Source organism: Rhodanobacter humi (genome assembly GCF_041107455.1).
Taxonomy (GTDB): Bacteria; Pseudomonadota; Gammaproteobacteria; order Xanthomonadales; family Rhodanobacteraceae; genus Rhodanobacter_A.
Genome location: NZ_JBGBPY010000001.1, coordinates 2,275,125 through 2,332,795, shown reverse-complemented (window position 1 = coordinate 2,332,795; position 57,671 = coordinate 2,275,125). Strand labels below are relative to the sequence as shown.

Here is a 57,671-nt window from a genome sequence, read left to right as displayed (position 1 = left end):
AAGGCCGTGTCGCCGCGTGCGGCGATGCCGGCAGCGACGTGCCGGGACAGGCGCCGGGCCAGCCCGCGCCCGCGGAAGTCCGGATGCGTGCATACGCCGCTGACCTCGGTGCTGCCCGGGAAACGGAAGCGCTCGCCGGCCATCGCGGCGAGTCGCCCGTCGATGCGGATGCCGACGAAGCGGCCCATGCGATGGGTCTCGCGCAGGAACGGTCCCGGCTCGGTAAGCGTGGCCAACGCCAGCATCTCCTCCGCGTCCGCGTCGCCCAGCGGAATCAGTTCGTCCGGGCCGGCTTCCGGCGTGATGCGCCCGGTGGCGACCATCTGCACGCCCTTGGCGAGCTTGCTCGCCACCAGTCCGGACGGGATGCGAATCTCCGGCACCTGCAGCACGAACACCGGCTGCGCGGGCAGCACCAGCCGGGCCAGCGCCGCGAGCGCGACGGCGCCGTCGTCGCGCGCGGAGGCGAAGCGGTTGATCTCCGGCCGGTAGCGCTTGGCCAGCGCATCGCCCAGCGCCAACCCGGCATGCAGGCCGGTCAGGCTGGACCAGACGGGGCGATCAAGCGGTTCCACGTGACCTCCTCACGTCCCTCTCCGGCAAACGGGAGAGCAAGGCGCGAACACTCAATGCACCTCGATCACCACCAGCCCCTGCGGCGGGATGTCGAGACCGAGTTTGCCGTCGTGCAGCGCGAGCCGTTCCGGCGCCACCATCCGGCCGGCCGCGCGCAACTGCCGGATCTGCTCGCGCGAGGGAAAGGCCGGGCGCCCCATCTTGTCGAACGCGGCGATCACGTTGCCGTGCGCCTCGTCCAGGCGCCACACCTGCGCCTTGGCGTTCGCCGGCAGCGACGACAGGTCGAGCTCGAAATGCTTCACCTCGCCCTTCGGCCGGCCCACGGTGTAGCTCGCGGTGTCGCCCACCGGCGGCGCGTAGTTCCACAGCGCCAGCACCAGCGTGCCGTCGGCGCGGCGAGTGACCAGCGCGGAGTCGGAAGACACCGGCAGCCGCACGTCGCCCAGCTTGTGCAGCATCGCGAAGGCGTTGAAGGACGGCTTGGGGATGTTGTCCTCGGCGATCAGGCCGAAGCCGCCGTAGAACGGCGTGCGCACCACGCCCTGCTCCTCGAACACGTCCGAGAACGTCCAGTAGCTCATCGCATCCACCTTGCCCGCGCAGGCGCGGATGGTATTCGCGAGCCACGGGCCCATGTACACCGTGTCGGTGACGTTCGGCAGGTTGGCGTAGGAGGCGTTGTACTCGCTCATGATGAAGGGCAGCTTCGGGTACGGTGAGGCCAGCACCTCCTTGTGCACCTTGTCCACCGCGCGGCAGACCATGTCCCTGCGCGGAATCTTTTCATCGGTGTGGAACACGTTGTCCGCGGTGTCGTCGCCATAGACGTGGGTGCTGACGAAGTCCACCGGCACGTTCGCCTCGTGCACGTGCTTGAGGAAATCGGCGACCTCCGCCGCCTGCGCCGTGGCCGGGCCGCCCACGCGCAGGCGCGGGCTGACCGACTTCAGCGCACGCGCGGTGTGGTCGTACAGCGTGTAGTAAGTCGGCATCTTGGGGTTGCCGGCCCAGAAGCCGATGTTCGGCTCGTTCCACACCTCGAAGTACCACTTCGACACCTCGGCTATCCCGTAGCGCGCGATCAGGTGCTGCGCGAAGGCGCGGATCATGCCGTCCCACAGCGCGTAATCCTTCGGCGGCGCGACGTTGGGGTGGTACCAGAAATCCTGCAGCGCCTTGGGATCGGAGCTCAGATCCTTCGGCATGAAGCCCAGCTCCACGAACGGACGCACGCCGCGCTCAAGCAGGCCATCGTAGATCTGGTCCACATAGGAGAAGTTGTAGACCGGCTGGTCGCTCGCCGCGGACTTGTCGGCGGCGTTGTAGAACACCTTGTCGGCCTTGCCCAGCTGGAACAGACCCACGTCGTCGTCGAGGATGCCGTGGAAGCGCACGTAGCCGAAGCCGGTCGCCTGCTTCACCTCCACGAGATCCTTGCGGTAGTCGTCGCGCAGCGCCAGCGATGCGCGGCCGGAACCGAACATCTGCTCCCAGAAGTGCGGAAACGGCGTGCCCGGCGCCTTCGCGTCGACATGGACCCGCACGCTGTCGCCCGCGGCGGGTGCCGCCTGCGCCGCACCCAGCGCGAACAGGCACGCGGCCAGCAGGCCCAGCACGACCCGCCACGGCATCGGTTTCGTCTTCATCGACTCGTCTCCTTCGTGCATGTCGTTCGACGATTCATGCCTCGCCCAGCGCCTCGCCGTGGCTCGCGATCACCCGCGCGTAGAGCTTCGCACTGGCCTTGGGCGTGCGCCGCTGCGTGGCGAAGTCGACGTGGTACAGCCCGAAGCGCTTGGCGTAGCCCAGCGACCATTCCAGGTTGTCCAGCAGCGACCACGCGTAATAGCCCTTGAGGTTCACGCCGGCCTCGATCGCGCGATGCGCGGCCCGAAGGTGCCGACGCAGGTAGTCCGTGCGCAGCGGGTCGTCCAGCACCTCGCCCTCCACCACCGGCGGGTCGTAGAACGCGGCGCCGTTCTCGGTGATGTAGAGCGGGATCTCGCCGTAGCGCTGGCGGAAACCGGTCAGCATGTCCACGAGGCCCTGTTCGTACACTTCCCAGCCGGTCTCGGTATGGGTGCGATGGGGCTGGTACACCGGCGCGGCGCGCAGCGGCAGCGCATCCGCGTCGTGCCGCACCACTGCGCGCGTGTAGTAGTTGAGCCCGACGAAGTCGACCGGCTGCCGCGTGAGCCGGAAATCGTCCGCGGGGAAGTCCGGCCAGGCCGCGCCGTACACCTCGCGCAGTTCGGGCGGATAGCTGCCGAGCAGCGCGGGATCGGCGAACTGCAGGTTCATGTAGGCGTGCGCGCGACGCGTGGCGGCGAGATCGTCCGCGCTGTCGGAAGCCGGGTACTTGGGCTCGATGTTGAACACCACGCCGATCGCGTGCCGGCCGTGTGCGCGGTAGGCCTGGATGCCGGCGCCGCTGGCGCGCATCAGGTTGTGCGCCGCGATCGGCGCCTCGTACAGGTTGCGGTGGCCTGGTGCCAGCGCGCCGCGCAAGTAACCGCCATCCACCACCACCCACGGCTCGTTGAGCGTGGTCCACTGCGGCACGCGGTCGTCCAGTGCCTTGAACAGCGTCTGGGCGTACTCGGCGAACCAGTGCGCGCTGTCGCGGTTGAGCCAGCCGCCGCGATCGTCCAGCGCGGCCGGCAGGTCCCAGTGGAACAGCGTGACGTTCGGCGCGATGCCATGTTCCAGCAGCTCGTCGACCAGCCGCGAGTAGAAGTCCAGACCCTGCACGTTGACCCGCCCGGTGCCCTCGGGCAGCACGCGCGCCCAGTTCACGCTGAAGCGGTAGCTCTGGAGGCCCAGCGCGTGCATCAGCCGCACGTCGTCCTTGTAGCGGCGATAGTGGTCGCAGGCCACGTCGCCGTGGTCGCCGTTCGCCATCATCCCCGGCGTGTGCGCGAAGCGCTGCCAGATGCTGGGGCCGGCGCCGTCCGCCAGCGGCGAACCCTCGATCTGGTAGGCGGAGGTGGCCGCGCCCCAGAGGAAGCCGTCCGGAAAGCGGTAGCGTCGGGTCATGACCTGCGAAACTCTCGAATGCCGCACCGCGGCTTGATGTAATCGATTACATTCCGAGAATAGCCGAACGCCGTCGCGGGATGCACGCCCTTTTCCGCGACAGCGATCACCGTGCCGCGACCATCACCAGAGAGCACGCAACGCCGATGACCACCGTCAGTCTCGACCACGTGCGCAAGATCTATCCCAACGGGCATGTCGCCGTCGCCGGCGCCAGCTTCGATGTCGGCGACGGCGAGCTGCTGGTGCTGGTCGGCCCTTCCGGCTGCGGCAAGACCACGTTGCTGCGCATGATCGCGGGGCTGGAAAGCATCGACGCCGGCACGCTGCGCATAGCCGGGCGCGTGGTGAACGAGGTGGCGCCGAAGGATCGCAACATCGCGATGGTGTTCCAGAACTACGCGCTCTACCCGCACATGACGGTGGCCGAGAACCTCGGTTTCGGCCTGCGCCTGCGCGGCATGCCGCGCGCGGAGATCGCGCAACGCGTGGACGAGGTGGCGCGCCTGCTGGAACTGGAACCGCGGCTGGATGCCCGCCCCGCCGCGCTGTCCGGCGGCCAGCGCCAGCGCGTGGCGCTGGGTCGCGCGATGGTGCGCCAGCCCGCGGTGTTCCTGCTCGACGAGCCGCTGTCCAACCTCGACGCGCGCCTGCGCCTGGCGATGCGGGTGGAGATCGCCCGACTGCACCGCCGCTTCGGCACCACCACGATCTACGTCACCCACGACCAGGTCGAGACGATGACGCTGGGCCAGCGCATCGTGGTGTTCGACCGCGGCGCGATCCAGCAAATCGACACGCCGATGAACCTCTACGAACGGCCGGCCAACCTGTTCGTGGCCGGCTTCCTCGGTAGCCCCGCGATGAACCTGCTGCGCGGCACGCTGCACATGGACGATGGCCTCGCGCTGGCCACCGCGGCCGGCACGATACGGCTCGGCACGCCACCACAGATGGACGCACTCGCCGACTGGCGCGATCGCGAGGTGGTGCTCGGGCTGCGCCCGGAAGACCTGCATCTGCTCGCGGCCGGCGATCCTGCGATCGCGCTGGAGGCGCGGCTGGAAGTGCTGGAGCCGGTGGGCAATGAGGTCATCCTCAACCTGCGGCACGGGGATCTCGCGCTGGTCGCGCGCACGCCGCCGGGCATCGGCTGCGTGCCGGGCGAAATTGTTCGACTGGGCGTCGCCACGCAACGGCTGCATTTCTTCGATCCGAACGACGGCACGCGTATCGGTTGAAGCGCGCATGTCTGCTCGTGCGCGCTGGCCGGAGATGGCTTTTGCCTGGCGATTGCGCAAGCGACAAAGCGGTTTCGTGCCGCTGCCGCGGCCCGAGCTACTTTCTCTTTGCTTGCCCAAAAGAGAAGTAGCCAAAGAGAAACGGCACCCCGATGGCGCGCCCTCCGGGCATTCCCGGATCGAGTCCGGGACAGGCTCTGCCCTGCGGGTGCGCGGGTGGGTTACGGGGTTTTTCGACGGCACGTCCATGTACCGGCGAAAAACTGGCTCGCATCCTGCGAGCCATCCTGCGGACTTTCCTTCACCCACCCGCCACGCCATAGGGGCTCCGGGCAAAGCAGCGCGCTCCCAGCGCGCACTTTCAGAAAAGCCAAAGCGCCGCGAACTCGCGGTGCTCTTGCTTCTGGCGCGCACGATGCGCGCCTGCTTTTCCGGGGCCCCCTCGGCGACGGTGAGACGTGGACGATCAGGCCGCGCAGCGGGCGAGCCCACGGATGGGCTCGCCTTTTCGCGCGGGCAGGAGCCCGCTCGAAAAGCCCGGCCACGGCTCACGGACTTTCCGTCCATGGATGGACGGAACGCGTCGCCGCGGGGTGTCGTTTTCTCTTGGCTACTTCTCTTTTGGACAAGCAAAAGAGAAGTAGCTCGGCCGCCGACAGGCGGACGAAACCGCTCTGATGCTTGCGTACACGCAGAAGCAAAAGCCCCCCTCACCCCAACCCTCTCCCCCAACGATGAAGCTGTTGGGGGAGAGGGAAAGCCGTAGATTCCCGCCAGCGGGCGAGAGAGGATTTGCAACCCGCGCCGCATGCCGAAACTCATCCCTTCACGCTCCCCAGCAGCAACCCATCGAGGTAATGCCGCTGCATGGCCAGGAACAACACCAGCACCGGCAGCACGGTGAGCACCGAGCCGGCCATCATCTGCTCGGTGCCTTCCGTGTGCTCGCGCGCCAGCGAAGCCAGACCCAGCGGCAACGTGTAGTGGCCCTGCCCGGTCAGCTCGATCAGCGGCCACATGAAGTCGTTCCATGCCGTGAGGAAGGTGAGGATCGCCAGCGTCGCCACCACCGGCCGCAGCAGCGGCAGCACGACGCAGACGAAGATGCGCAGCTCGCTCGCGCCGTCGATGCGCGCCGCCTCCAGCAGTTCGTCGGGCAAGCCGCGTGCGTACTGGCGCACCAGGAAGATGCCGAGCACCGTCGCCATGCCGGGCAGCACCACGCCGGCGTAGCTGTCCACCAGGCCCGTGTACTTGAACATCAGGAACAGCGGCAGCATCGCCACCTGCGCCGGTATCACCAGCAGGCCGAGCAGCATTCGGAACAGCCGCTCGCGGCCCGCGAAACGCAGCTTGGCGAAGGCATAACCCGCCAGCAGGTTGCAGGCCAGCGACAGCAGCGTGATCGCACCGGAAATGAGCAAGCTGTTGAGCAGGTAGCGCCACATGCCGGCATGCCCGAACAGCTGCCGGTAGTTGTCCAGCGTAGGGTTCGCCGGCCACAGCGGTGGCGGCAGCGCATTGGACGTGCCGGGTGGCATGAACGATACGGCGAGCATCCACGCCAGCGGAAACAGCGCCACCAGCGCGCCGCCCAGCAGCAGGCCGTTGACGAGCGCCTTCGTCAGCCGCGGGTTCACGCCGCCCCTCCTGCCGGCTCCCTGGACGACAACCGCAGCATCGCCGCGGTCACCGCGAACATCACCAGGAACAGCACGACGGCCTCCGCCGAGGCGATGCCGAGGTTCCACCACTGGAAACCGTCCTCGTACATCAGGTACAGCACGCTGGTGGTGCTTTGCAGCGGGCCGCCCTCGGTCATCACGTAGGGCTCGGCGAACAGCTGGAAATAGCCCGACACGGTGAGGATGGCCACCATCAGCAGGGTCGGCCCCAGCAGCGGCAGGCTGACGTGGCGGAACTGCCGCCAGGCCGAGGCGCCGTCGATGCGCGCTGCCTCGTACAGCTCGACGGGGATCGCCTGCAGCCCGGCGAGCAGGATGATCATGTTGTAGCCGAAGTTCTTCCACACCGCGAACAGGATGATCGTGGGCATCGCCCAGTGCGGATCGCCCAGCCAGTCGACCGGATGGATGCCGAGCACGCCGAGCAGATGGTTGGCCCAGCCGTACTTGGTGTTGAACAGGTAGCGCCACACCACCGCCATCGCCACCGCGGTGGTGACCACGGGCGCGAACAGCGCGGTGCGGAAGAACGCCTTGCAGCGCGCCAGCCGCGAATGCAGCAGCAACGCCGCGCCCAGCGAGGCCGCCAGCGACAGCGGCACGCCCACCGCCACGAAGTAGAACGTGTGCCCCAGCGCCGCCCAGAACGCCGGCCGATGCAGCAGCGCCCAATAGTTGCCCAGCGCCACGAAGCGCAGGTTGTGCAGGTCGGCCAGCGCGTAGAGGTCGTAGTCGGTGAAGCTCAGCACGAGTGCACCGAGCACCGGGATCAGGAAGAACACACCCAGCACCAGCAACGCCGGGGTGAGGAACAGCCAGGCGGCGCGGCGCGCGCTCATGCACATCGCTCCGCGCGGGAGCAACCCCACCCCAGCCCTCCCCTGCGCGCAGGGAAGGGAGAAAGAGCGGGCACGGGCTTCATCGGCAAGTTCATCGCTTCGTCTCGGCGCGGTCGAGCAGCCAGCGCCGCTTGGCCAGGATGCGGTCGGCCTGGCGGTCCATCTCGGCCGCGGCCTGATCCACCGTCAGCTCGCCGGCCACGGCGCGTGCGGCGACCTGCTGCATCATCACCGCGATGCGTTCCCATTCGGGCACGGCCGGCGTGGGCTTCACGCGTTCGAGCTGGTCACGGAAGGCTCGCGCCTGCGCATCGTCGCGCAGCAGCGGGCTGTTCCAACTGCTGCGCCGTGGCGGCATGTCGCCGGTGAGCCGGTAGAAGCGCTGCTGCACCTCGGGCTGCGACAGGTATTCGATCAGCGCCCACGCCGCGCGCTGCCGCTTCGATGCGCGGAACACCACCAGGCTGGCCCCGCCCGCGAGCCCGGCGCCGGGACCATCGGGCCCCGGCAGCGGCGCGGTGGACCAGTCGGCCTGCTCGGCTGCCGGCAGGCGCTTGCGGAACTCGCCGATGTTCCACGGCCCCGACAGGTAGAACGCGTAGGTCCCGCGGCCGAATTCCTCCCACGGATTGCTGACCTCCACGTTGGTGACCACCGGCGCCTGCCGCAGGCGGAACGTATCCACGTAGAACGTCAGGGCACGCTTGAAACCGGCGCTTTCGAAGTTGCCGTAGCGGTCGCCGTCGCGCAGCAGCGGATCGGGCTGCTGCAGTGCCAGCGACAGCAGCTGCTCGTACTCGTTGGTCGGCAGCAGGATGCCGTACACCTTTCGTCCGGGATGACTGAGCGCGGCCAGCATGCGCCGCCACTGCACCCAGTCGCGCGGCGGCGCGTCGAAGCCGGCCTGCTTCAGCAGGTCGCTGCGGTAGAACAGCAGGCGCGTGTCCACGTACCACGGGATGCCATACAGCTGGCCGTCGCTGACATTGGTGGCCCAGATGCTGGCGAAGTAGTCCGGCGGCGCCACCGCCGTCGAGGCGGCGACGCGCTGCTGCAGCGGCGCCAGCGCATGCAGCGCCACCAGTTCCGGCAACCAGGTGTTGCCGAGTTGCGCCATGTCCGGCGTGGTGTTGCCGGCGATCGCGGTGAGCAGCTTCTGGTGCGCCGCACTCAGCGGCAGCTGCTGCACCTCGACATGGATGTCCGGATGCGTGCGCTCGAAGTCCGGCAGCAACTGGGCGACGGCCTCCCCCTCCGGCCCGAAGGTCCAGAACACCAGGGCGTCGGCGTGCCGGGCGGTGCAGCCGGCGAGGCATAGCGTGACGAAGATCATCGCCACGCATGCTTTTTGCCGGAATCCGTCACGCCATGCACTCATGCCGACCACCCTCTCGTTACACCCATTTCAGCGTCAAGCCGCAGCCCCCCCTACAGGCGCCAAGGCAGTCGCATATGGCCTGCTCGAACAACGAGCGCTTGGCTCGTCATCCCGGCGAAGGCCGGAGGCGCTTCACAACAGCGAAGCTGGTCATCCAGTGGCTGCAACGCTCATCCGGGCCATATCGTCGCTGGATGACCAGACATTCGTCTGTTAGAAACCCGGCCTTCGCCGGAATGACGAGCAAAACCCATGCGGGCCTTTGGAACCCTTTGCGATTGGCCTCCTCAGCTCGCAGGAAAGGAGAAACCGCCTCAGTGCCGCTCCAGCCAGCCGCCGGTGAAGCCGGCGCGCTCCAGCCCGCGGCGGATGTACGGGTTCTTCTTCATCACCTTCCACACCAGTCCGCTGCGCCAGTTCTCGATCATCAGCAGGATCGGTCCCTGGTCGATGCCCAACTGCTGGTTGTCGGCCCAGCCGAAACCGGGATAGGTATTGCCGGCCGTCGGCGTGCCGTGGAAGCTGAGGTTGAAGGCATCGACGAAACCGTAGCGGTCGTAGATGTACTTGCCGTAGCGCTGCTTCATTGTCATCAGCGCGGGCAGCACGATGGATGGCGCGAACGCGATGGAGCCACCGGCTGCGGTGGGCGCGATGGTGCCGTCGTCGTTGATCTCGTCCAGCCCGGCGCCGCGCGCCATGTAGGCGCTGAAGCGGCGCACGCCCTGCGGCGAACTCACGGTCACGTCGCCCGGACCGTCGCTGGCGGTGAGCCCCCACACCTCGGCGCCGTAACCCGTCCAGTGGCCGGGATTGGCGATGGCATAGGCGCGCTGCGCCAGGGTCGCCAGCCGGCCGTTCTGCGCGTAATCCAGGTCGTGTGCGCGGCCCCAGGCGTCGCGGATGCCGCGGAAATCCACCCAGGTCTCGGTGTACTGGTGGCCGAACAGCGGCGCGAAATTGAGGAAGCTGTAGCCCTGGAACTGGCCCCAGTCGCGCGGATACGTCGCACACCAGGCCGCCCAGGCGTCCGCGCCCACCGGATGCGTGGGCGAACCCAGCGCGAGCAGGTAGACCAGCTTGCCTTCGTCGTAACCCTGCCAGTCGGCGTCGATGAACTGGCCGCCCGGCGTCCAGCCCATGCTGATCAGCGGCTTGCGCACCTGCATCCACGGCCAGTCGACGGCGCGGTAGAGCTGATCGGCGAGCCGGCGGATCTCCTTCTCCGGCGGCGTGTCGCGGTCGTAATAGCTCTGCGCGAACAGCACGCCGCCCATCAGCAAGGTGGTGTCCACGCTGGACAGTTCCACCGACCGCGCGTGACGCAGCCCGGTGCGCATGTCGAGGAAGTGGTAGAAGAAGCCGTGGTAGCCGGCGGCATCGTCCTCGCCGCCGTTCTGCGGCGCGGCAGCGAGGTAGCGCAGCGTGGTCAGCGTGCGCTGCACCGCCTGCGCGCGGCTGATGTAGCCGCGCTCCACGCCGACACCGTAGGCGGTCAGGCCGAAGCCGATCGCGGCGATCGAGGAGAAGGTGTGGTTCGGCCACGAATCCGGCACCAGGCCGGTGTACGGGTCCGCACTTTGCCAGAACCAGTCGAAGGTGCGGCGTTCGAGATCGTCGACGAAGGCCTGCTGGTCGGGCGCCAGTTTCTGGTAAGTCAGGGTGTCGGGTTGCGGTGGCGCAATGGCCTGCTCGGCGCGCACCGGCGTGCCGGCGACCAGCACCATCAGGGCGACGGCGGCAAGGACGTGCAGGCGGCGCCATCGGAATGAAGACATTCGAACCTCGTGTCGATGAACGGGATCAGCAGGACCTTTCCGAAATCCGTTCGCCCTGAGCGTAGCGCCGAAGGCGCGAAGTCGAAGGGTCAGGTGCCTGGGAAGAACGAGTGTTTCGACTTCGCGGAGCTTCGTTCCGCTACGCTCAACATGAACGGTTTCGGTCAGGCGGTTTCCATCGCCGGACAGACCCGGTCGATGAAGGCCTGGTGCATGGGCATCGCCTCGACGCAGGTGTTCACCACCTGGCCCACGCTGGCCATGAAGCCGGCGAGGTCGTGCTCCGGCATCTGGTCCACCAGCGGGTGGTAGCCGCGCGGCATGATGCGCTGGCCCAGCATCACCTGCACCCAGCTCGGCGTCGAGAACATTTCCTCGCCGTCGCGGTAGAAGCGCCCGCTGTCGCGGAACAGGCGGATGTACTCGTCGAGCTGCGCCGGAATCGACATGGTGCGACAGGTGTTCCAGAACGGCGTGTCGTCGCGCTCGGTGGCGTGGTAGTGCAGGATCAGGAAATCGCGGATGCGCTCGTATTCGAAGCGCGAACGCGCGTTGTAGCGGTCGACCAGCACCGGGCTGAAATCGCGCTGCGGGAACATCTCCAGCAGGCGCGCGATGCCGGACTGGATCATGTAGATGCTGGTGGACTCCAGCGGCTCCAGGAAGCCAGCGGCCAGCCCCAGCGCGACCACGTTGCGATTCCATGCCTGCTTGCGCATGCCGGTGGTGAAGCGCAGCCGGTGCGGCTCGCCCAGCGGGGCGCCGTCCAGGTTCGCCAGCAGCACGGCGGTGGCCTCGTCGTCGCTCATGTGCGCGCTGCAGTACACGTGCCCGTTGCCGGTGCGATGCTGCAACGGGATGCGCCATTGCCAGCCGGCCGGCCGCGCGGTGGCGCGGGTGTACGGCGTGGGCGGCCCTGTCCGCTCGCAGCCCACCGCAATCGCACGGTCGCAGGGCAGCCAGTGCGAGCAATCGTCGAAGCCGGTGTGCAGCGCCTGTTCGATCAGCAGCCCGCGAAAGCCGGAGCAGTCGATGAACAGGTCGCCCGCGATGCGCTCGCCGCTCTCGAGATGCAGCGCCGCCACGAAACCGTCGTCGGGCCGCAGTTCGACGCGGGCGATCTTTCCCTCGCTGCGCCGCACGCCGCGCTGTTCGGCATAACGACGCAGGAATCGCGCATACAGTCCCGCGTCGAAGTGGTAGGCGTAGGCGATGTTCGCCAGCGGCGAGTCCTTCGGCACGTCGGTGGCGGAAGGCATGAACTTGCCGCGCGGCGCCGCCACGGTATTGATCGAATAGGCGCCGATGTCCTCGGCCACGCCGCGCTGCCGGGCCTTGATCCAGAACTGGTGGAACGGCAGCAGGCTGATGTCGTGGCCGATGCTGCCGAAACCGTGGATGTAGCTGTCGCCCAGCCGCGCCCAGTCGTTGAACTGCACGCCGAGCTTGAACGTGCCGCTGGTGTTGCGGATGAACTCGACGTCGTCGATGCCGAGCAGGTCGTTGAACAGCTTGAGGTGCGGCACGGTGCCTTCGCCCACGCGCACCGTGCCGATCTCCTCCGACTCCACCAGCCGGATCGTGCAATCGCCGCCCAGCACCTTGGCGAATGCCGCGGCGGCCATCCAGCCGGCGGTGCCGCCGCCGGCGATGACGATGTGCTTGATGCGCAGGTCGGTCATGGACGTCTCGACGACAGGGAATGATCGAACGGGGCAGCCGGGGCGCGCGAGGCGCCCCGGCCGGCCGTCAGAAGCTTATGCCCATCGAGAGCTTGACCGTGCGTGGATACCCCGTGATGTCGCCGGTGGGGTTGTAGGTCACGACAGGGTTGTAGCTGCCGTTCGATCCCCAGTTTTCCAGGTAGCCGACGTAGTTGTTCCAATTGAACGCGTTGATCAGGTCGAAGCGCACGTAGGCGTTGAGGTTGCCGTAGATCTTGAAGTTCTTCGTGGCCTGGAAGTCCAGGTCGCGGTAGCCGAAGATCTTGCCGCCGATCAGGAAGCGCCCGTTGCCCGGCGGTGCGACCGCCGCCGAACGGCAGCCGCTGCCGGCCACGCCGCCGCTGTCCACGTTGGAGGCCGGCGCCCCGAAGCAGGCGAGGTTGAGGTCGGGGATCGGCGTGGCCAGGGTCAGCTTGGCGCCCAGCGTGAAGCCCCACGGGCCATCCATCGTGCCGGTCATCACCAGGCGGTGCTTGGCCACGCCGGACGAGGTGAACGGATAGTTGCCGATCCATTCGTAGTCGAACGCGTACTGGTCGGTGGGATCGGCGTTGTCGTTGTTCTGCTCCGTGTCCGAATAGGTGTAGGCGATCGTCGCGCCCCAGTGCGATTCCTTCGTGTACGGCTTCTCGGCCGACAGCAACAGCTGCTTGGTGCGCGTCTCCAGCCCGTTGTTGCCGATGATCAGGCTGCCGAAGCCGGGAATGCCGTTGCCCCAGGGCTGGCTGCCGTTCTGCCAGAAGCTGCCGTTCGGATAGCGGTTGCCCAGCGTGTACACCAGGCCGTTGTGGCTGGCGATGTAGGCCAGCGTCGCGCTGGTGTTCCAGTCGCCTATCTGGTTGCGCATGCCGATGCTGAACTGGTCGGAATACGGCGCCTTGAGGTTGTTGGTAACCAGGTCGACTTCCTTGCCAGTGTTGCTGCCGGCCACCAGGCCTTGCAGGGTCGGGATGCTGAGGTAGGCCGGGTTCCACGCGTAGCAGCTGTTCACGCCGACCGTGCACGGCACGTCGGGCGTGTTGAACATGATCGTGGGTTGCGACAGCGACTGCTTGGTCTGCTCCACCTGCAGCGACTCGTACAGGTCGCGGTCGAAGGAGCGGCCGACGCCGCCGAAAACCACGTGCCGCTGGTCGCCGTTGATGTCGTAGGAGAAGCCGAAGCGCGGCTGCCACTCGCCCGTCTTCGCGTGGCGGTTGTGGCCGGTGCTGATGTAGTCGTTGATGTTCACCCCGCCCAGCGCCAACGTCTGCGCGTAGGTCTGACCCGCCGGTGCATTCGGATCCTGCATGCCGAAGGCCGCCACCACGTTCGCTGGGGTCACGTAGTCGAGGTAGGACGGCGTCTTCTCGTAGTCCCAGCGCACACCGAGGTTCAAGGTCAGGTGGTCGTCCACCGCCCAGTCGTCCTGGATGTAGAGGCCGAGCTGCTTGTCCGAGCTGTTGGCCACCGGGCTGATGCCGGGCGTGGGCGCGCCGAACTGCACCTGGTACGGGATCGCCTCCGTGCCGGCGGGTGTCACCGCGTAGTTGAACAGCGCGTTGGAATCGCCCGCATCCTGCGCGGTGAGCTTCACGGCCTTGTACTTGAAGCCCATCTTGATGACGTGGTCGCCGTTCCACTGCAAGTCGTTGAAGGTTAGGTCGTCCTGGATCGCCGGGCCTTTCTGGCCCTTGTTCTGCTGGGCCAGCGGCGAGTTGCCGGTCTGCAGGATGGTGGTGTTCAACTGCGCGCCGGTGAGGGTGTAGCTGCTGCCCGCGCCGCGGACGATCGGCGTGGGCGTGTAGAACGCATCCTCGTAGGTCACCTGCAGTCGGTTGAACCAGCTGTAGGCGCTGTGATCCCAGCGGAGGTCGAAGCGCTTGTCGGTGTTGATGGTGTTGAGCCCCGCCGTTGCGGTAGTCACGCCGCCAAGGCCGCTGATGGAGGTCTCGTGGCGATACTTGCCACTCAGCTCGAAGCGGTCGTGTTCGGTGGGCTCGAAATCGATCTTGCCGAACCAGTCGTTTTCCTTGAACGGCAGGCTCGCCGGTCCGATCTGCGACTGCACGTCGGCCGGCAGGAAGGCGGTGACGCCGGTGACGCCGGGCACCACGGTGGTGGGGCTGTCGAATTCCTTGCCCTCGTAGGCGATGAAGAAGTGCGCCATGTCCTTCACGATCGGGCCGCCCAGATCGAAGCCGTAGTCCTTCTCGTGCGACTGCGTCTTGTTGTGGGCAGCCTGCTCCGAAGGCGTCATCGCGCGCAGGCGGGTGTTGGTGAAGCTGCCGAACACGTCGCCGTGGAATTCGTTGGTGCCGGACTTGGTTTCCGCGGTCACCGCGGCGCTGGAGATCTGGTCGTACTCCGCCTTGTAGTTGGAGGTGATGACCTTGTACTCGCCGACCGCCAGCTGCGGGAACGGATTGCCCTGGCTGGCGTTCTGGCCGGTGACGCCGCCCGACAGCACGTAGTTCTTCTGACCGACGCCATCGATGTAGACATTGATATTGCTGCTGGCCTGGGCGCCGGAGCGCAGGCTGGTGGTGCCGTCCGCATTGCGGGTGAACACCATGCCCGGCACGATATCCGCGAATTCCAGGAAGTTGCGCGAGGCTGCCGGCAACGCCTGGATGTCGCGCAGCGAGACGATGTTGCCGACCTCGGAGGTGGTGACGTCCGGCAGGGTCGATGCCGATACCGTCACGCCGCCCAGCGTCTTGGTGCCGGCCGGCGCCGCGGTCGCCGGCGCGGCGGCGGGTGCCAGGTCGATCGTGCCAGTCGAGGCCACCGACAGCGTGACGGTCTTCTGGGTGCCCGCGCCCGCATCCACCTGGTAGGTGCCCGGCCGCAGACCGACCAGCGCGAAGCTGCCGTCCTTGCTCGAACGGGTGACGCGCACCGCGCCGGTGTCCACGTTCCGGGCGGTGATCGTGGCTTCGGGTGGCGCATGCCCGCGCAAGGTGGAATCCGCCGACTGGGCCAGGACGATGCCCGGCGCCGCGGCCACCATCGCCATGGCGACGGCGGCCGGCAGCAAACGCTTCATGAAAGGCTTCTGACTGCTCATGGTCTCCCCTCCAATGCCGTCATCGACTCGACGAACGGCGTGGCTTCTTGGTTGTGGTTGTGGTGGTTGCGGCCCCGCCCCGATGTGCCCCGCAGGAGTCGCGCACGACGATGTCGCAGCCGAGCGTGTGCACCGATGCCGCGGACGACCCGGGGCGATCCATCAGGTCGGCCAGCAGATCCATGGCGTTCTTGCCCAGTTCCGCGATGCGCACGCGCACCGTGCTGAGCGGCGGCGTGACGTAACGCGCAATCGGGATGTCGTCGAAGCCGGCCAGGGCGATGTCGCCCGGCACGGCTAGGCCGGCCTCCTTGAAGGCTTGCAGGCAGCCCACGGCCATCATGTCGTTGGCGGCGAACACGGCCTGCGGGCGCGTCTTGCCCGCCAGCAGTTCGCGTGCGGCCAGGTAGCCGGACGACTCGCTGAAGTTGCCCGAGACGATCCGCAGCGGCTCGCCCGGGGCCAGCTTGGCCATCGCCGCGCGGAAGCCCGCCTCGCGCTGGCGGGCGTCGTAGTTGTCCTTCGGTCCGCAGACGAAGGCGATGCGCGCATGCCCGAGTGCGACCAGGTGGCGCACCATGGCGTAGGTGCCGGCGAAGTTGTCGATGTTCAGCACCGCGGCAGTACCGCTCTTCACGTCGCTGTTGAGCAGCACGCTGGGCAGGCCTTCTGGCAGGTTCGCCTCGAGGAACTCCGCATCCACGCCCGGCGAGGACAGGATCACGATGCCGTCCACGCGCCCCTGCATCGCGCGCAGCGCCGCGGCCGCATCGTCCGCGCCGTCGTGCGAGCTGGAAACCAGCAGGTGCAGGCCATGCGAGCGTGCCTCCAGGTCGATGCCGCGGATCAGTTCGGAGAAGAATTCGCCGTGCAGATCCGGCAGCAGCGCTCCGATGGTGTGGGTGCGCCGGGTGATCAGGCTGCGCGCCGCGCCGTGCGGCACGTAGCGCAGGCGGGCGGCGACCTCGCGGATGCGCTGCTCGGTCGCCGCGGTCACGCCGCCGTTGCCGTTGAGCGCGCGCGACACCGAGGCCACGGAGACCTTCGCTTCGCGCGCCACGTCCTTGATCGTTATCGTCACTGCGCTCCCCCACGGAGTTGGCCCGATGGCGGGCGAGCGCAACGTAAACGTTTTCATCGCGGCTTGTAAAGTGCCACCGCGGCCAGATCCGCACTGCAGCGCGGCAAAGCCGGACCCCATGCCACGACCCACCCAGGCGGAATGACGGCAACATGCGACCGCCGCCCGGCCGGTCGATTTGCAGCACCGCAGCAAAGCCGGCGCGACGCCGCTGCCATCGCCGTGCCGATGCACGGCATGGCGGCAAGTCCGCGGGCGTCGATCGCCGTCAAATCCGCCCCCGATGGGTCATCGGCACGGACGCGCACGGTGTCCAAGGCCACGCCAGTGATCGCGCGCCCGCGTATCGTTCAGACGTCCAGCCGTCCAGATTGCCAAATCCGAAAGCTGCGAAAAGATTTCACAAGAAACTGTTGACACGTTCCGACAGGCTGCCGTACTGTCGATGACATGCCGCAGCGCAACAGCCACCGCAGCTACACCGAAACGATCCGTCCCGCGACGGTCGCCGGCCTGCTGCAGCTTCGCGGCGCGCTCCTTCTTAGCCTTTCCCTCGTACTCCTTATTACCAACGGAGGTGCGGGCTGAGGGCATGTGTCCAGGTAGCTAGAAAACGAACCTGAAAACACCCGAAGAACCCCGCACCAGAAATGGCGCGGGGTTTTTTGTTGCCCGAAAGCCCGTCCCGCAACGGAGCCAGCGATGAACAACCCGCAACACGACGAGCAGAACGAGGCCGGCGACGTAGCCGCCGAACACGTGCGCATTTTCGACACCACCTTGCGCGACGGCGAGCAGACGCCCGGTTTCTCGATGGACCGGCGCGCCAAGCTGCGCATGGCGCAGATGCTGGAAGCGCTGGGCGTGGACGTGCTCGAAGCGGGCTTCCCGCAGGCCTCGCCTGACGATTTTGCTGCGGTTGCACAGATCGCCTCCACGCTGCGCGATACCACCGCCTGCGCATTGGCGCGCTGCGTGCCGGGCGACATCGACAGCGCCGGCCGCGCGCTGGAGCAGGCGCAGCGCTCGCGCATCCACGTGTTCCTCTCCACCAGCCCGCTGCACCGCGAGCACAAGCTGGGCATGAGCAAGCAGCAGGTGCTGGACGCCGCGGTCGCCGGCGTCGAGCGCGCGATGCAACTGGCGCACGAGGTGGAATTCTCGGCCGAGGACGCCATGCGCACCGAGCCGGAATTCCTGGCCGAGGTGTTCTCCGCCGCCGCCGCCGCGGGCGCCAGCACGCTGAACGCGCCGGACACGGTGGGCTACATGACGCCGGTCGAGATCGCCGAACGCTTCGCCTGGCTGATCGCCAACGTGCAGCGCGGCCGGCACGTGGTGTTCTCCAGCCACTGCCACAACGACCTGGGGCTGGCGGTGGCCAACAGCCTCGCCGCGGTGAGCGCCGGCGCGCGCCAGGTGGAATGCACAGTCAACGGCATCGGCGAGCGCGCCGGCAACGCCGCGCTGGAAGAGATCGTGATGGCGATGAAGGTGCGCGGCGCCTGGTTCGGCACCGACACCCGCATCGACACGAAGAAGCTCCATCCCGCCTCGCGCCTGCTCAGCGAGCTGACCGGCCAGAACGTGCAGCGCAACAAGGCGATCGTGGGCGAGAACGCGTTCGCGCACGAGTCGGGCATCCACCAGCACGGCATGCTGAAGCACCGCGGCACCTACGAAATCATGCGTCCCGAGGACGTCGGGCTGGCCGAGACGAAGCTGGTGCTGGGCAAGCACTCCGGTCGCGCCGCGCTGCGCCAGCGGCTGGAAACGCTGGGCCACGCGCCGGGCGACGCGGCGATGGACGAGATCTTCGTCCGCTTCAAGGCGCTGGCCGACAAGAAGCGCGAGATCCACGACGACGACCTGGACGCGCTGGCGCGCGGCCGCGATCCCGATGCCGCCGGCCCGTGGCGGCTGACCCGGCTGGACACCAGCGCGCACCTGGGCGCGGGCGCCTCCGCCTCGGTGAAGCTGCGCCACGACGACGGCCGCGAAGTGGCCGAAGCCGCGCTGGGCGACGGCCCGGTGGACGCGGTGCTGCGCGCGATGGAGCGCGCCACCGACACCACGCTGCAGCTGACCCGCTTCCAGGTGCAGGCGGTGGGCGAAGGCGGCGACGCGCAGGGCGAAGCGCGCCTCGCCGCGCAGCACGACGGCCGCGCCTGGAACGGCCACGCCGTCAGCACCGACATCGTCGAGGCCGCGGCGCAGGCCGCGCTGGCCATCGTCAACCGCATTGCGCAAAGCACGCCGGCCGCCACCCCATCCCCGCAGACCACCAAGACCAAGACCCTGGGAGCCCACGCATGAGCACGCCCTTCCTCTGGCACAACGGCCGCATCAAGCCGTGGAGCGAAGCCAACGTCCACGTCAGCACGCACGCCCTGCACTACGGCTCCTCGGTGTTCGAGGGCGAGCGCGTCTATGCCACACCGAACGGCCCGGCTTATTTCCGCCTCGCCGACCACACGCGCCGGCTGTTCGAGTCGGCCAGGGTGTACGAAATCGACGTCGGCTACAGCGAGGCCGAGATCGACGCGGCCTGCCACGAGGTGATCCGCGCGAACGGGCTGCAGTCCGCCTACGTGCGGCCTATCGTGTTCCGCGGCGCCGGCGGCCTGGGCGTGCTGGCGAAGCCCGGCGCACCGGTGGACGTGGCGATCATGGCGATGGAATGGGGCGCCTACCTGGGCGACGCCGCCGAACGCGGCGCCGACGTCTGCGTGTCCTCGTGGCACCGTCCCGCGCCGAACACCATCCCCAGCTGGGCCAAGGCCGGCGGCAATTACCTCAGCAGCCAGCTGATCGGGCTGGAAGCGCGCCGCGGCGGCTACGACGAAGGCATCGCGCTGGGCGTGAACGGCATGCTCTCCGAGGGCGCGGGCGAAAACCTGTTCCTGGTGAAGCGCGGCAAGCTGCTCACCCCGCCGTCCAGCGCCGGCATCCTCGCCGGCATCACCCGCGACAGCGTGCTGGCCCTGGCCGCCGACATGGGCATCGCGGTGGAGGAGCGCGACCTGCCGCGGGAAGCCCTCTACACGGCGGACGAAGTGTTCATGACCGGCACCGCTGCCGAGATCACCCCGGTGCGCTCGGTGGATCGCAAGCCGGTCGGCAACGGCAAGCCCGGCGAGATCACCCGCGCGCTGCGCGAGGCCTTCTTCGGGCTGTTCGATGGTCGCACGGCCGACAAGTGGGGTTGGCTGGATGTGGTGGAAAGGGGTGCCCATGCGGTCGTCCCTGACCGCGAAGATCAAGAAGCGGCCATCCATGGCCGCACTCCTCACGAAAAGCCCGCCCTGATGGAGGCTTCCGCATGACGGCTGCACGCACGCTGCTCGAGAAAATCTGGGACGCCCATGTGGTCGCACCCGAAACCACCGACACCCCGGCGATCCTGTACGTCGACCTGCACCTGGTGCACGAAGTCACCTCGCCGCAGGCCTTCGATGAATTGCGTTCGCGCGGCCTGAAGCTGCGTCGCCCGGACCGCACGCTGGCCACGCTGGACCATTCCACGCCCACCCTGCCGGCGAACGCCGACGGCACCCGCCCCTACGCGAACCCCGAAGCGCAGGCACAGGTGGCACAGCTGGAAACCAACTGCCGCGAGTTCGGCGTCGAACTGCATGGCTGGGACAGCCGCGAGCGCGGCATCGTGCACGTGATCGGCCCCGAGCTGGGCGCCACCCAGCCGGGCAACACCATCGTCTGCGGCGACAGCCACACCTCCACGCATGGCGCGTTCGGCGCGCTGGCTTTCGGCATCGGCACCACCGAGGTGGGCCACGTGATGGCCACGCAATGCCTGCTGCAACGCAAGCCGAAGACGCTGGCGATCCACGTCGACGGCGAGCTGCCGCCCGGCGTGGGTGCGAAGGACCTGATCCTGCACATCATCGGCACGATCGGCGTCGACGGCGGCACCGGCCACGTCATCGAGTACCGCGGCGAGGCCATCGGGAAACTGTCGATGGAAGAGCGCATGACGGTGTGCAACATGTCGATCGAGGCCGGTGCGCGCGCCGGCCTGATCGCACCAGACGAAACCACGTTCGCATGGCTGCAGGGCCGCCCGCGCGTGCCGCAGGGTGAAGCATGGGATCGCGCGGTGGCGCACTGGCGCACGCTGAAGACCGACGATGGTGCGCAGTACGACCGCGAAGTGCGCATCGACGCCAGCCAGGTCAGGCCCACCGTCACCTACGGCACCCACCCCGGCATGGCCATCGCGATGGATGCACCGGTGCCCGCCGCGCGCAACGCGATGGAACAGCGCGCGCTGGACTACATGCAGAGCCGTGCCGGCCAGCCGATGCAGGGTTCCAGGGTAGACGTGGTGTTCGTGGGCAGCTGCACCAACTCGCGCCTGTCCGATCTGCGCGAAGCCGCTGGCGTCCTGCGTGGACGTCACATCGCCGCCGGCGTGCGCATGCTGGTGGTACCCGGCTCCGAAGCCGTGCGCCGCGACGCCGAGGCCGAAGGCCTGCACGAGGTGTTCCGCGCCGCCGGCGCCGAGTGGCGCGTGCCCGGCTGCTCGATGTGCATCGCGATGAACGGCGACCTGGCACAGCCGGGGCAACTGGTCGTCTCCACCTCCAACCGCAACTTCGAAGGCCGCCAGGGCAAGGGCGCCCGCACCGTGCTGGCCAGCCCCGCCACCGCCGCGGCCTCCGCCGTCGCGGGCGCCATCGCCGATCCGCGCGAGTACCTGACGGAGGTGGCCGCATGAACGCCCGCGATTTTCTCCCTCTCCCCTCCGGGGCACGCGGGGAGGCGCCACTGATGGCGCCGGCTTTGAGGAGCGAGGAAAGGGCTGGGGTGAGGGGCCACGCTTGCAAGAGACGCGCATCGAAGCGCGCTTCGATCAGCGCCCGCGCGAGCACCCGTCCCTCACCTCAATCCTCTCCCCGAAGGGGAGAGGAGGCGAACGCAAAAGGCTTGCTCATGGCGAGCACCCGCCCCTCATCCGGCCCTTCGGGCCACCTGTATTCGTGCCATCCCTGGCACTCACCCTTCGGGCGGCTTGCGCCGCACACATCGGCAGTCCTGCCGATGTGTCTCCCCAGCGGGGAGAAGGGAATCCGTCCTTTGGAGATTTTCTGATGCGTATCCACTCCCGCACTGCCGTGCTGGCGGACGAGAACATCGATACCGACCGCATCATCCCGGCGCGCTTCCTCACCACCACCACGCGCGCAGGCCTGGGCAAGCACTGCTTCCAGGACTGGCGCTACCTGCCCGACGGCAGCGACAACCCGGCCTTCCCGCTCAACCGGCCGGAAGCGCAGGGCTGCAGCATCGTGGTAGCCGGGCGCAACTTCGGCTGCGGCTCCTCGCGCGAGCACGCGCCGTGGGCGCTGCTGGACTACGGCATCCAGGCGGTGCTGTGCAGCGAGATCGCGGACATCTTCCGCAACAACGCGCTGAAGAACGGCCTGCTCGCGATCGTGATCTCCGCCGCCGAACACCAGTGGCTGCTGGCGCATCCGGGCATCGAGCTGAGCATCGACGTGCAAGGCCAGTACATCGCCCTGCCCGACGGCGGCGGCATCGGCTTCCAGCTGGAGCCGTTCGCGCGCCACTGCCTGCTCAACGGCGTCGACCAGCTGGGCTACCTGCTGCAAAACGAGAAAGCCATCGCCCATTACGAACAACTGGAGCAAGCGGCATGAAGGCACGCATCGTCACCCTGCCCGGCGACGGCGTCGGCCCCGAGGTCACCGCCGCCGCGGTCGCCGTGCTGCAGGCGGTCGCCGCGCACTTCGACCACGAGTTCGCGTTCGACGAACAGCTGATCGGCGGCGCCGCGATCGACGCCACCGGCGAGCCGCTGCCCGCCGCCACGCTGGCCGCCTGCCAGGCCGCCGATGCGGTGCTGCTGGGCGCGGTGGGCGGGCCGAAGTGGTCCGATCCGAACGCGAAGGTGCGTCCCGAGCAGGGCCTGCTCGGCCTGCGCGCCGCGCTGGGCGTCTACGCGAACCTGCGTCCGCTCACCGTGCATCCCGCGCTGGCCGCGCTGTCGCCACTGAAGAACGAGAAGCTGCAGGGCGTCGACGTACTGTTCGTGCGCGAGCTGACCGGCGGCGCCTACTTCGGCGCGAAAACCAGGGGCGCCGACTACGCCACGGACGAATGCAGGTACACCGAGGCCGAGGTCGAACGCGTCACCCGCCGCGCCTTCGAGCTGGCGCGCGGCCGTCGCCGCCACGTCACCTCGGTGGACAAGGCGAACGTGCTGGAGACCTCGCGGCTGTGGCGGCGCACCGTCAACCGCGTGGCCGCCGACTACCCCGACGTGACGCTGGAGCACCAGTTGGTCGATTCGATGGCGATGCTGCTGCTGACCCGCCCGGCCAGCTACGACGTGGTGGTCACCGAGAACCTGTTCGGCGACATCCTCACCGACGAGGCCGCCGCGATCGCCGGTTCGCTGGGTCTGCTGCCGTCGGCTTCGCTGGGCGAAGGCAGCCCCTCATCCGACCCTTCGGGTCACCCCCGATCAGAAGCGCTTCGAGGGCAGGCTCTTCCCCCGCCAGCGGGTGAAGGAAATTCGGTGCGGCCTGCGGCCGCCACTACCTGTATGGGCCTGTACGAACCGATCCACGGCTCGGCGCCCGACATAGCGGGCAAGGGCATCGCCAATCCGGTCGGCGCCATCCTCTCCACCGCCCTGCTGCTGCGCCACTCGCTGCAGCTGGAAGCCGAAGCGCAAGCGGTGGAAGCCGCCGTCGACCACGTGCTGCAGCGCGGCCCACGCACTCGCGACATCGGCGGCCACGCCGGCACGGTCGAGATACGCGACGCCGTGCTGGCGGCGCTGGAAGAGCACGCCAGCAACGAGCACGCCTTCTTCAGCGGAGCACGCTCATGCGGTTGAGCACGCACCCGCACCGTTACGGCGAAGGCGGACACGCCCTCGCCACCCTTGCCCTCCCCTGCGCGCCGTCCGCGGCGCCATTGGCGACGAACGCTCACTCCCCAGCGTGCTTCCGTCGCTGCCCCCTGCCCGACGCCACGGCGCGCGCAGGGGAGGCAATCCACTTCCGTTCCGCCAAGCCACGCAGCACCCCACCCGCACGCACTCGCGTCACCGTCAATCGAGGAATCACCGCATGAGCCCGACCTCAAACAGCACGCACACCACCAACGACACGCTGGCCAAGGCCCGCATCGCCGTCCTGGGCTATGGCAGCCAGGGTCGCGCCCACGCCCTCAACCTGCGCGACTCCGGCCTCGACGTCGTCGTGGGACTGCGTCCAGGCGGCCCCACCTGGGCCAAGGCCGAAGCCGATGGCTTCAAGGTGGTCGAACCGGCGCACGCAGTGATCAACGCCGACCTGGTCGCCGTGCTGACGCCAGACATGGTGCAGCCGAAGCTGTACACCGAGGCGATCGCGCCGAACATCAAGCCCGGCGCCGCGCTGCTGTTCGCGCACGGCTTCAACGTGCACTTCAAGCAGATCGATCCGCGCAAGGACATCGACGTGATCCTGGTGGCGCCGAAGGGCCCCGGCGCGCTGGTGCGCAGCGAATACGAGCGCGGTCGCGGCGTACCCTGCATCTGGGCCGTGCAGCAAGACGTCAGCGGCCACGCCGAGGCGAAAGCCAAGGCCTATGCCGACGGCATCGGTGGCACCCGCGCCATGCTCATCAAGACCGATTTCAAGGAAGAGACCGAGACGGATCTGTTCGGCGAACAGGCCGTGCTGTGCGGCGGCGCTTCGTCGCTGGTGCAGGCCGGCTTCGAGACCCTGGTGGAAGCCGGCTACCAGCCGGAGATCGCCTACTACGAGGTGCTGCACGAACTGAAGCTGATCGTCGACCTGTTCTACGAGGGCGGCATCACCAAGATGCTGGAGTTCGTCTCCGAGACCGCGCAGTACGGCGACTACGTCAGCGGCCCGCGCGTGATCGACGCCGGCGTGAAGGCGCGCATGAAGGGCGTGTTGACGGACATCCAGGACGGCACCTTCGCGAAGAACTGGATCGCCGAGTACAACGCCGGCCTGCCGAACTACAAGAAGTACAAGCAGGCCGACCTCGACCACCCGGTCGAGCAGGTGGGCAAGCAGCTGCGCGCACGCATGGCGTGGCTGCAGGCCGGCGCCGCGAAGGCGGCCGGCGAGCCGCTGAAGAAGGTCGGCTGAGGCCGACGCCGGGCCGCGCTCGCAGCGCGCCGCGCGGCCCATTCCACTGACGCAACGAGAGCAGAACGAGGTTCGCCATGAAACGCTTCCATATCGCCCTGGCCGTCGCCGACCTGGACGCCTCCATCGCCGACTACAGCAAGCGCCTGGGCCAGCCGCCGCAGGCGCTGGTCTACGGCATCTACGCGATGTGGCGCACCGACAGCCTCAACTTCTCGATCCGCCAGCAGCCCGAACAGGCCGGCCGGATCTGCCAGCTCGGTTTCGAGGACGACGACGCGCAAGGCTTCACCAGCGCCACCGACGTCAACGGCATCGCATGGGAGCGCTTCTCCACGCTGGAGCAGGACTTGCAGATCATCGCCACCTTCGGCGTGCCGGTGCACCCGGCCGTCGAGCGCGACCTGATCCGCAACTGACGGGCGCCGGCCCACCATCCCGGCGCAGGCCGGAATGACGACAAGAGAAAACCGGATGCCATCGCACACCCCATCCACCAGGAACGCCACGTGACGATTTCAGCGCAGACGGCACAGCCTGCCACCGCCATCGACCCGCACCCGCTCGCCGGCCTCGCCATGAGCGGCGCGGAGGCAATCGTGCAGGTACTGGCCGACGAGGGCACGGGCGTGCTGTTCGGCTATTCCGGCGGCGCGATCCTGCCGGTGTACGACGCGGTGTTCCGCCATAACGCCGACCACGCCACGGCCGATGGCCGCGAACCCATGCCGCTGATCGTGCCCGCGAACGAGCAGGGCGCGGGCTTCATGGCCGCGGGCTACGCGCGCGCTTCCGGCAAGGTGGGCGTGGCCATCGTCACCTCCGGCCCCGGCGCGACGAACATGGTCACGCCGGTGCGCGACGCGATGGCCGATTCGATCCCGCTGGTGGTGATCTGCGGCCAGGTGCCCACCACCGCGCTGGGCAGCGACGCGTTCCAGGAAGCGCCGGTGAGCAACATCATGGGCGCCTGCGCGAAGCACGTGTTCCTGGTCACCGACGCGGAGCAGCTGGAAGCCACCGTGCGCACCGCGTTCGAGATCGCGCGCAGCGGCCGCCCCGGCCCGGTGGTGGTGGACGTGCCGAAGAACGTGCAGAACGCCGCGCTGCGTTTCGACGGCGCCAGCCGCCTCGCCATCCCCGGCTATCGCGCGCGCCTGCGCGCGGTGGAGAACGCGCGACTGGACGACGAGACCTGCGCCGCGTTCTTCGCTGCGCTGATGCAGGCGCGGCGCCCGCTGATCTACGCCGGCGGCGGCGTGGTCGCGGCGGAGGCGGCGGTGGCACTGCGGGTGTTCGCCGACGCGTTCGGCCTGCCGGTCACCACCACCTTGATGGGCCTGGGCGCGTTCGACAGCACCGAGCCGCTGGCGCTGCACATGCTGGGCATGCACGGCACCGCCTACGCGAACTACGCGGTGGAGGACTGCGACTTCGTGTTCGCGCTGGGCGCGCGTTTCGACGACCGCGTGGCCGGCGTGCCCGACCGCTTCGCGCCGCAGGCGAAGTTCATCGCGCAGGTCGACATCGACCCCGCGGAGATCGGCAAGGTGAAGGCGGTGGACTGGCAGCACGTGGGCCCGCTCGCCGCCGCACTGGAACGCCTGACGGCTTACGGCCGCGCGCGCGGCCTGCAGCCGCCGCTGGCCGACTGGCATGCCCACGTCGCCGCGCTGAAGCGCACGCACGCGATGGACTGGGACCGCGCCAGCCCGCTGATCCAGCCGCAGGCGGTGCTCGCCGCGATCAACCGCCACACCAAGGGTCGCGCCGTGGTCAGCACCGGCGTCGGCCAGCACCAGATGTGGGCGGCGCAGTACTTCGACTTCCGCGCGCCGCGGCAATGGCTCACCTCCGGCTCGATGGGCACGATGGGCTTCGGCCTGCCGGCGGCGATCGGCGCGCAGTTCGCGCGGCCCGACGCACTGGTGCTCGACATCGACGGCGACGCCAGCATCCGCATGAACGTGGGCGAGCTGGAGACCGTCACCACCTACGGCCTGCCGTTGAAGGTTGTCGTGCTGAACAACAGCGGCGATGGCATGGTGCGGCAATGGCAGAAGCTGTACTTCGGCCGCCGCTTCGCCGCCTCCGACAAGAGCCTGCACAAGAAGGACTTCGTGCTCGCCGCGCAGGCCGACGGCTTCGGCTGGGCGCGCCGGCTGGACGACCCGGCGCAACTGGAAGCCACCATCGCCGACTTCCTCGCCTGCGACGGACCCGCCTTCCTCGAAGTGGTGATCGACCCCGACGCCGGCGTGTACCCGATGGTGGGGCCGGGCGCGAGCTACGCGCAGATGATCACGGGGGATTTCATCGCTTCGCGCAGTGCGGCACCAGCCGAGGCAAGTGAGGTCCCATCCACGTCAATGTTCTGAAAACACCGTTCGCGCTGAGCGTAGCTTGCGCCAGCAAGCGCAGTCGAAGCGCCCCCGCGACAGCCCTTCGACTTCGGCCCTGCGGGCCTACGCTCAGGACGAACGGTTGGTTGCACCCATGAAAGGTTTGCGGAGCACTGCCATGAAACACACCTTGTCCATCCTGCTGCAGAACGAATCCGGTGCGCTGGTGCGCGTGGCGGGGCTGTTTGCCGCGCGTCACGTCAACATCGATGCGCTCACCGTGGCGGCCACGCACGATCCCGCGGTGTCGCAGCTCACCCTGGTGCTGCACGGCGACGATGGCACGCTGCAGCAGATCCTGCGCCAGCTGCGCAAACTGGTGGATGTGCTGGACGCGAACAGCCTGTCGCTGGTGGGCAGCCGCGACGGCAGCCGGCTGGCCGCCACCCCGGCATGAACGCGCGGCTCGCCCCGCGCGCGCAGACCGACGCCGCGCCGTCCGACCTGGACCTGCTGCGCCGCACGCTGGCCGCGCGGGTCTACGAGGTCGCGCGCGAGACACCGCTGGAGCCGGCCGAGCAGTTGTCCGCGCGCCTCGGCAACCGCGTGCTGCTGAAGCGCGAGGACCTGCAGCCGGTGTTCTCGTTCAAGCTGCGCGGCGCCTACAACAAGATGGCCGCGCTCGATGCGGCCGAGCGCGCGCGCGGCGTGATCGCCGCCTCCGCCGGCAACCACGCGCAAGGCGTGGCGCTGGCCGCGGCAAAGCTGGGCGCGCGCGCGGTGATCGTGATGCCGGTGACCGCGCCGCAGGTGAAGGTGGATGCGGTGCGCCGCTTCGGCGGCGACTTCGTCGAGGTGGTGCTGGCCGGCGATTCCTACAGCGACGCGCAGGCCGCGGCCGCGCGCATCGAAGCCGAGCGCGGCCTGGTCTTCGTGCACCCGTTCGACGATCTCGCCGTGATCGCGGGCCAGGCCACCGTGGGCATGGAGCTGCTGCGCCAATCGTCCACGCCGCTGGACGCGGTGTTCGTGCCGGTGGGTGGCGGCGGCCTGCTCGCCGGCGTGGCCAGCTGCATCAAGACGCTGTCGCCGCAGACCAAGGTGATCGGCGTGCAGGCGGACGATTCCGACGCGATGGCGCGCTCGCTGGAAACCGGTGTGCGCGTGAGCCTGCCCGAGGTGGGGCTGTTCGCCGACGGCACCGCGGTAAAGCAGGTGGGTGCGCTCACCTTCGAACTCTGCCGCCGTCATGTCGACGCGATGCTGCGCGTGGATGGCGACGCGCTGTGCGCCGCGATCCGCGACGTCTACCAGGAAACCCGCAGCGTGCCCGAACCCTCCGGCGCGCTGGCGCTGGCGGGGCTGAAGCAGTACGCCGCCGCGCACCAGTTGCAGGGCGCCACGCTCGCCGCGATCGTCTCCGGCGCGAACATGAACTTCGAGCGGCTGCGCTTCGTGGCCGAGCGCGCCGAGGCCGGCGAGCAGCGCGAGGCGCTGTTCGCGGTGACGATACCCGAGGAACGCGGCAGCTTCCGCCGCTTCTGCACCGCGCTGGGCCGGCACAGCATCACCGAGTTCAACTACCGCATCGGCGACGCGCGCCAGGCGCACATCTTCGTGGGCGTGCAGACCGCCAGCCGCGACGAGCGCGCGGCGCTGGCCGCCGCGTTCCGCGCGCAGGGCTTCGCCGTACTCGACCTCGCCGACGACGAGCTGGCCAAGCTGCACCTGCGCCACATGGTGGGCGGCCGTTCGCCGCTGGCGCAGGACGAGCGGCTGTACCGCTTCGACTTCCCCGAGCGCCCCGGCGCCCTGCCCGACTTCCTCGCCCGCCTGCACCCGGACTGGAACATCAGCCTGTTCCACTACCGCAACCACGGCGCCGACCACGGCCGCATCCTGGTCGGCATCCAGGTGCCGGCCGACGAGCAGGCCGCGCTGCAACGCTTCCTCGCCACGCTGGGCTACCCGCATTGCGACGAGAGCGACAACGCCGCCTACCGCCTGCTGCTGCGCAGCTGACGCACACATCACATATCGATTCCCGGAGCACGAACGTCCATGCCTGCCTACCGATCCCGCACCAGCACCCACGGCCGCAACATGGCCGGCGCCCGCAGCCTGTGGCGCGCCACGGGCATGAAGGACGGCGACTTCGGCAAGCCCATCATCGCGGTGGCGAACAGCTTCACCCAGTTCGTGCCCGGCCACGTGCACCTGAAGGATCTCGGCCAGCTGGTGGCGCGTGAGATCGAGGCCGCCGGCGGCGTGGCCAAGGAATTCAACACCATCGCGGTGGACGATGGCATCGCGATGGGCCACGGCGGCATGCTGTATTCGCTGCCCTCGCGCGAGCTGATCGCCGACAGCGTGGAATACATGGCGAACGCGCACTGCGCCGACGCGCTGGTGTGCATCTCCAACTGCGACAAGATCACCCCCGGCATGCTCATGGCCGCGATGCGGCTGAACATCCCCGCGGTGTTCGTCTCCGGCGGCCCGATGGAATCGGGCAAGGCGCTGGTGAAGGGCCAGAAGAAGGCGCTGGACCTGATCGACGCGATGGTGGCTGCCGCCGACGACAGCTACAGCGACGCCGAGGTGGCGACGCTGGAGCGCTCGGCCTGCCCCACCTGCGGCTCCTGTTCCGGCATGTTCACCGCGAACTCGATGAACTGCCTCACCGAGGCGCTGGGCCTGGCCCTGCCCGGCAACGGTTCGGTATTGGCCACGCATGCCGACCGCGAGCAGCTGTTCCGCCGCGCCGGCCACGTCGTCGTCGAACTCGCCCGCCGCTGGTACGAACGCGACGACGCCAGCGCGCTGCCGCGCAGCATCGCCAACCGCGCCGCGTTCGAGAACGCGATGAGCCTGGACATCGCGATGGGCGGCTCGACCAACACCGTGCTGCACCTGCTGGCCGCGGCGCGCGAAGGCGGCGTGGACTTCACCATGGCCGACATCGACCGCCTCTCCCGCCGCGTGCCCTGCCTGTGCAAGGTGGCGCCCGCGAAGAGCGACGTGCACATGGAAGACGTGCACCGCGCCGGCGGCATCATGGCAATACTCGGCGAACTGGACCGCGCCGGCCTGCTCGACACCAGCCGCCCCACCGTGCACGCGCCCACGCTGGGCGATGCGCTGGCGCAGTGGGACATAGTGCGCACGAACGAAGAAGCAACGCACCACTTCTACCGCGCCGCCCCCGGCAACGTGCCCACGCAAACCGCCTTCAGCCAATCCGCGCGCTGGGAAACGCTGGACACCGACCGCGAGCGCGGCGTGATCCGCTCCGCCAAGACACCCTTCAGCAAGGACGGCGGCCTTGCCGTGCTGTTCGGCAACCTCGCGCCGGAAGGCTGCATCGTGAAGACCGCGGGCGTGGACGAATCCATCCTCGTCTTCCACGGCACCGCCAAGGTCTACGAAAGCCAGGAAGCGGCGGTGAGCGGCATCCTCGGCAACAAGGTGAAGGCCGGCGACGTGGTGGTGATCCGCTACGAAGGTCCGCGCGGCGGCCCCGGCATGCAGGAGATGCTCTACCCCACCAGCTATCTGAAGTCGAAAGGCCTGGGCAAGGCCTGCGCGCTGATCACCGACGGCCGCTTCTCCGGCGGCACCTCGGGCCTGTCCATCGGCCACGTCTCGCCCGAAGCGGCCGAAGGCGGACTGATCGCGCTGGTCGAGGACGGCGACCCCATCGCCATCGACATCCCGAACCGCAGCATGCGTCTCGATGTCCCCGAGGAAACCCTCGCCGCCCGCCGCACCGCGATGCAGGCGCGTGGTCGCGAGGCGTGGAAGCCGCTCAATCGCGTGCGCCCGGTCTCGGTCGCGCTGCAGGCGTATGCGGCGCTGGCCTCGAACGCCGCGAATGGAGCGGTGCGCGATCTCGGGCGGCTACATGCCGCACATCCCGCCGACACGGCGGCCTGAGAACCGACGCAGCTGACGCGCAATCGATGGTGTCAGCCGCCTTCCACCACGTCCAGTTCGAACACGTGGTTGTCGTAGTCCTCGAAGTACAGCGCGCTGTCGCCTCGCGCCATCAGGCATTCGATGCCCGCCGCGCGCAGGCGTTCGGCGCAGGCGAGCTGCTCGGCCTTGCCCATCGCGAACGCGATGTGGTCGCCGTTGCGCGTGGCCGGCGGCGTGCCGCGTACCAGCACCAGGCAGACGCCGCCCAGCTGGACCTGGGTGTCGTGGTCGCCGTCACCATCGTCCGCGCCATGCTCGATGCGCGCGTCGTCGAACACCTTGGAAAACAGCTGCGCGGTGCGGACCGGATCGCGCACCACCAGGGCGATGTGGTCAAGGGATCGAGGCATGACGGTTCCACGTGAAGAGGATGCTTGCAATCATCAGATGCGCACGTCAAGGCGTTCCAGGACCTGCACCAGCGCGAAATACACCCCAACCGTGACGACGCAGGCAAGGCCCAGCGCCGGCCAGAACGCCACTCCATGCCGGAGCAGGGCCGGCAGGATCAGGAACAGCGGCAGCGAGGCCAGCACCAGCCAGAAGATGCCCGTCGAAAGCGCGGCGATGGCCGCCACGTTGCCGGTGTCGCGGTAGAGCCAGATAAACGCCAGCAGGGACGTCAACGGCAGCGACGCGAGCAGCGCGCCCCACAGCGAGCTGCGCTTGCCCAGCTCGGAGACGGCCACCACAACGATGGCCGAGAGCAGCACCTTGAACACGTATTGCAGCATCGCGGCAGCACCTGCCGTCATCACGGAATGCTCTTGCGCACAGGGCCGAAATACCAGCAAGCCACCCATGCCACGGCACACGCCAAGAGCACCAATCCCCATACCGGAATATAGAGCACCCACGCCAACCCGCTCTCACGCGCGGGCACGAACCACAGCACCCAGAACTGGAAGACGACGAGTACGGCGTTGAGCAAGCTCAACGCCCAGATCAAAGCCGCGCTGCGGGCTCGCGGCCAGATGGCCAGCAGGCTGACCAGCAACAACGGTGCCGCCATGTATAGACAGTTGGGAAGAAAGTATTTGATGCCCGCGATGCTCCCGTTCCATGCGTCGACCAGCAGGTACACCACAGCCGGAACGCAGAGCTGCAAGGCAAGCAAGGCGGCGAAGCCGCGCGATGAATTCATCATGTCCGCCAATCTCCCGCTCAAGCCTGCAGCTCCTGCCCGAACATGATCCGGTGGCCGTCGATCGTGCGGACGCCGAACTCGCGCATGCCCCAGGGTTTGTCCGCCAACGGCTGGGTGAACTCCGCGCCTGCCGCCCGGTACTCGGCGTACAGCGCCGCGGCATCCGACACCGTCACGTAGCCGTACCATGAATGATCGCCCAGCTCGCCGGGCGGGATGGCATCCGTGCACTCGCCCAGCATCACGCGAAAGCTGCCCCGCGCCAGGAACGTCCAGCCCGGCGCCGTGAATTCGATACCCAGCCCGAGCACGGACGTGTAGTAGTCCGTGGACCGGGCCAGGTCCGGCACGGCGAGCACGAATCGCACCTTGGTGAAATCGGACATGCGCATGCTCCTGTCGGCTGGTGCCTGACGACCGCCCCGGAGGAGGCCGGCCCGGATGGCCGGGAAACCGCGGCCCCGTGCCGCTCCCCAAGCTTTCCAAACGATTTCCTCGCGACTTCCCAAGACCATCCTCAAGCTTTCGGGCGGCGCCGGGGGCAGGCTGGACGGGCGGCAAGACCTGCCGCCAAGCATTCCATCGTCGTCGAGCTGATCGGAGGGGATCATGTCACGTCACGCACTCTTTATCGCCATGTCCATGCTGGCGCTGGCACCCGCATACGCCCTGGGGGCGCCAGCAGACAATCCGTCGTCCATGGACATGCAAGGCGTCAGCAGCCATTCGCCGCTGGTGCAGGAAATCCGCATCGCGACCGCGAAGTACAAGGACATCAACGTGGCCTTGCACAAGGAGACCGGCTGGGTGGTCGCCACGCCGTGCGTGAGCGGGCCGGATACCGGTGCCATGGGCGTTCATCTGGTGAACCCGTCGCGCATCGCGGACGGCGTGCTCGACCCGAGCGCGCCGGAGGCGCTGATCTACGAACCGATGGCGGACGGCTCGATGCGCCTGGTGGGCGTGGAGTTCATCGAGGTCGCCGCCGACTGGGCCGCGCGCCACCCGGCCGGCCCGCCACCCGAGGTAGCCGGCAACCTGATGAACCTGCTGCAGGTGCCGAACCGCTTCGGCCTGCCGGAGGCCTACTACCTGCATGTATGGGCCTGGCAGGACAACCCCAAAGGCACCTTCGCCGACTGGAACACGAAGGTGACCTGCGCGAAGCAGCCCTTGTCCTAGGAGGCTGGCGGACTGCGGGAGTTTGTGACCTTCAGACTCTCGACCCGGCCACGGATGGCCGGCCATGGACGGCGGCCGCGAATCGGTCACCCGAACAGCTGATCCGCAAGCTCTGGCAGCTTCCTGGGCGCAACGCATCCGTTCCGGCCTCTCTGCCTGCAGCGGAGGCCGGGACGAAACGCATCGCGATCACTCGCAGCGCGCGCCGGCGCCGTCGGGCTTGCACTGCGGCGGCCAGCCGTTCGCGTTCCAGTAGGCCAGCATCTTCGTGCGGCGCAGGAAGTCGGAGAACGCCGGGCCTTGCCGGATCGCCGCGTACTCGCGCACCCACAGCAGCCTGCCGTAGAAAAACCAGTTGTTTCCGAAAAAGCGCAGCGCCATCGCCTGGTCGGGTTGCGGCACCTGCAGTTGCAGCAGCAGCAGCGTATCGCTGGTCTGTTGCGCCGCGTGCAATTTCGCCAGCGCCTGCGGCCACAACGAGGAATCGGCCAGCGCCGCACTGAAGGCGACATACAACGGCTTCTGTGCAAAGTCGTCGGGCATGTGCGCGGCGATGTCGCGCGCGCCGGCCAGATCCTTGCGCCAGACGGCGTTGCGCCAGCGCAGCTCGTCGGTCAATGCGTTGGGCTTGCCGGCCAGCCCGGGCAAGGCGTCGAGATACGGCCGCGCCTCCGCGTGGCGGCCCAGGGTGTCGAGCTGGGCGCCGAGGTTGGCGACCGCCCAGTAACTCAGCGGATCCATCGCATAGCCGACCTGGGCCAGTCGCAGTGCCTCCTCGCCATAGCCCAGCCCCGCCAGGCGCATGCCCACCAGCGAGTTCATGACCGGATCGGTCGGGTTGCGCGCCAGCGTCGTGCGCAGCTCCTTCATGCAGTCGTTCCATTCGTCGCGCTGGCAGGCCAGTTCGCCCAGCACGGCATGCGCGTACATGTTGTCGGGATCGATCCGCAGCGCGCGCGTGGCTTCCGGCAGCGCCTCCTGTTCGCGCCCCGGCTCGAAGTGGGTGGCGAGGTTGAGCGCGAGCAGCCCGTGCACCGGCGCGAAATCGGGCGCACGCGCGGCCAGCGCATTGAGCGCAACCTCGGCCTTGGCGTAGTCCGCGTCGCCGGGCCGCGTGAGGAAGATGTGGCGCAGCCGCAGGTATTCGCGGAACACCGCCGGGTCGGGCGGCTTCACCGCGACGCGATCCAGCGGCAGGTGCAGCGCCATGGCCGACGCCACGGCTTGCGCGATGTCCTGCTGCACGCCGAAGACGTCCTTCGTCTGCCGATCGTAGCTCTGCGCCCACACCAGGCGCCCCGACGGCGTATCGATCAGGCGCAGGTCGATGCGCAGCGCGTCGCCGGATTCGCGCAGGCTGCCCTCGATCGCGTAGTTGACGTGCAGGCGCTCGGCCAGTTGCGTCGCGTCGAAACCCAGCTCGCGTGCCCGCGCGGCCGAGACGCTGGCGATCAGGCGCAGGCCGTCGACGCGCGCGAGTTCCGTGGTCAGCTCCTCGCTGAGGCCGTCGGCGAAGATGGCCTCGTTCTTGTCGTTGCCGATCGCCCGCAGCGGCAGCACCACCAGGGTCGGCGGCGGCGCGACCGCCGGTTTCGCGGGGCTCGTCCACCGCCAAAGCAAGGTTCCAATGGCGACGACCACCAGGGTTGCCGCAAGCAGCCAAAGCGCCGGCGACGCCGACCAGCGACGCGGCTTCGCCGGCACGGAAGGCGCGGCGGCGGTCGGTGCATCCCCCACCCGTTCCCCGGCGCCGGCTGCAGCTGGCGATACCACTGACGGATCGCCCGGCTCCGATGCCGCCGCCGACGGCGGTGCCGATGCGACGACGGGTGCCGCGGCGAGGCCTTCCGGCATCGCGTCGCGTTGCGCATAACGCCGCACGACGCCATCGAAGCGGTAACCGACGCCATGCAAGGTGTGGATGTAGTGCGTGCTGCCTGCGTTCTCGCCCAGCGCGTGGCGGACCAGGGTGACGACGCGATTGAGCACGCCGGGCGTGACGTGGCGATGGCCCCAGACCGCGTCGAGGATATCGTCGCGCGAGAACGCCTTGCCCGGCGCCTGCACCAGCAGCGCGAGCACGTCGAATGCCTTGGGCTCCAGCGCGACGTCGCGGCCGCCCACGCTCAGGCGTCGGCCGTCGAGATCGATCTCGACCGCGTCGAACGCGATGTATCGAAGTCTCCCCTCGCCCTCCACGTCGGCTCCTTCCGGAACGATGAAGCAGATGACGCCGCGACGAACCGCATCATGGTACGGCAAGCGTCCGGGCGGTGGCCAACGGCGCGACGACTACCTGGCGCGCTTGCCCGCAGCCGCAGGTTTCCGGGGTTTCGGCACCGGCATGAGCGCCGCCGTTTCGACGAACAGGCGGCGGAGCGCATCCGAATCGTCCAGCAGCTCGTCGGCCACCGGGTAGTCCTTCGCGCCGGGATACGGCGGGCGCTGCGGCAGCCCCGGCGCCAGCATTGCCGCCGCCGCGGAAGGCTTCATGAACAGGCTGTTGTCGCAGGCGAACGCGACCACCTTGCCATCGACGTACAGCGCGTACTCGCCGAACATTTTCTTGTGGGTGAGCCGGTCGCCCAGCGCGACTTGTTCGGTCACGTAGGCGATGAAATCGCGGTCGGTTGCCATGTTTGCAGTGGCCTCAGCCTGGATCGGAGCACGCCACGAGACGGCGCCGGTTCGAGCGGATTGCCGGAAAAATGCCACCGGCCCTCCTGTTTCACGGCATCGTTTCACGGGGTGGGACCTGGAACAAGTGACGCCACCCGACGGCAACCGGATCCGGCGGTCCGGATGCACGGACAGGCGTACCGCTGCGATGCGCCGGGCGGCACTTGATCGCGCCATTCCCTGCACTGCGTCACGCCGCCCCGCACACCCCCGCACGCTAAACTTCCCCGATGGCTTCCCCACCGCGCAAGCGCCAGCGGCGCAAACCTGCTCCCTCGACGCCGCCGCGCCTCGCGAAGACGCCACCGGTGACCGCCGTGCGCCCGGCGGACAGCTCGGTGCGCGCCAGCGGCGTGCTGGACTGGCTGCTGGGTCGGCTGCCACCGCGATACCGCGAGAAGGCGCGCGACTACCTCGTGCTTACTCGCATGGACCGGCCGATCGGCGCGCTGCTGCTGCTGTGGCCGACGTGGTGGGCGTTGTGGCTGGCTGCGGGCGACTGGCCGCCGTTCAAGCCGCTGGCGATCTTCACGCTGGGCGTGTTCGCGATGCGCGCGGCGGGCTGCGCGATCAACGATTACGCCGACCGCAAGCTGGACCCGCAGGTGGAACGCACCGCCGGGCGGCCGATCGCCAGTGGGCGGGTGACACCGCGCGAGGCGCTGATCGTGTTCGGCACGCTGCTGGCGTTCGCCTTCGTGCTGGTGCTGTTCACCAACGCGCTGACGATCAAGCTGTCCTTCGCCGGCGCCGCGCTGGCGGCGATCTACCCGTTCACCAAGCGCTGGACCTACCTGCCGCAGGTGGTGCTGGGCGCGGCGTTCGGCTGGGCGATCCCGATGGCGTTCGCGGCGGTGGCGGGCACGGTGCCGCCGCTGGGCTGGCTGCTGTTCATCGCCAACATCCTGTGGTCGGTGGTGTACGACACCGAGTACGCGATGGTGGACCGCGAGGACGACCTCAAGGCCGGCGCGAAATCCACCGCGATCCTGTTCGGCGACGCCGACCTGCCCATCCTCGGCGTGCTGATGGCCACCCTGCTGCTGGCGATGGTCTTCGTGGGCCAGCGCGCGCAGCTGGGCTGGCCGTACTGGCTGGCGCTGCTGGTCGCCGCCGGTCTGTTTGTCTACCAGCTGTGGCTGATCCGCACGCGCGAACGCGGCCCCTGCCTCGCCGCGTTCCGCCACAACAACTGGTGGGGGCTCACGATGTGGATCGGCATCGTGCTGGCGCTGGCGGTGAAATAACCGCACCCAGGCTTTCGTAGGAGCGGCCTCAGCCGCGATTGCCACGAACAAAAAGCCATCGCGGCTGAAGCCGCTCCTACGGGCGACCCGACGGTGTCGGCGCCCGCGCCAGCGCCCACACGTCGACCCGCGCCACGCCCGCGCGCTTCAGCACGCGGGCGCATTCGGCGAGGGTAGCGCCGGTGGTCATCACGTCGTCGAGGATCGCCACGTGCGCAGGCAGCGCGATGCCCGCGCGCACGGCGAAGGCGCCGCGCACGTTGCGGCGGCGGGCGACGGCGTCGAGCTCGGTCTGCGCCGCGGTGCCGCGGCTGCGCTGCAGCAGGTCATGGCGCAGCGGCACGCCGAACTGGCGTGCCAGCGGCCTCGCCAGTTCCAGCGCCTGGTTGTAGCCGCGCTGGCGCAGGCGCGTGCGATGCAGTGGCACCGGCAGCAGCAGTTCCGGTTTCGGCAATGGCATCGGCTCGCGTTGCCACAGCATGGCCAGCGCGCGGCCCGCGGCGAGGTCGCGGCCGAACTTGAAGCGCGACTCCAGCCGGTCCAGCGGCCAGCCGTAGCGGAACGGCGCCCAGGCCGCGTCCCACGGCGGCGCATGGCGCTGGCACTCGCCGCACAGCGCGGCCGGCACGGGCAGCGGCAGGGCGCAGCGCGCGCAGCTGCTGCGGTTGCGCGGCAGCTCGGCGGCACAGGCCGCGCACACATCCACGCCGTGTTCGCCGGGGGCGCCGCACAGCAGGCAGCGCAGCGGCAGCAGCCAGCGCGCAAGCACGTGCCAGGGTCGCCGCAGGCTTGCCTTGTCCATGCACCCTCCCGTTCCTGCGTCGATGGTAGCGGCAACGCGTCGCAGCCTGTCACGCCAAACCCACACCGCGGCCGTACACTCGGACGCTGTCGTCAACCGGGGTATCGACGCCACACTCGCCCGAAGCGCCTTTCCGTTCCAGGAGGTTTCGCATGTCCGTGTCCGACGGCGGCAAGTCCGCCACTTCGACCTGGCCGGCCATCGCCGGCACCGCGCTGCGCGTGGCCTTCGGCGTCATCTGGGCCGTGAGCGCCGCGCTGACGTGGACCGCCGATTTCGCCAACCACTACGTGGGCTACCTGCACAACGCCGCCACCGGGCAACCCGCCTGGTCGGCCTGGTGGTTCCAGCTGTGGATAGCCCTGGTCACGCCGCACGCGGGCTTCTTCGTGTGGGCCACGCGCATCGCCGAGACGGCGCTGGCGCTGGCCCTGCTGCTGGGCTTCGCGCGCAAGACCACCTACATCGTGGGCATCCTGTTCAGCCTGCTGGTGTGGAGCACCGCCGAAGGTTTCGGCGGCCCCTATTCGGTGGGCGCGAACAACATCGGCGCGGCGATCAGCTATGTGCTGGTGTTCGCGGCGCTGATCGTCATCAACCAGCGCTCCGGCCCCAGCCCCTACAGCCTCGACTACCTGATCGAGGCGCGCTGGCCGGGCTGGCGCAAGTTCGCCGACTGGAACGAGACGGCGCCGCTCGACCAGGTGAAACGCCTGCCCTCGCGCGTGCAGGCGCCGGCACTGGCCGGCGTGCTGGTGCTGGTGGCGCTGTTGCTGGCCGGCCTGCACAGCGCGCTGCACGTGCAGTCGTCCTCGCCGACGGCCGCCGCGGCAGCGGTGACGCCGCTGTCGCTGGCGTCCAGCCAGCCGATCGCGCAAGCGCACGACGCCCGCCTGCCGCCAGTGGCGACGGGCGACACGGCCGACGTTGACATCGCCGTCAGCGACCAGACCGTGGAAATCGCCAGCGGCGTGCAATACCAGGCCTGGACCTTCGGCAAGAGCGTGCCGGGCCCGGTGATCCACGTGCGCCAGGGGCAGGCGGTGAACGTGACGCTCACCAACCACGGCACCATGCAGCACTCGATCGACTTCCATGCCGCGATCACGCCGCCCAGCCTGCATTACGTGGACATCATGCCGGGCGAGTCGATCAAGTTCTCGTTCGTGGCGAAGGTGCCCGGTGCGTTCCTCTACCACTGCGGCACGCCGCCGGTGCTGCTGCATATCGCCAACGGCATGTACGGCGCGATCATCGTCGACCCGGCCACGCCGCTGCCGCCGGCCGCCGAGAGCTACGTGCTGGTGCAGGGCGAGTGGTACACCCAGCAGGTGGCCGGCAAGCTGATGGCCGGCGACTACGGAAAAATGCAGGAGATGCGCCCCGACGAGGTGGTGTTCAACGGCGCCGCGTTCCAGTACCGCGATCATCCGCTCACCGCGAAACCGGGCGACCTGGTGCGCATCTACATGGTGAACGCGGGGCCGAGCCTGTGGAGCGCGTTCCACGTGATCGGCGCGATCTTCGACAAGGTCTATCCGGGCGGCAACCCGGCGCAGGCGATCGACGGCGTTTCCACCTGGAGCGTGGGGCCGGGCGAAGGCGCGGTGTTCGACCTGAAGGTGGACGAGCCGGGCAAGTACCCGTTCGTGGACCATGCGATGGCGCACATGGTGCTGGGCGCACAAGGCGTGCTGCTGGTGGGCGCGCCGGGCGCGGAGCCCGCGGCCGCACCGCCGATCAGCAAGGCGCCGGTGACCGCGGCCCCCGCGCCCGCACCGGCCGCCGCCAGCGGTCCCTACAAGTTCGACGCGGCACGTGGCGCCACGCTGTACGCCGCCAACTGCACGGCCTGCCACCAGGCCACCGGCATGGGTCTGCCCGGCGCGTTCCCGCCGCTCAAGGACAACCCCGCGGTGCTGGATGACGACCCCGCCAAGCAGATCGCCACGATCCTCAACGGCCTGCACGGCGAAGCCATCAACGGCACGAACTACCCCAGCGCGATGCCGCCGTTCGCCGCCGCGTTGAACGATGCGGACATCGCCGATATCGCGAACCACGAGCGCACTTCGTGGGGCAACCAGGCCAGGCTGGTCACCGCCGACCAGGTGAAGGCGGCGCGGGGCAAGTAGCGGGGAGTGGGTGAAGAGTAGTGAGGCGTGAGAGGGCGGCCCGTGGGCCGCCTTTCTTTTTTCGACTTTCCGTCAACCAGCGCCACTACACGCCAAGTTGACGCAGCATGCCGCACCGCCCACACTTCGCGGCCTCTGCCCCGGAGCCTCCCCCATGCCCGAAGCCCTGATCCACCACGACTGGACCCGCGACGAGGTCGCCGCGCTGTTCGCTTTGCCGTTCAACGAACTGCTGCACCGCGCGCACTGCGTGCACCGCGAACACCACGACGCGAACGCGGTGCAGGTATCCACCTTGCTCTCGATCAAGACCGGCGGCTGTCCCGAGGACTGCGCCTACTGCCCGCAGGCCGCGCGCTACGACACCGGCGTGGCGGCGCAGAAGCTGATGGAAGTGGACGCCGTGCTGGCGCGCGCGAAGGTCGCCAAGGCCGCAGGCGCCAGCCGCTTCTGCATGGGCGCGGCGTGGCGCGGACCGAAGGATCGCGACATCCCGAAGGTCGCCGAAATCGTGCGCGCGGTGAAGGATCTCGGCCTGGAAACCTGCGCCACGCTGGGCCTCTTGGGTGACGGCCACGCGCAGCAGCTCAAGGACGCGGGCCTCGACTACTACAACCACAACATCGACACCGCGCCGGAGTTCTACGGCGAAATCATCCACACCCGCGAATACCAGGACCGCCTGCAGACGCTGGAGCAGGTGCGCGATGCGGGCCTCAAGACCTGTTGCGGCGGCATCGTGGGCATGGGCGAGACGCGCGCGCAGCGCGCCGGCCTCTTGCAGGCACTGGCCAACCTGCCCGAACACCCGCAGTCGGTGCCGATCAACCAGCTGGTGCCAGTGCCGGGCACGCCGCTGGCCGATGCCGAGCCGCTCGATCCGTTCGAGTTCGTGCGCGCGATCGCGGTGGCGCGCATCCTGATGCCGCTGTCCATCGTGCGCCTCTCCGCCGGCCGCCAGCAGATGGACGACGCCGTGCAGGCGCTGTGCTTCCACGCCGGCGCCGGCTCGATCTTCTACGGCGAAAAACTGCTCACCACCGGCAACCCCGATACCGAGCACGATCGCGCGCTGTTCCGCCGGCTCGACCTGCATGCGATGGAGGTGGTGGAGGAAGCGGGCACGGTGCATGCGGACATCATGGAAGCCGCCGACGCAGGCTGCGGCAACGGTTGCGGCTGCAGCGCAGCGGCGTGAGCTTCTGACTCCCTCTCCCCCAAGCCCCGCTTGGGGGAGAGGGTTGGGGTGAGGGGGCGCATTTGCTCCCTCCCCAACGATGACTGACATGCCAAAGCCCCCCTCACCCCAACCCTCTCCCCCAACGACTTCGTCGTTGGGGGAGAGGGAGTAAAAGCCATGCCGATCACCCCTTCTCTCCACCAAGCCTCGAAGCTTGAATCCCCTCTCCCCCAAGCAACGATTGGGGGAGAGGGCCGGGGTGAGGGGGCCACTCTTGCCTCACGCCCCGACCTGCTCGAACGCCTGGCCATCCAGACGTTCGAACGCGATCAAGCCAACCTGCGCCGCCGCCTGCGCACCATCGAGCACGCGGAAGGCCCGTGGCTGGAGAGCGACGGCCGCCGCCTGCTCGGCTTCTGCAGCAACGATTACCTCGGGCTTTCGCAACACCCGCAGCTGATCGCCGCGCTGAAACGCGCCGCCGATGACGAAGGCGTGGGGAGCGGCTCGGCGCACCTGATCTGCGGCCATCGCCGCGAGCACGCGCAATTGGAAGAGGCCCTGGCCGAATGGACCGGGCGCGAGTGTGCGCTGCTGTTCTCCACCGGCTACATGGCGAACCTCGGCACGATGCAGGCGCTGCTGGCGCGCGGCGATCTCTGCGTGCAGGACAAGCTCAACCACGCCTGCCTGCTCGACGGCGCGCAGCTCGCCGGTGCCGAGTTGAAGCGCTACCCACATGCCGACATCGAAGCCGCCGCGCGCCAGTTGCGCAGCCGCCCGGATGCCGCCGCCCTGCTCGCCACCGACGGCGTGTTCAGCATGGACGGCGACGTGGCGCCCCTGGCCGCGCTCGCCGCACTGTGCGCGCGCGAACACGCCACGCTGATGGTGGACGATGCACACGGGCTCGGCGTGCTGGGGGACGATGGCGCCGGTAGCGTGCGCGCCGCTGGCTTGTCGCAGCGCGAAGCACCGGTGCTGATGGCCACGCTGGGCAAGGCACTGGGCTGCAGCGGCGCCTTCGTGGCTGGTTCCGCCGCGCTGATCGACGGCCTGCTGCAATTCGCGCGGCCGTACATCTACACCACCGCGATGCCGCCCGCGCTGGCCGCGGCAGCCTGCGCAGCGGTGGAGATCGCGCGCCACGAAAGCTGGCGCCGCGAGAAGCTGCAGGCCACGATCGCCCGCTTCCGCACCGGCGCGGCGCAACTCGGGCTACCGCTGATGGACTCGCCCAGCGCGATCCAGCCGCTGCTGCTGGGCGACGCACAGGTCGCGCTGGAAGCCGCGCAGGCGCTGGAACGACGCGGGCTGCTGGTCACCGCGATCCGTCCGCCCACGGTGCCGCAAGGCCGGGCGCGGCTGCGCATCACGCTCAGCGCGGCGCATACGGACGAGCACATCGACCGCCTGCTCGACGCGCTGGCTGCCTTGCCGAAACCGGCCGGCGCGGGCGGCCCCGTATAATGTCGAGTCGCTTCATCGCCTTGTCCCCATGAGTATCGTCAACCTCGCCGCCTACCGCTTCGTCGCGCTGGACGACCTGCCCGAGCTGCGCGAGCGCGTGCTCGAACGCGCCAGCGCGCTGGCGCTGAAGGGCACCGTGCTGCTGGCACCGGAAGGCATCAACCTGTTCCTCGCCGGTCCGCGCGAGGCAGTGGACGCGTTCATGGCGTGGCTGCGCGCGGACGCGCGTTTCGCGGGAATGGAGGCGAAAGAATCCCTCTCCGACGACGTGCCGTTCGGCCGACTGCGCGTGCGGCTGAAGAAGGAAATCATCACCATGCACCGGCCGACGATCCGCCCCGAAGGCGGCCGCGCGCCGGCGGTGGACGCGCCCACGCTGCAACGCTGGCTGGACCAGGGCCACGACGACGACGGCCGCGAAGTGCTGCTGCTGGACACCCGCAACGACTACGAGATCGAAGTCGGCAAGTTCACGCAGGCAGTGGACTACCGCCTCGCCAGCTTCACCGGGTTTCCCGCCGCCGTGGCCGCCGACCGTGCGCGCTACGCGGGCAAGACCGTGGTGTCGTACTGCACCGGCGGCATTCGTTGCGAGAAGGCCGCGCTGCACATGCAGGCGCTCGGCATCGAGCGCGTGCACCAGCTCGAAGGCGGGATACTCAAGTACCTCGAACTCACCGATGGCGCGCATTGGCAGGGGGACTGCTTCGTGTTCGACGGGCGTGGGGCGGTGGATGCAAACCTGCTCCCCACAACCATCTCCCCTCTCCCGCTTGCGGGAGAGGGGTTGGGGGAGAAGGCAGGCTCTTGCGAGAAACCAACACCAGAGCCCGCTCTGGGCAACGCCTCTGCAAGCCCCGCCCCCTCTCCCACCCCTTCGGGGCACCCTCTCCCCGCAGGGGAGAGGGGATCATGAGCCTATACATCGAAAAGGCGGGCCGCGGCCCGATCCCGCTGGTGCTGCTGCACGGCTGGGCGATGCATGGCGGCGTGCTGGCGCCCTTGGTCGACGCACTGGCGGATCGCTGCACGATGCACGTGGTGGACCTGCCCGGCCACGGCTGGTCGCGCGACTGCGGCCTGCCGCTGGAGCCTTCCGCCTGCGCCGCGGCGATCGCGCAAGCCACGCCGCCGGCGCTGTGGCTGGGCTGGTCGCTGGGCGGGCTGATCGCGCTCACTGCCGCGCTGGAACAACCGCAGCAGGTGCGCGGCCTCGCCATGCTGTGCGCGACGCCGCGCTTCGTGCGCGACGACAGCTGGCCCTGGGGCAGCGACGCGACGCTGGTGCACCAGCTCGCACTGGATCTGGAAACCGATTACCACACCACCATCGATCGCTTCCTTGCGCTCGAGGCGATGGGCAGTGCCGATCCGCGCGCCGAACTGCGTCGCCTGCGCGAGCTCGCCTTCGCCCGCGGCGAGCCCGAGTTGCGCGTGCTGCAGGAAGGCATCCGCATCCTGGAAACCCGCGACCTGCGCGCGCAGTTGCCGTCGCTGCGGCAACCGAGTGCCTGGATCGCCGGCCGTCGCGACCGCCTGGTGCATCCGCAGGCGATGGAGTGGTCGGCACAGCAGGCACACGGCCGCTACGCGCAGATCGAGCACGCCGGCCACGCGCCGTTCTTCGCCCACGCCGACGAGGTCGCGCAGGCGCTGCAACCCTTGCTGGACAGTTTCGATGAATGAGTTCCACCTCGACCGCGCCCAGGTGCGTCGCAACTTCGGCCGCGCCGCGCGCAGCTACGAACAGCACGATGCCTTGCAGCGCGAAGTGCAAGGCCAGTTGCTCGACCGGCTCACCTTCTACGACGAATCCCCGGACCGCAAAGGGCTGCTCCCCGAGCGCGTGCTCGACGTGGGCGCCGGCACCGGCCGCGGCACCGCGCAGCTGAAACAGCGCTATCCGAAGGCCGAGGTGGTCGCGGTCGACCTCGCGCTGCCGATGCTGCGCGCGGCGAAGGCGCACAGCGGCTGGCTGAAGCCGTTCCGCCGCGTCTGCGCCGAGGCCACGGCGCTGCCCTTCCCCGACCACAGCGTGGACCTGCTGCACTCCAACCTGTGCTTCCAGTGGATCGACGACCTCGCCGCGCTGTTCGGCGAATGCGCGCGCGTGCTGAAGCCCGGCGGTCTGCTCGCGTTCTCCACCTTCGGCCCCGACACGCTGAAGGAGCTGCGCGCGGCCTGGGCCGCGGTGGACGGCCATTCCCATGTCAGCCGCTTTCTCGACATGCACGACATCGGCGACGCGATGCTCAACGCCGGCCTGCGCGACCCGGTGCTGGACGTGGAACGCTACACGCTCACCTACAGTGAGCCGCGCAAGCTGCTGGAAGAGCTGCGCGGGCTGGGCGCCACCCACGCCGACGCTGCGCGCGAACGCCACCTCACCGGCAAGTCGCACTACCGCGCCATGCTCACAGCGTACGAGTCGATGCGCACGGACGGCCGCATCCCCGCCACCTGGGAAGTGGTGACCGCGCACGCCTGGGGCCCGCCGCCGGGCCAGTCGCGACGCCTGCCCGGCGGCGGCGAAATGGCGAGCTTCTCGCTCAGCAGCCTGAAGGGGTCGCGGCGGCGCTGAGGCGCTTTTCTCCCTCTCCTCTTCGGGACGCGGGAAAGGGCCATGGATGGCCCTGCCTTGAGGAGCGACGAAGAGGGTCGGGGTGAGGGCGGGTGCTCGCCGCGGAGTGGCTAATTTCTTTTGACGAGGTGAACTCGTCGCAAGCGACAAAGCGGTTTCGTCCACCTGCCGGTGGCCGAGTTCCTTTCTCTTTGCGTGCCCAAAGAGAAAGGAACCAAAGAGAAACGGCACCCCGATGGCGCGCCCTCCGGGCATCCTGCCCTGCGGGTGCGCGGGCGGGTTACGGGGTTTTCCGACGGCACATCCCTGTACCGGCGGAAAACTGGCCCGCATCCTTGCGGGCCATCCTGCGGACTTTCCTGCACCCGCCCGCCGCGCCATAGGGGCCCCGGGTAGAGCAGCGCGCTCCTGCGCGCACTTCTTGAAAAGCCAAGGCAAAAGCGCCGCGCGCCGCACGGCGCTCCGCTGTTGCTGTTGACGTTGACGTTGACGTTGCTATTGACGTTGCTTCTGGCGCGCACGATGCGCGCCAGCTTTTCCGGGCCCCCTCGGCGGCGGTGAGCTGTGGACGATCAGGCCGCGCAGCGGGCGAGCCCACGGATGGGCTCGCCTTTTCGCGCGGGCAGGAGCCCGCTCGAAAAGCCCGGCCACGGCTCACGGACTTTCCGCCCAGGGATGGGCGGAAAGCGCCGCCGCGGGGTGGCCTTCTCTTTTGGTTACTTTTCTCTTGACCACGCAAGAGAAAAGTAACTCGGGCCGCGACAGCGGCACGAAACCGCTTTGAAACTTGCATCAGCGCGCAAAAGACCAAGCCAAAAAAATCCAAGACGAGCGCAGCCGCGCTCCAACCCGTGCGCTCAATTCACCAGCGGCTCCGCCACCGGCTTGCGCACGCTGAGCGCGGTTCCCGCCGCGGCCACGATGATCGCCGCAATCGCCAACCACTGCAGCAGGCTCAAGTGCTCGCCGAGCAGGGCCACGCCGGCCAGCGCGGCGATAGCCGGTTCCAGGCTCAGCAAGGTGCCGAAGCTGCGCGTCGGCAGGCGGGTCAGCGCCACCATCTCCAGCGAGTACGGCAGGGCGGAACTGAGCACGGCTACGCCCAGCGCGAACGGCAGCAGCGCGGGGTTGAACAGCGCGCTGCCGGCATGCACCACGCCAACCGGGATCGCCACCAGCGCCGCGATGGAAGTGCCCCAGGTCACCGCGTCGCCACCGTGCGCGCTGCCGGCGCGCTGGCCCAGCACGATGTAGCACGCCCAGCCCACGCCCGCGGCCAGCGCGTACAGCACGCCGACCGGATCGAGCGCATGCGCCTGCGTGCGCAGCGGCAGCAGCAGGAGCAGGCCCGCCACCACCAGCGCGATCCAGATGAAGTCCTGCAGCCGGCGCGAGCCGAACAGGGCCAGCGCCAGCGGTCCGGTGAACTCCAGCGCCACCGCGATGCCCAGCGGGATCGTGCGCAGCGACATGTAGAACACCAGGTTCATCACGCCGATCGACAGGCCGTAGCCCCACAGCGCGCGCAGGTCGCGGCCGCGCTGCCAGGTGCGCCAGGGTCGCCGCACCAGCAGCAGGATCAGCGCGCCCAGGCCCAGCCGGCAGGCGGTGGCGCCCTGCGCGCCGATCGCGGGAAACAGCTGCTTGGCCAGCGCGGCGCCGAACTGGTACGAGCTCATGCTGATCAGCAGCATGCCGACCGCGAGCAGCACGGAAGCGCGGGAGGTGTGCGCGGACACGGGCGATGACCGGAGGGGAGGGGCCGCCATGATGCCTGCGCCCGCGCGCAATGCCCATCCCGGCACCTGACTCGATGACGTTCAGCAGAAAATTCCGTTCGCGCTGAGCGTCGCTTGCGATAGCAAGCGGAGTCGAAGCGCTCGCCGGTGATCACCCTTCGACTTCGGCCCTTCGGGCCTACGCTCAGGGCGAACGGTGAGGGTACGCGCTGAGCTTTGTCGCTAATCAAGTTCAGGCGTGTGGCTTCAAGACGGAAGCACCCCACCCCGACCCTCCCCTGCACGCAGGAGAGGGAGTCGAATCGGCAACCTAGATCACCCGCGCGAACAGGCTGCCGTTGGCAGGCAGGCGCAGGCGCTCGTCGGCCAGCGTGCCGGCCAGCAGGCCGTGGCCTTCGAGCGGTCGCAGCTCCCCGGGCAGCGGCAGCGCGAATTCCACCGGCGCGGCGGAGAGGTTGAACACGACCAGCACGCGCTCCCCGCCGAGTTCGCGCACGAAGGCCAGCACCGGCTCGGGGGTGTCGAGGAAGCGGATCGCGCCGTGGCGCAGCGCGGGCTGGGTGCGGCGCCAGTGCATGAAGCGGCGGTAGCCGTTGAGTGCGGAGGCGGGATCGGCCTGCTGGCGCGCCACGTTCAGCGCGCGATGCTCGGGCGGCACCGGCAGCCACGGCACGGCGCCGCTGAAGCCGGCATGCTCGCCGTCGCCCCACGGCATCGGCGTGCGGCAGCCGTCGCGCCCCTTGAACTCGGGCCAGAAGGCGATGCCGTAGGGATCGCGCAGCGCCTCGTAGGGCAGCTCGGCCTCGGTCAAACCCAGCTCCTCGCCCTGGTACACGCAGACCGAACCGCGCAGCGAGCAGACCAGCGCGGTGAGCTGGTTCGCCATCGCGGCGGACGCATGGCCATTGCCCCGCAACTGACTACCCCAGCGGCTGAGCACGCGCTCCACGTCGTGGTTGGAGATCGCCCAGCACGGCCAGCCCTCGGTCATCTTCGCCTCCTGCGCGCGCACGGTGTCGCGGATGTAGGCGGCACTGAAGTCGTCGGTGAGCAGTTCGAAGCTGTAGCCCATGTGCAGGCGATGGCCGCTGGTGTACTCGGCCATGGTGGCCAGCGAATCCTCCGAGGAGATCTCGCCCAGCGTGGCGCTGCCGGGGTAGCGGTCCATCAATGCGCGCAGCTCTTCCAGAAACGCGAGGTTCTCCGGCTGCGTGTTGTTGTACCAGTGGTACTGGAACGCGTAGGGGTTGTCGGCGCTGAAGCCGCGACCGGTGCGCTCGGCCTTCGGCTTGGCCGGATTGTCGCGCAGCAACGCGTCGTGGAAACAGAAGTTGATCGAGTCCAGCCGGAAGCCGTCCACGCCGCGGTCCAGCCAGAAGCGCAGGTTGTCCAGCACCGCCGCGCGCACGGCCGGGTGGTGGAAGTTGAGGTCGGGCTGGCCGGCAAGGAAGTTGTGCAGGTAATACTGGCCGCGCCGCGGCTCCCACCGCCACGCGCTGCCGCCGAAGATCGACAGCCAGTTGTTCGGCGGCGTGCCGTCCTCGTTGGCGTTGGCCCACACGTACCAGTCCGCCCTCGGGTTGTCGCGGCTCTGCCGGCTTTCGCGGAACCAGGCGTGCTCGTCCGAGGTGTGGCTGAGCACCTGGTCGATCATCACCTTGAGGCCGCGCGCATGCGCCTCGGCCAGCAGGCGATCGAAATCGGCGAGCGTGCCGAACAGCGGATCGACGTCGCAGGGATCGGCGATGTCGTAGCCGAAGTCCGCCATCGGCGAGCGGAAGAACGGCGCGATCCAGATCGCGTCCACGCCCAGTCCGGCCACGTAGTCGAGCCGCTCGATGATGCCGGGCAGGTCGCCCACGCCGTCGCCGTCGGTGTCGAGGAAGCTGCGCGGGTAGATCTGGTAGATGACGGCTCCGCGCCACCATGGTGTGTCGGTCATTGCTTGCCCCATGACGTGAAACAGACGGCGCTACGGGCTGCCTGTCGTCGAACGGCAGCCAGCTTAGTGGCAGGGCATGGCGATACCGCACAGTGCTGCATACGTATTCATGGATGCTGCAGTCGCGTCATGCGTTTGCAACAAATGGACGTCCAAACGATTTGACGCCAGCGTTGCCGCCACGCGCCGATGCAGGCGCACCGCGACTTCGCGCGTCACGCGGCGCGGTGTGCCGAGTCGCGCCGCCACGCATTGTTGCGCCGCAGCGAAGGCGCGGGCACCGCGCCATGAATACGTATGCACGAATCGTTCGCGCCGAAAACGCCGGCCTAACATGCAATCACGCGACGGGGCGCGCAGATGCAAGCCGGCTGCCTACGACCACCGTCGATGGAATCGCCGGAAGGTTCACGCCGCGACAACGACAGACACCGACCATTTCGTGGGGAGACGAGACATGTTGATGAAACACAAGCTGCTGGCCATGGCGATCGCGTCGGCTTGCTTCGGCACCTGTGCCGTGGCCAATGCCGCCACCGCGCCGGCGCCCGCCGCGCAGCAGCAGGACAGCCAGCAGAGCACAGGCAACGACCAGTCCGCCGACGCGAACGCCAAGTCCGCGCGCGACAAGAAGGACAAGGCGAAGCAGATGCAGGCCGTGCAGGTGAACGGCTTCATCAGCTCGATCGAGAACGCCACCGCGCTGAAAAAGAACGCCAGCACCATCGTCGAGGCGATTTCGGCCGAACAGGTCGGCAAGCTGCCGGGCGTCTCCATCGCCGACGCGCTGGGCCGCCTGCCCGGCCTCGCCGTGCAGACCGTGGACGGTCGCCCGCAGGTGCTGACCATCCACGGCCTCGGCCCCGACTTCTCCACCGCGCTGGTCAATGGCGGCCAGCAGGTCAGCACGAACAACAACCGCGACGTGGCATTCGACCAGTACCCGTCGAGCTGGTTCGACAACGTGGTGGTGCACATGAGCCCGCAGGCCGACCTGATCGGCCAGGGCCTGGCCGGCACCGTCGACATGCACACGATCCGCCCGCTGGAAAAGAACGGCATGGAAGCGGCGGTCAACGCCAAGTACATCTGGAACAGCATGTCCGAGCTGGCGCCGGGCAAGGGCGTCAGCAACAAGGGCCGCAACCTCAATGGCGTGTGGGTGGACCAGTTCCTCAACCACACCCTGGGCGTGACCCTGGGCGTGGACCTGGAAGACAACCCCTCGCAGATCCAGCATCAGGCGCCGTGGGGCTACCCCACCGACAACAACGGCAACCTCGTGGTCGGCGGCTCGAAGAACTACGGCATCACCGATTCGCTGAAGCGCAACGGCGTTCTGGCCACCGTGCAGTGGCAGCCGAACGAGTTCTACACCGGCACCGTCGACCTCACCTACGACAACTACAAGGAAACCCAGCAGGCCAAGGGCATGGAACTGCCGCTGTGGTGGGGCGGCGCGCCGCTCGCCTCGGCCACGCCGGTCAACGGGTTTGACGCCAGCGGCGTCTACACCGGGGTGTCGCCGGTGATCCGCAACGACTACAACAGCACCAGCGCCCGGGTCTACAACTTCAACTGGGACAACAAGTTCACGATCAACGAGAACTGGTCGGTGGACGTCGACGCGAACTACTCGCGCGCCACCCGCAAGGACGTGGACCTGGAAAGCTACTCGGGCTTCGGCTTCAACAAGAGCGGCCCTACCGACACCATCGGCTTCAACGAACTCGGCAACGGTCTGCTGTACGTCAACCCGTCGCTGGACAACACCCAGGGCGTGATGCTGACCGACCCGCAGGGCTGGGGCGGCGGCAGCGACGTGGTGCAGGCCGGCTTCATCAACGCGCCGCGCACCGTCGACTACCTCGCCAACGTGCGCCTCTCGGTGGAGCGCAGCTTCGCCAGCGGCCCGTTCTCCAGCCTGGAGTTCGGCGTGAGCAACAGCCGCCGCAACAAGACCTACAACATCGACCAGGCCTTCCTGACCCTGGGTGGCGGCACCATCAGCGGCGGCAACGCCATCACCAGCGCGCCGATCCAGGGCGGCAGCAGCTGCGATCCGCTGTCGTTCATGGGCATTGGCCCGCAGATTTGCTACAACCCGTTCGCCCTGATCGACAACGGCAGCCTGGTGAACGTGCCCACGTTCGGTTCCAACACCGGCACGCCGCCGAACTGGCGAACGCATGAGAACGTGTTCACGCCGTACTTCCAGTTCAACATCGACACCAACCTCGGCGGTGTCAGCCTGCGCGGCAACTTCGGCATGCAGGTGCAGCACACCGCGCAGAGTGCGACCGGCGAGCGCGTGGCGCCCGGCAGCGCCATCACCGGTACCGGGTTCGACCTGATCCCGGTGCGCGGCAGCACCAGCTACACCCGCTACCTGCCCAGCGCGAACCTGATCTTCGGTTTCACCGACAACGACGACCTGCGCGTCAGCGCGGCCCGCACCTTGTCGCGTCCGCGCATGGACCAGATGAATCCCAGCCTCGGGATTAGCGGCAACATCAATCACCTGCCGAACACCGACCCGAACCAGGCCTATTTCAGCGCCAGTGGCGGCAACGCCAAACTGCAGCCGACCATGGCCGACAACTTCAACGTCAGCTACGAGCACTACTTCTCCGGTCCGCTCACCGGCGGCTACCAGTGCAACTCGGCTGACCAGAAGAACTCCGACCTGTGCCGCAGCGGTGGCGGTGGCGGCTACTTCTCGGTGTCGGGCTACTTCATCGGCCTGCACGACTACATCAACCCGAGCTCGTCGTACCTGTACAACTTCGCGCCGTTCATGCCGTTCCTGCTGAAGCCGGCACAGGTGGCCCAACTGGGCACCACTTACGGCATCATGACTAGTCCGACCAACGATGGCCGCGGTTACGTGAAGGGCCTGCAGGGCACCTTGAACCTGCCGTTCAACCTGCTCACCCCAGTGCTCGACGGCTTCGGCACCATCCTCAGCGTTAACCGCACCAAGAGCTCGCTGGTGTACCCGGGCAACGCCACGCCGATCACCGTGCCGGGCCTGTCGAAGTGGGTCGCCAATGGCACGATCTACTACCAGCACAACGGCTTCGAGGCGCGCATCAGCGACAGCTACCGCTCCAGCTTCCTGGGCGAGGTGTCCGGCATCAGCGCCACGCGCATCGAGCAGACGCTGAAGGGCGGCAGCACCTACGACGCCCAGGTGAGCTACACGTTCGAGAGCGGCCGCTTCAAGGGCCTGACCTTGATCGCGACGGGCGCCAACCTGTCGAACAAGATCTTCACCACGTTCCAGAACAACGACCCGCGCCAGGTGCAGACCTGGGAACGCTACGGCCGCACCTACTCGATCGGCGCCTCGTACAAGTTCCAGTAAGCGGTCGCACCTAAAGTTCCAGGTAACTCCCCGTGCCCCGCTGCGTGCAAACCAGCGGGGACTTTTTTTCATGACGCCGGTGCGATGATGGAACGCGCATGGGCAAGCGAGGAGCCTGTCGGGCTTTGATGGTCGAGGCGAGAGTCCGACTGTGTGAGGACAGATTTTCGACAATTCGCCGCCCCATAGTGGTTCTATGGGGCAAGAAATGGCGGAAATATGGGCCACACAGCCGGATTCGCAGACCGGCCAATCAAAGTCCGACAGGCTTCCAGGAGCCGGCATGGGTGACGACATCGACGACGCACGCATCCGCCGCCTGGTGATCGTGGGCGGCGGCACCGCAGGTTGGCTCACGGCCGCCCTGCTCGCCCGCGCGCTGGGTTCGCAGCTCAAGATCACGCTGGTGGAATCGGCCGAGATCGGCACCGTCGGCGTGGGCGAGGCGACGATCCCGCAGATCCTGCACGTCAACCGCTTCCTCGGCATCGACGAGGACGACATGCTGCGTGCCGTGCACGGCACGTTCAAGCTCGGCGTGCAGCTCAACGATTTCACCCGCGTGGGCGAGTCCTACCTCCACGCGTTCGGCGACCTCGGCCTGCCGCTGGGGCTGACGCCGTTCCACCACTACTGGCTGCGCAGCCGCGGCCGCCCCGGCGCACACGGCCTGTGGGCGCATTCGCTGAACGCCGCCGCGGCCGCCCAGAACCGCTTCGCGCGGCTGGACAAGGTGCCGAACAGCCCGCTGGGCGGCATCCGCTACGCCTACCATTTCGATGCCTCGCTGTACGGCCAGTACCTGCGCAAGCACATCGCGCCCGGCATCGTCGAACGCATCGAGGGCAAGATCGTCGACGTGCGCCTGCACGCCGAGGACGGCCACATCGAGTCGCTGCTGCTGGACAACGGCAGCACGGTCGAGGGCGACTTCTTCATCGACTGCTCCGGCTTCCGCGGCCTGCTGATCGAGGGCGCGCTGAAGACCGGCTACGAGAACTGGCAGCATTGGCTGCCCTGCGACCGCGCGCTAGCGGTGGGCAGCGCGCCGGGCGGCCCGATGCGGCCGTACACCCAGGCCTTGGCGCGCACCGCGGGTTGGCAGTGGCGCATCCCGTTGCAGACCCGCACCGGCAACGGCCACGTGTACTGCAGCCGCTTCATCAGCGACGACGAGGCCGCGGCGCAATTGCTGGGCACGCTCGAAACCGAGCCGCTGGGCGATCCGCGCCCGCTGCGCTTCGTCACCGGCATGCGCAAGCTGGCGTGGAACCGCAACTGCCTCGCGCTGGGCCTGGCTGCAGGCTTCATGGAGCCGCTGGAATCGACCAGCATCCACCTGGTGCAGTCGGGCGTGAACCGCCTGCTGGCGATGTTCCCCGACCGCCACTGCGACCCGAAACTGATCGACGAGTACAACCGCCAGACCCGCTTCGAGTACGAGCGCGTGCGCGACTTCCTGATCCTGCACTACAAGGCCACCGAGCGCACCGATACGCCGTTCTGGCGCCAGTGCGGCGCGATGGAGATACCGCCGGAGCTGGCACGGCGCATCGAGCTGTTCCGGCGCACCGGCATGATCTTCCGCGAGGGCGAGGAGCTGTTCGCCGAAACCGGCTGGCTGCAGGTGCTGCTGGGCCAGCGCATCGAGCCGGCGCGCCATCACCCGCTGGCCGACGAACTGAGCGACCAGCAACTCGACCACTTCCTCGCCGACGTGCGCACCCTGGTCGGCCGCGCCGTGGCCACGCTGCCACCGCACCACGAGTTCGTGGCGCGCCATTGCGGCATGCCCGCGCCCGCCGAGGTCTGACGCAGGCCGACGACTGCCATGACGGAGACTCCATGAAAACCCCGCTCCACCTTGCGCTCATGCTCTCCGCCGCCATGCTGCTGCCGGCCGCGCCCGCACCGGCCGCCACGCCCGCCTCCGCCGGGACGACGCAGGCGCCCTCCGACGTGTACTACGAGATCTTCGTGCGCAGCTGGTACGACAGCGACGGCGACGGCACCGGCGATCTCAACGGCGTCACCGCCAAGCTCGACTACCTGAAGTCGCTGGGCGTGGACGGCATCTGGCTGATGCCGATCAACCCCTCGCCCAGCTACCACGGCTACGACATCACCGACTACGAGGCGATCAACCCGCAGTACGGCACGATGGCCGACTTCGAGCGCCTGCTGCGCGAAGCGCACCAGCGCGGCATCAAGGTGGTGCTGGATCTCGTCATCAACCACACCAGCGACGAGTCGCCGTGGTTCAAGGCCGCGCAGGATCCGCACAGCCCGTATCGCCATTGGTACGAATGGGCCACGCCCACCACCGACCTCAAGGCGATCAGCGCCACCGGTGGCCCGCTGTGGCATGCCACGCCCGATGGTGACCACTACCTCGGCGTATTCGTGGCGCAGATGCCCGATCTCGACTACGACACCCCAGCGGTGCGCGCCGAGATGATCAAGGTGGGCCGATTCTGGCTGGACAAGGGCGTGGACGGCTTCCGCCTCGATGCCGCCCAGCACATCTACGACGACCGCGAAACCGACGCGGACAACCCGGTCGCGCTGAAGAAGAACCTCGCGTGGTGGCGCGAATTCCACCAGGGCATCGACGTCTCCAACCCGCATGCCTGGCTGGTCGGTGAAGTGGCAAGGCAGAACCCGGACGACCTTACGCCGTGGATGGGCGCGCTGGATGCGGTATTCGATTTCCCGCTCGCCATCCGGCTGGTCGACAGCGCGAAGGAGGAACGCGACCGCGACATCGGCGCCACGCTGGAACGCATGAGCGCCGCCTACCGCGCCGCTGCGCACGGCCGCTACGACAACGCACCGTTCCTGTCCAACCACGACCAGGAACGCGTGATGAGCCAGCTGGCCAACAATCCCGAACACATGCGCACCGCCGCCGCGATGCTGCTCACCCTGCCCGGCCACCCCTTCATCTACTACGGCGAGGAACTGGGCATGCGCGGCGAGAAGCCCGACCCGCAGCTGCGCGAACCGATGCGCTGGTACCGCGCCGGCAAGGGTCCGGGCGAGACCACGTGGGAAGGCTGGAGCGCGGGCGACGGCCCCGCCGTGACGGTCGAGGCCCAGCAGGCCGATCCCGCCTCGCTGCTGAACTGGTACCGCATGCTGATCCAGTGGCGCAAGGACATTCCCGCGCTGCGCGACGGCGTGCTGCACAACTGGCGCGACGCCGACCTGCAGGTGGCCGCGTGGGAACTGGACGACCCGCACGGCGACGTGCTGGTGCTGCACAACCTGTCGGGCAAACCGCAGACGGTGAAGCTGCCCGCGCAACGCTTCCGCAGCCTGCTGAAGCACAGCCGACCCGGCACCGCGGTCGCCGACGGCCGGCTGCAGCTGCCGGCCTACGGCAGCGCGATCCTGCACTGAGGATGGCTGGCGCCATTCGCAGGAGCGGCTGTAGGAGCGGCTTCAGCCGCGATTCCCTGCCACCCCAGTCGCGGCTGAAGCCGCTCCTACAGTCGCAAGAATGGATTTTCACCCCCTACTCCGGAGCCGCACGATGACGACACCGAAACTGCACGCGCTCGCACTCACCGTGTTGCTTGGCCTGGGCTTGGTCCCCGTGGCGCTGGCCGCGCCGGATGCCGCCACTGCGCAAGCGCAAAGCGTGGGCAATGAAGGCCTGCAATTCCCGCTGGCCGACGGCACGCTCACGCTGCAGATGCCCGTGCCCGGCGTACTGCACGTGCATTACCTGCCCAAGAGCGGCGCCACGCCCGCCAGCCTGGTGATGGCACCACCGGCCGCCGGTGCGACGCCGTTCCGGCCGCAAGTGCGGCAGAGCGGCGACACGGTGACGCTGCGCTCGGATCGCCTCGTCGCCACCTGGAACAAGCGCAGCGGCAAGCTCGACGTCAGCGACGCGCAGGGCCGGCCGCTGCTGCAACAGGCCGACCTCGCCGCGCTGGCGCAGGGCCGCATCGTGCTAGCACACGCTGCCGGCGACGCGCTGTACGGCATCGGCGGCTACGACGCCTTCGAGAAGAACACCCGCGCCGGCATCCTGCGCTCCGGCAAACAGGTGGCCAAGGCCGGCGAACAAGGCCATGCCGGCGCGCCGTTCGTGTGGAGTACCGCCGGCTACGGCGTGCTGGTGGATTGCGACGGTGCGGACTTCGCGCTCGCCGGCGGCCGCATCACGATCGACCAGTACGACCGCCCGGACGCCGACTACTACCTCCTCGCGGGCACGCCCACCGAATTGTTTGGAGAGCTGGCCAATCTCAGCGGCCACGCCGAGCTGTTTCCGAAATGGGCCAACGGCTTCATCAACAGCCAGTGGGGCATCGACGAGCAGGAGTTCCGCGACATCGTCGCCACCTACCGCGCCAAGCACATCCCGCTCGATGCCTTCACCTTCGACTTCGACTGGAAGGACTGGGGCAAGGACTGGGGCGAGTTCAGCTGGAACCCGGTGAAGTTCCCCGACGGCGCCAGCGGCAAGCTGAAGGCCGACATGGATGCGCTCGGCGTGCACATGACCGGCATCATGAAGCCGCGCGTGCACGTGGACACCGTGGAAGGCCGCTACGCCACCGCGCACGATCTGTGGCTGCCCGGCGAAAAGGCCAGCCCGGACTATTTCTCGCACTTGCCGGTGAAGGATATCGACTTCGACAAGCCCGCCGCGCGCGCGTGGTGGTTCAACCCGCAGCTGGCGCACAGCTTCGACATCGGCATCGTGGGCTGGTGGAACGACGAGGCCGACACCACCAAGAGCAACACCCAGTTCCTCAACATGCAGCGCGCCACGTATGACGGCCAGCGCGCGCATTCGCCGTTGCGCGTATGGTCGATCAACCGCGACTTCTGGCTGGGCGCGCAACGCTACGCCTACGGCCTGTGGTCCGGCGACATCGCCACCGGCTGGGCCAGCATGGCCGGCCAGCGCGAGCGCATGCTGAGCGCGATCGATGTGGGCGAGATGCAGTGGGGCATGGACGGCGGCGGCTTCCACGGCCATCCGTCCGACGAGAACTACGCGCGCTGGATCGAGTTCGGCGCGTTCACGCCGATCTTCCGCGTGCACGGCGAGCTCAACGAGAAACGCCAGCCGTGGAAGTACGGCCCGGTGGCCGAGGCCGCCGCGACCAAGGCGATCCGCCTGCGCTACGAACTCCTGCCCTACATCTACAGCTACCAGCATCGCGCCAGCACGCAGGGCGTGGGCCTGGTGCAGCCGCTGGCTTTCGCCTGGCCGCAGGATGCGAACCTGCGCAACGACGTGCAGAGCTGGCTGTTCGGCGACTGGCTGCTGGTGTCGCCGGTGGTCGAGCAGGGCCAGACCGAGAAGCGCGT

The 57,671-nt window shown here is 68.5% G+C and carries 42 protein-coding genes and 1 pseudogene (2 of these 43 cut by a window edge); 24 read left to right on the top strand and 19 right to left on the bottom strand.

Annotation, left to right across the window (positions count from 1 at the left end; all coding sequences use genetic code 11):
- The 3 genes in view from AB7878_RS10200 to AB7878_RS10190 are tightly spaced (at most 51 nt apart) and all read right to left on the bottom strand, a layout consistent with a single transcriptional unit that may run on beyond the window.
- Positions 1 to 575: the 5' portion of a GNAT family N-acetyltransferase gene (locus AB7878_RS10200; RefSeq protein WP_369494259.1), read on the bottom strand. Its footprint begins 109 nt before the window's first position; only the first 575 of its 684 coding nucleotides appear in the window; its start codon is at positions 573 to 575; its stop codon lies beyond the left edge, outside the window.
- 51 nt (positions 576 to 626) lie between these two features.
- Positions 627 to 2,225 (bottom strand): GH39 family glycosyl hydrolase, encoded by a 1,599-nt coding sequence (locus tag AB7878_RS10195; RefSeq protein WP_369494258.1) that lies wholly within the window; start codon positions 2,223 to 2,225, stop codon positions 627 to 629.
- A gap of 34 nt (positions 2,226 to 2,259) precedes the next feature.
- Positions 2,260 to 3,615, bottom strand: coding sequence for a GH1 family beta-glucosidase (locus AB7878_RS10190; protein ID WP_369494257.1), 1,356 nt, complete (start codon positions 3,613 to 3,615; stop codon positions 2,260 to 2,262).
- 146 nt (positions 3,616 to 3,761) lie between these two features.
- Here AB7878_RS10190 and AB7878_RS10185 point away from each other — a divergent pair, with 146 nt between their 5' ends.
- A complete protein-coding gene (locus AB7878_RS10185) occupies positions 3,762 to 4,856 on the top strand; it encodes an ABC transporter ATP-binding protein (protein ID WP_369494256.1) in 1,095 nt (364 codons plus the stop codon).
- Positions 4,857 to 5,674: 818 nt separating this feature from the next.
- Here the strand turns inward: AB7878_RS10185 and AB7878_RS10180 are convergent.
- From AB7878_RS10180 to AB7878_RS10150, 7 genes are all read right to left on the bottom strand, one after another.
- Entirely contained in the window at positions 5,675 to 6,496 is an 822-nt protein-coding gene (locus AB7878_RS10180) for a carbohydrate ABC transporter permease (protein ID WP_369494255.1), read from the bottom strand.
- The gene (locus AB7878_RS10175; RefSeq protein ID WP_369494254.1) at positions 6,493 to 7,380 is read right to left on the bottom strand and encodes a carbohydrate ABC transporter permease; all 888 of its coding nucleotides are present in this window, start codon (positions 7,378 to 7,380) and stop codon (positions 6,493 to 6,495) included. Before AB7878_RS10175 ends, AB7878_RS10180 begins: the two co-directional genes overlap by 4 nt.
- 91 nt (positions 7,381 to 7,471) lie before the next feature.
- A complete protein-coding gene (locus AB7878_RS10170; protein ID WP_369504143.1) occupies positions 7,472 to 8,713 on the bottom strand; it encodes an extracellular solute-binding protein in 1,242 nt (413 codons plus the stop codon).
- Between the two features lie 359 nt (positions 8,714 to 9,072).
- Positions 9,073 to 10,536, bottom strand: coding sequence for a glucoamylase family protein (locus AB7878_RS10165; RefSeq protein ID WP_369494252.1), 1,464 nt, complete (start codon positions 10,534 to 10,536; stop codon positions 9,073 to 9,075).
- Positions 10,537 to 10,700: 164 nt separating this feature from the next.
- Positions 10,701 to 12,218 carry a tryptophan halogenase family protein gene (locus AB7878_RS10160; protein ID WP_369494251.1) on the bottom strand — a complete coding sequence of 506 codons (1,518 nt, stop codon included), beginning with the start codon at positions 12,216 to 12,218 and terminating at the stop codon, positions 10,701 to 10,703.
- A gap of 67 nt (positions 12,219 to 12,285) precedes the next feature.
- Positions 12,286 to 15,309 carry a TonB-dependent receptor gene (locus tag AB7878_RS10155; RefSeq protein WP_492614669.1) on the bottom strand — a complete coding sequence of 1,008 codons (3,024 nt, stop codon included), beginning with the start codon at positions 15,307 to 15,309 and terminating at the stop codon, positions 12,286 to 12,288.
- Between the two features lie 19 nt (positions 15,310 to 15,328).
- Positions 15,329 to 16,390 carry a LacI family DNA-binding transcriptional regulator gene (locus tag AB7878_RS10150; protein WP_369494249.1) on the bottom strand — a complete coding sequence of 354 codons (1,062 nt, stop codon included), beginning with the start codon at positions 16,388 to 16,390 and terminating at the stop codon, positions 15,329 to 15,331.
- A gap of 702 nt (positions 16,391 to 17,092) precedes the next feature.
- On the opposite strand from AB7878_RS10150, the gene AB7878_RS10145 reads away from it, so the two are divergent.
- The 11 genes from AB7878_RS10145 (at position 17,093) to ilvD (ending at position 30,824) form a co-directional block, all read left to right on the top strand.
- Positions 17,093 to 18,706, top strand: coding sequence for a 2-isopropylmalate synthase (locus AB7878_RS10145; RefSeq protein ID WP_369494248.1), 1,614 nt, complete (start codon positions 17,093 to 17,095; stop codon positions 18,704 to 18,706).
- Positions 18,703 to 19,716 carry a branched-chain amino acid transaminase gene (locus AB7878_RS10140; protein ID WP_369494247.1) on the top strand — a complete coding sequence of 338 codons (1,014 nt, stop codon included), beginning with the start codon at positions 18,703 to 18,705 and terminating at the stop codon, positions 19,714 to 19,716. Before AB7878_RS10145 ends, AB7878_RS10140 begins: the two co-directional genes overlap by 4 nt.
- Positions 19,713 to 21,128 (top strand): 3-isopropylmalate dehydratase large subunit, encoded by a 1,416-nt coding sequence (gene leuC, locus AB7878_RS10135; protein WP_369494246.1) that lies wholly within the window; start codon positions 19,713 to 19,715, stop codon positions 21,126 to 21,128. Before AB7878_RS10140 ends, leuC begins: the two co-directional genes overlap by 4 nt.
- A gap of 373 nt (positions 21,129 to 21,501) precedes the next feature.
- Positions 21,502 to 22,071 (top strand): 3-isopropylmalate dehydratase small subunit, encoded by a 570-nt coding sequence (gene leuD / locus AB7878_RS10130; RefSeq protein ID WP_369494245.1) that lies wholly within the window; start codon positions 21,502 to 21,504, stop codon positions 22,069 to 22,071.
- Positions 22,068 to 23,276, top strand: coding sequence for a 3-isopropylmalate dehydrogenase (gene leuB, locus AB7878_RS10125; protein ID WP_369494244.1), 1,209 nt, complete (start codon positions 22,068 to 22,070; stop codon positions 23,274 to 23,276). The genes leuD and leuB overlap by 4 nt, the downstream gene beginning before the upstream one ends.
- 235 nt (positions 23,277 to 23,511) lie before the next feature.
- Positions 23,512 to 24,546, top strand: coding sequence for a ketol-acid reductoisomerase (gene ilvC, locus AB7878_RS10120; protein WP_369494243.1), 1,035 nt, complete (start codon positions 23,512 to 23,514; stop codon positions 24,544 to 24,546).
- Positions 24,547 to 24,623: 77 nt separating this feature from the next.
- Entirely contained in the window at positions 24,624 to 24,965 is a 342-nt protein-coding gene (locus AB7878_RS10115) for a VOC family protein (RefSeq protein ID WP_369494242.1), read from the top strand.
- 159 nt (positions 24,966 to 25,124) lie between these two features.
- Positions 25,125 to 26,924, top strand: a complete 1,800-nt coding sequence (gene ilvB, locus AB7878_RS10110; RefSeq protein WP_369495753.1) for a biosynthetic-type acetolactate synthase large subunit — start codon at positions 25,125 to 25,127, stop codon at positions 26,922 to 26,924.
- 142 nt (positions 26,925 to 27,066) lie between these two features.
- Positions 27,067 to 27,345 carry an acetolactate synthase small subunit gene (gene ilvN, locus AB7878_RS10105; RefSeq protein ID WP_318157031.1) on the top strand — a complete coding sequence of 93 codons (279 nt, stop codon included), beginning with the start codon at positions 27,067 to 27,069 and terminating at the stop codon, positions 27,343 to 27,345.
- The gene (ilvA, locus tag AB7878_RS10100; RefSeq protein WP_369494241.1) at positions 27,342 to 28,910 is read left to right on the top strand and encodes a threonine ammonia-lyase, biosynthetic; all 1,569 of its coding nucleotides are present in this window, start codon (positions 27,342 to 27,344) and stop codon (positions 28,908 to 28,910) included. Before ilvN ends, ilvA begins: the two co-directional genes overlap by 4 nt.
- Before the next feature lie 39 nt (positions 28,911 to 28,949).
- On the top strand, positions 28,950 to 30,824 hold the full coding sequence (gene ilvD / locus AB7878_RS10095) for a dihydroxy-acid dehydratase (RefSeq protein ID WP_369494240.1): 1,875 nt from the start codon (positions 28,950 to 28,952) through the stop codon (positions 30,822 to 30,824).
- A 32-nt stretch (positions 30,825 to 30,856) separates the two neighbouring features.
- Here ilvD and AB7878_RS10090 read toward each other — a convergent pair whose 3' ends face one another.
- The 4 genes from AB7878_RS10090 to AB7878_RS10075 are packed head-to-tail and all read right to left on the bottom strand — an operon-like array spanning position 30,857 to position 32,399.
- The gene (locus tag AB7878_RS10090) at positions 30,857 to 31,216 is read right to left on the bottom strand and encodes a VOC family protein (RefSeq protein ID WP_369494239.1); all 360 of its coding nucleotides are present in this window, start codon (positions 31,214 to 31,216) and stop codon (positions 30,857 to 30,859) included.
- Between the two features lie 33 nt (positions 31,217 to 31,249).
- Positions 31,250 to 31,621 (bottom strand): DUF3147 family protein, encoded by a 372-nt coding sequence (locus AB7878_RS10085; RefSeq protein WP_369494238.1) that lies wholly within the window; start codon positions 31,619 to 31,621, stop codon positions 31,250 to 31,252.
- Complete coding sequence (locus tag AB7878_RS10080) at positions 31,621 to 32,013, bottom strand: hypothetical protein (RefSeq protein WP_369494237.1); 393 nt, start codon at positions 32,011 to 32,013, stop codon at positions 31,621 to 31,623. Before AB7878_RS10080 ends, AB7878_RS10085 begins: the two co-directional genes overlap by 1 nt.
- A gap of 17 nt (positions 32,014 to 32,030) precedes the next feature.
- Positions 32,031 to 32,399 carry a VOC family protein gene (locus tag AB7878_RS10075; RefSeq protein WP_369494236.1) on the bottom strand — a complete coding sequence of 123 codons (369 nt, stop codon included), beginning with the start codon at positions 32,397 to 32,399 and terminating at the stop codon, positions 32,031 to 32,033.
- 223 nt (positions 32,400 to 32,622) lie between these two features.
- Between AB7878_RS10075 and AB7878_RS10070 the strand changes: the two genes are divergently transcribed.
- Positions 32,623 to 33,195, top strand: coding sequence for a hypothetical protein (locus AB7878_RS10070; protein ID WP_369494235.1), 573 nt, complete (start codon positions 32,623 to 32,625; stop codon positions 33,193 to 33,195).
- Positions 33,196 to 33,384: 189 nt separating this feature from the next.
- Here the strand turns inward: AB7878_RS10070 and AB7878_RS10065 are convergent, their stop codons facing one another.
- A complete protein-coding gene (locus tag AB7878_RS10065) occupies positions 33,385 to 35,394 on the bottom strand; it encodes a winged helix-turn-helix domain-containing tetratricopeptide repeat protein (RefSeq protein WP_369494234.1) in 2,010 nt (669 codons plus the stop codon).
- 93 nt (positions 35,395 to 35,487) lie between these two features.
- Complete coding sequence (locus tag AB7878_RS10060; RefSeq protein ID WP_369494233.1) at positions 35,488 to 35,832, bottom strand: TfoX/Sxy family protein; 345 nt, start codon at positions 35,830 to 35,832, stop codon at positions 35,488 to 35,490.
- A 359-nt stretch (positions 35,833 to 36,191) separates the two neighbouring features.
- On the opposite strand from AB7878_RS10060, the gene ubiA reads away from it, so the two are divergent.
- A complete protein-coding gene (ubiA, locus tag AB7878_RS10055; RefSeq protein WP_369495752.1) occupies positions 36,192 to 37,121 on the top strand; it encodes a 4-hydroxybenzoate octaprenyltransferase in 930 nt (309 codons plus the stop codon).
- Positions 37,122 to 37,197: 76 nt separating this feature from the next.
- Here the strand turns inward: ubiA and AB7878_RS10050 are convergent, their stop codons facing one another.
- A complete protein-coding gene (locus tag AB7878_RS10050) occupies positions 37,198 to 37,923 on the bottom strand; it encodes a ComF family protein (protein ID WP_369494232.1) in 726 nt (241 codons plus the stop codon).
- A gap of 152 nt (positions 37,924 to 38,075) precedes the next feature.
- Between AB7878_RS10050 and AB7878_RS10045 the strand changes: the two genes are divergently transcribed.
- The 6 genes and pseudogenes from AB7878_RS10045 (at position 38,076) to bioC (ending at position 45,289) form a co-directional block, all read left to right on the top strand.
- On the top strand, positions 38,076 to 40,058 hold the full coding sequence (locus AB7878_RS10045; RefSeq protein ID WP_369494231.1) for a multicopper oxidase domain-containing protein: 1,983 nt from the start codon (positions 38,076 to 38,078) through the stop codon (positions 40,056 to 40,058).
- A gap of 154 nt (positions 40,059 to 40,212) precedes the next feature.
- Positions 40,213 to 41,256: a biotin synthase BioB gene (bioB, locus tag AB7878_RS10040; RefSeq protein WP_369494230.1), complete on the top strand. Its 1,044-nt coding sequence runs from the start codon at positions 40,213 to 40,215 to the stop codon at positions 41,254 to 41,256.
- Between the two features lie 159 nt (positions 41,257 to 41,415).
- The gene (gene bioF, locus AB7878_RS10035) at positions 41,416 to 42,708 is read left to right on the top strand and encodes an 8-amino-7-oxononanoate synthase (RefSeq protein ID WP_369494229.1); all 1,293 of its coding nucleotides are present in this window, start codon (positions 41,416 to 41,418) and stop codon (positions 42,706 to 42,708) included.
- Between the two features lie 28 nt (positions 42,709 to 42,736).
- Positions 42,737 to 43,459, top strand: a pseudogene (locus AB7878_RS10030) (sulfurtransferase); the annotation flags it as partial.
- A 161-nt stretch (positions 43,460 to 43,620) separates the two neighbouring features.
- Complete coding sequence (gene bioH, locus AB7878_RS10025) at positions 43,621 to 44,394, top strand: pimeloyl-ACP methyl ester esterase BioH (protein ID WP_369494228.1); 774 nt, start codon at positions 43,621 to 43,623, stop codon at positions 44,392 to 44,394.
- Positions 44,387 to 45,289 carry a malonyl-ACP O-methyltransferase BioC gene (bioC, locus tag AB7878_RS10020; RefSeq protein ID WP_369494227.1) on the top strand — a complete coding sequence of 301 codons (903 nt, stop codon included), beginning with the start codon at positions 44,387 to 44,389 and terminating at the stop codon, positions 45,287 to 45,289. Before bioH ends, bioC begins: the two co-directional genes overlap by 8 nt.
- Positions 45,290 to 46,146: 857 nt before the next feature.
- Here the strand turns inward: bioC and rhtA are convergent.
- Both rhtA and AB7878_RS10010 read right to left on the bottom strand, forming a co-directional pair.
- Positions 46,147 to 47,028: a threonine/homoserine exporter RhtA gene (rhtA, locus tag AB7878_RS10015; protein ID WP_439653784.1), complete on the bottom strand. Its 882-nt coding sequence runs from the start codon at positions 47,026 to 47,028 to the stop codon at positions 46,147 to 46,149.
- Between the two features lie 310 nt (positions 47,029 to 47,338).
- Complete coding sequence (locus AB7878_RS10010; RefSeq protein ID WP_369494225.1) at positions 47,339 to 48,970, bottom strand: alpha-glucosidase family protein; 1,632 nt, start codon at positions 48,968 to 48,970, stop codon at positions 47,339 to 47,341.
- 463 nt (positions 48,971 to 49,433) lie between these two features.
- Between AB7878_RS10010 and AB7878_RS10005 the strand changes: the two genes are divergently transcribed.
- The 4 genes from AB7878_RS10005 to AB7878_RS09990 form a co-directional block, all read left to right on the top strand.
- Positions 49,434 to 52,337 (top strand): TonB-dependent receptor, encoded by a 2,904-nt coding sequence (locus AB7878_RS10005; RefSeq protein ID WP_369494224.1) that lies wholly within the window; start codon positions 49,434 to 49,436, stop codon positions 52,335 to 52,337.
- A 283-nt stretch (positions 52,338 to 52,620) separates the two neighbouring features.
- Positions 52,621 to 54,150, top strand: a complete 1,530-nt coding sequence (locus AB7878_RS10000) for a tryptophan halogenase family protein (protein WP_369494223.1) — start codon at positions 52,621 to 52,623, stop codon at positions 54,148 to 54,150.
- A gap of 32 nt (positions 54,151 to 54,182) precedes the next feature.
- Complete coding sequence (locus tag AB7878_RS09995) at positions 54,183 to 55,739, top strand: alpha-amylase family glycosyl hydrolase (protein ID WP_369494222.1); 1,557 nt, start codon at positions 54,183 to 54,185, stop codon at positions 55,737 to 55,739.
- 133 nt (positions 55,740 to 55,872) lie between these two features.
- Positions 55,873 to 57,671 carry the 5' portion of a TIM-barrel domain-containing protein gene (locus tag AB7878_RS09990; RefSeq protein ID WP_369494221.1) on the top strand. It continues 565 nt past the right edge of the window, so 1,799 of the gene's 2,364 nt are visible here — the first part of the coding sequence; it begins with the start codon at positions 55,873 to 55,875; the stop codon falls past the right edge of the window.

What these genes read in the sequence shown, in the direction of transcription:
- AB7878_RS10045 (WP_369494231.1), top strand. Translation starts at nt 38,076, where the DNA reads ATGTCCGTGTCCGACGGCGGCAAGTCCGCCACTTCGACCTGGCCGGCC.
- ilvA (WP_369494241.1), top strand. Translation starts at nt 27,342, where the DNA reads ATGAACGCGCGGCTCGCCCCGCGCGCGCAGACCGACGCCGCGCCGTCC.
- AB7878_RS10050 (WP_369494232.1), bottom strand. Translation starts at nt 37,923, where the DNA reads ATGGACAAGGCAAGCCTGCGGCGACCCTGGCACGTGCTTGCGCGCTGG.
- bioH (WP_369494228.1), top strand. Translation starts at nt 43,621, where the DNA reads ATGAGCCTATACATCGAAAAGGCGGGCCGCGGCCCGATCCCGCTGGTG.
- AB7878_RS10005 (WP_369494224.1), top strand. Translation starts at nt 49,434, where the DNA reads ATGAAACACAAGCTGCTGGCCATGGCGATCGCGTCGGCTTGCTTCGGC.
- AB7878_RS10070 (WP_369494235.1), top strand. Translation starts at nt 32,623, where the DNA reads ATGTCACGTCACGCACTCTTTATCGCCATGTCCATGCTGGCGCTGGCA.
- bioF (WP_369494229.1), top strand. Translation starts at nt 41,416, where the DNA reads ATGCCGATCACCCCTTCTCTCCACCAAGCCTCGAAGCTTGAATCCCCT.
- bioB (WP_369494230.1), top strand. Translation starts at nt 40,213, where the DNA reads ATGCCCGAAGCCCTGATCCACCACGACTGGACCCGCGACGAGGTCGCC.
- AB7878_RS09995 (WP_369494222.1), top strand. Translation starts at nt 54,183, where the DNA reads ATGAAAACCCCGCTCCACCTTGCGCTCATGCTCTCCGCCGCCATGCTG.
- AB7878_RS10185 (WP_369494256.1), top strand. Translation starts at nt 3,762, where the DNA reads ATGACCACCGTCAGTCTCGACCACGTGCGCAAGATCTATCCCAACGGG.
- AB7878_RS10155 (WP_492614669.1), bottom strand. Translation starts at nt 15,309, where the DNA reads ATGAGCAGTCAGAAGCCTTTCATGAAGCGTTTGCTGCCGGCCGCCGTC.
- AB7878_RS10075 (WP_369494236.1), bottom strand. Translation starts at nt 32,399, where the DNA reads ATGTCCGATTTCACCAAGGTGCGATTCGTGCTCGCCGTGCCGGACCTG.
- ilvN (WP_318157031.1), top strand. Translation starts at nt 27,067, where the DNA reads ATGAAACACACCTTGTCCATCCTGCTGCAGAACGAATCCGGTGCGCTG.
- leuC (WP_369494246.1), top strand. Translation starts at nt 19,713, where the DNA reads ATGACGGCTGCACGCACGCTGCTCGAGAAAATCTGGGACGCCCATGTG.
- AB7878_RS10140 (WP_369494247.1), top strand. Translation starts at nt 18,703, where the DNA reads ATGAGCACGCCCTTCCTCTGGCACAACGGCCGCATCAAGCCGTGGAGC.
- ilvC (WP_369494243.1), top strand. Translation starts at nt 23,512, where the DNA reads ATGAGCCCGACCTCAAACAGCACGCACACCACCAACGACACGCTGGCC.
- ilvD (WP_369494240.1), top strand. Translation starts at nt 28,950, where the DNA reads ATGCCTGCCTACCGATCCCGCACCAGCACCCACGGCCGCAACATGGCC.
- AB7878_RS10080 (WP_369494237.1), bottom strand. Translation starts at nt 32,013, where the DNA reads ATGATGAATTCATCGCGCGGCTTCGCCGCCTTGCTTGCCTTGCAGCTC.
- leuD (WP_369494245.1), top strand. Translation starts at nt 21,502, where the DNA reads ATGCGTATCCACTCCCGCACTGCCGTGCTGGCGGACGAGAACATCGAT.
- AB7878_RS10170 (WP_369504143.1), bottom strand. Translation starts at nt 8,713, where the DNA reads ATGATCTTCGTCACGCTATGCCTCGCCGGCTGCACCGCCCGGCACGCC.
- AB7878_RS10115 (WP_369494242.1), top strand. Translation starts at nt 24,624, where the DNA reads ATGAAACGCTTCCATATCGCCCTGGCCGTCGCCGACCTGGACGCCTCC.
- leuB (WP_369494244.1), top strand. Translation starts at nt 22,068, where the DNA reads ATGAAGGCACGCATCGTCACCCTGCCCGGCGACGGCGTCGGCCCCGAG.
- AB7878_RS10085 (WP_369494238.1), bottom strand. Translation starts at nt 31,621, where the DNA reads ATGACGGCAGGTGCTGCCGCGATGCTGCAATACGTGTTCAAGGTGCTG.
- AB7878_RS10145 (WP_369494248.1), top strand. Translation starts at nt 17,093, where the DNA reads ATGAACAACCCGCAACACGACGAGCAGAACGAGGCCGGCGACGTAGCC.
- AB7878_RS10195 (WP_369494258.1), bottom strand. Translation starts at nt 2,225, where the DNA reads ATGAAGACGAAACCGATGCCGTGGCGGGTCGTGCTGGGCCTGCTGGCC.
- AB7878_RS10000 (WP_369494223.1), top strand. Translation starts at nt 52,621, where the DNA reads ATGGGTGACGACATCGACGACGCACGCATCCGCCGCCTGGTGATCGTG.
- AB7878_RS10090 (WP_369494239.1), bottom strand. Translation starts at nt 31,216, where the DNA reads ATGCCTCGATCCCTTGACCACATCGCCCTGGTGGTGCGCGATCCGGTC.
- bioC (WP_369494227.1), top strand. Translation starts at nt 44,387, where the DNA reads ATGAATGAGTTCCACCTCGACCGCGCCCAGGTGCGTCGCAACTTCGGC.
- AB7878_RS10190 (WP_369494257.1), bottom strand. Translation starts at nt 3,615, where the DNA reads ATGACCCGACGCTACCGCTTTCCGGACGGCTTCCTCTGGGGCGCGGCC.
- AB7878_RS10175 (WP_369494254.1), bottom strand. Translation starts at nt 7,380, where the DNA reads ATGAGCGCGCGCCGCGCCGCCTGGCTGTTCCTCACCCCGGCGTTGCTG.
- AB7878_RS10010 (WP_369494225.1), bottom strand. Translation starts at nt 48,970, where the DNA reads ATGACCGACACACCATGGTGGCGCGGAGCCGTCATCTACCAGATCTAC.
- AB7878_RS10160 (WP_369494251.1), bottom strand. Translation starts at nt 12,218, where the DNA reads ATGACCGACCTGCGCATCAAGCACATCGTCATCGCCGGCGGCGGCACC.
- AB7878_RS10165 (WP_369494252.1), bottom strand. Translation starts at nt 10,536, where the DNA reads ATGTCTTCATTCCGATGGCGCCGCCTGCACGTCCTTGCCGCCGTCGCC.
- AB7878_RS10060 (WP_369494233.1), bottom strand. Translation starts at nt 35,832, where the DNA reads ATGGCAACCGACCGCGATTTCATCGCCTACGTGACCGAACAAGTCGCG.
- ilvB (WP_369495753.1), top strand. Translation starts at nt 25,125, where the DNA reads ATGAGCGGCGCGGAGGCAATCGTGCAGGTACTGGCCGACGAGGGCACG.